A 56,651-nucleotide genomic window follows, 5' to 3' on the forward strand; every position below is an offset into this window, starting at 1 on the left:
AGCGAGGTGGTCCCACCCCTTCCCATCCCGAACAGGACCGTGAAACACCTCAGCGCCGATGATAGTGCGGATTCCCGTGTGAAAGTAGGACATCGTCAGGCTAATATCCCGGCAAACGCCCCGACCAGAATATGGTCGGGGCGTTTTGCTTTGTGCGTTTGATAATGGGTTTCGTGCGTCCGGAATGCCGCTGCAATGGCCCGCGCCCGGGCGCGCCGCGCGCCAGCCGCGACAATGGCCGGGTGAATCAACCTGCAGACATTTCCCAAGCCTTGCGCGCCGCCACGGCGCCCGTGCTCACCACCCTGGACAACGGCGTGCGCGTCGTCACCGTGCCGCTGCCGCACCTGCGCAGTGCCAGCGTGGCGGTGTTCGTGCGCACCGGCTCGCGCAATGAGTCCTCGAAGCTCGGCGGCCTCTCCCACTTCCTGGAGCACATGGCCTTCAAGGGCACGGCCACGCGCGACGTGCAGGCCATCAACCTCGACGCCGAGCGCATCGGCGCCGACATGAACGCCTGGACCTCCAAGGACACCACCGTCTACTACCTCAACGGCCTGGGCCGCGACGCGCCGCGCATGCTCGACATGCTGGCCGACGTGGTGCTGCACAGCACCTTCCCCGAGGCCGAGATCGAGCACGAGCGCGAGGTGGTGCTGCAGGAGCTCACCGAGTACGAGGAGGACCCGCAGTCGGTCGTGTCGCAGCTGCTCGACGTGGCCGCCTACGGCAAGCAGCCGCTGGCGCGGCCGATCATCGGCACGCGCCGCCACGTCGAGCGCATCACGCGCGACGACCTGGTGGCCTACGTCGGCCGCCACTACGCCGGCGCCAACCTCGTCATCGCCGCCGGCGGCGACGTGCGGCCGGCGCAGGTGGAAGCCCTCGCGGAGAAGCTCTTCGGCGCCGTGCCGCGCGGCGAGGCCAACGGCGCCGAGGCGGTGGCGCACCTGGGCGGGCTGCAGTCGCGCCGGCGCCCGGGCATCTCGCAGGTCTATTCCTCCATCGGGCTGCCGCTGCCCAGCCAAACGCAGGGCGCGCGCGCGCACCAGGCCGGGCTGGTGGCGGCCACGCTCTTCGGCGGCGGCATGAGCGCGCCGCTGGTGGACGAGGTGCGCGAGCGCCGCGGCCTGGCCTACCACGTGGCGGCCGAGGCCGAGACCAGCGACGTGCATGGGCTGATGGTCATCGACGCCATCACCCAGCCCGACAAGCTCATGGAGTACCTGCGCGCCGTGGGCGCCCTGCTGCGGGCGCAGGCCGAGGGCATCGACGCGCAGCAGCTGGAGCGGGCGAGGAACCAGCTGCTGGTGCAGGCGGTGCACAAGCAGGAGCGGCCCTTCAGCGCCATCGAGGCCGCCGCCGAGCAGCTGTTCGTGCACGGGCGGCTGATCGGAGCCGATGAAGCCGTGGCGCAGATCGAGGCCGTCACGGCCGAGGACGTGCGCGCGGTGTTCGAGGCCATGCTGCAGGCCACCCCGGCCGTCGGCCTGACCAGCCGCGGGGCGGTGGGCGAGGTGATGGCGGCGCTGGAGGCGGGGCGGGGCTGAGCCGGCCGCGCCGACTCAGCGCCTCAGTGCTTTACAGCCAGCGCGGCAACCCGTCGTCGGTGGACAGCGCGTCGGTGCAATGCACCGGCCGGACCAGGCCGGCCTGCGCATCGGCCAGGGCCTCGATGTGCAGCAGCGGCGCGGGCGCGGGCGACTGCACCGCGCCGAAGATGGTGGCGAAGGCCACGTCGGCCGCGTCGCGGCCCGTGCCCAGGCGCACGAAGCCCATCGGGATGGCGGTGCCGGAGGGGTCGAACAGGTACCAGCGGTCGCCCAGGAACACTTCGACGTAGGCGTGGAAGTCGGTCGGGCCCAGGGCCGGGTCGGCGCCGTAGTCGATGCCGGTGGCGAAGCGCGCCGGCAGGTTCAGCGCGCGGCACAGCGCGATCATCAGGTGCGCGAAGTCGCGGCACACGCCCACGCGCTCGATGAGCGTGTCCACCGCGGAGGTGGTGGAGTCGGAGCTGCTGGAGCGGAAGGTGACGTGCCGGTGCACCCAGTCGCGCACCGCCTGCACCCGCGCGTAGCCCGGCGCCAGCGTGCCGAACTCCGTGTAGGCCAGGCGCAGCAGCCGGTCGGACTGGCAGTAGCGGCTCGGGTACAGGTAGGGCAGCACGTGCGCGGGCAGCCGCGCCACCGGCACCTCGGCCACGTCCTGCGGCCGCGCGGCATGGTGGGCGATGTCCACGGTCGCCTCGTAGCGCAGGCGCAGCGGCCCGGGGCCGGCATGCAGGCGCAGGTAGCGGCTGCCGTTGAACGGGTCGGTCCGCACCTCGTGCGAGAGTTCCGGCAGCAGCCACAGCGCTTCCGCGCGCACTTGCTGGCAGCGGGTCTGGGCGGCGTGGACGTTGAAGACGAAGTCGCACGCGCTCGACAGCACGTGGTAGTTCAGTTCAAGGGCGAACTGCAGCCGGACGGTAGGATTCAAGGCGGGCAGACAGGTGGCCGGAAGGCCGCCGGGCGGCGGGACCGGAGCCGGCCCCCTGGCGGGGGCCTTGGAAGCGGGGCGCCACTGTAGCAGGCGCCCCGGTACAAGCCCTGATTGGCAGGGGCTCTCAGCTCGTCGTGCTCGCCTCCCGCGCCCGCGCCCGCGCCGGCTGCACCGCGGCGCGCGGCGGCACCTTGGCCTCGGCCGGGTCGCCCAGGTAGTGCGGCGACATGATCTGCACGCCGCGCTCGGCGAACACGTCCTGGATGTGCGCGTGCAGCGCATCGAGCACCTCCGCGCGCGGGCGCGGCGCGGCCGGGATGGCCTGGCACACCAGCCGGTACTCGGGATAGAAGTCGCTGAGCGCGGTCTGGAACACGCGCGGCGCGGGCTCGCGCAGCACGCCTTCCGTGCGCCGCGCCGCCTCCAGCAGCATCGCCTCGACCTCGCGCCAGGGCGTGTCGTAGCCGATGGTCACGGTGGTGTCGAGGATGAAGCCGGGGCCGCGCACGGTGCGCGAGTAGTTGCGCGTGACGTTGCCCAGGATCAGCGCGTTGGGCACCGTCAGCTCCTCGCCCAGCCCGGTGCGGATGCGCGTGGTGAACAGCCCCGTGTCGGTGACGGTGCCCTCGTGCTCGGCCACGCGCACGTACTCGCCGCGGCGCAGCACGCGGCTGTAGGCCAGGATCAGGCCGCTGGCGCCCTGGCCGACCAGGCTCGACGCGCCCAGCGACAGCATCAGCCCCAGCAGCACCGACAGGCCCTTGAAGGCCTCGGTCTGCGAGCCGGGCAGGTACGGGTAGGCCATGGCCAGCGCGAACAGCCAGATCAGCGTGTTGGACAGCCGCGCCGTGGCGTCGGCCAGCTCCGGGTCGAGCCAGCCCAGGCGGATCTGGCCGCTGCGCACGCGCGCGAAGAAGGCGCGGCACAGCTGCGTGGCCCAGCGCGCCAGCACGAACATCAGCAGCGCCGTGAGCAGCCCCGGCAGCGCGGCGGCGATGCCGCCCAGCAGCTCAGCCAGCACCGCCAGCAGCCGCTCGTTGAGTTGCTCGCCCCAGCGCCGCGTGTAGGGGAACTGCGCCAGCACCACGCTCAGCCAGGCGTAGCCGATGAGCCCGCCCAGCGCCAGCGTGAGCCCGCGCAGCAGCGCCGGCACGGCCTGCGCCAGCCGCTCGCGCAGCAGCAGCGCCGCGCCGTGCAGCGGCAGCCGCGACGCCTGCCGGGCGGTCCAGCGCAGCGCGCGGGCCTGCGCCCGCCGGCCCAGGCGCGCCAGGCCGAAGCCCAGCACCAGCGCCACGCCGCTGGCCGCCGCCGACCGGCCGGCCGACTCCGCCATCGCGCGCACGTCGCGGCTCTCGCGCCGCTCGGCCAGCGCCCGCTCCAGCGCGGCGGCGGCCTGGCGCACCAGCGGCGCCTCGCCGGGCGGCTGCAGCGGGTCGGTGTCGGCATCGAGCACGGCGAAGCAGAAGGCGCCGTCGATGTACACGCCCTGTCCGCCCGCCACCGGCCACACCGTCACCGCCAGCGGGCCGCCGGCCGCCAGCTGGCGCGCGATGCGCGCGCGCGCGCGCTCCACGCGCTCCTGCGGCGCGACGCCGCCGAGCATGGCGCGCAGCAGCACGACGTCGCGGTTCATCACCCGCAGCAGCGCCGGCTCGGCGCCGGGCAGGGCGTCGCGCGCCGGCGCGGAGATCGCCGCCGGTGCGACGCCCTGGGCCGCAGCGCCCGGCACCGGGCCGAGCACGAGCAGCGCGAGCCACAGCAGCGGCAGCAGCAGGCGCACCAGCGCCGGGCCGTCAGCCCGGCGCGGGAAGGACAGGCGGTTCATGGCACCTCCGGTATTTCTTCTGGGGGAGCCGGCGCGCCGCCGTCGGGTGCGCGCGCATCGGCCCCGCCCGCAACGGTAACCGAGCCCCGTGCCTGCGACAGCTGTCGCGCTGCGACGGCGCACGGCTGCAACACCTGTCGCGCCGCGCGCGCCCGCCGTCCCCGCCGCTCGGGCGCGGCGCCGTGGCACGGAAGCTGCGGACGGGCCTCCCCAGGCGGCCGTGACGATGCCGCCCGCGATCGCCGAGATCCACACCTTCCAGGAGACGAGCCATGAACGAGACGACGGCGCGCCCGCAGCGGCGCTGGCATCACGCGGGGGCGGCGCTGTGCGCCGCGGGACTGTTGGGCCTGGCCCTGGGCGCCGGCGCCCAGGGCACGGCGCCCCTCGTCGCCCCGGGCAGCGGCCCCGGCTTCGACGATCCGCACAACTGGCCGCAGTACCACCGCAGCCACAACGCCTGGCGCTTCAGCCCGCTGCAACAGATCAACAAGGCCAACGTCAAGCGGCTGAAGGTGGCCTGGGTGCACCAGCCGGGCGTGATCACGCACGGGCTGCAGGCCACGCCGATCGTGCAGGACGGGGTGCTCTACTACATCGCCGCCGACAACAACGTCTTCGCCGTGGACGCCGCCAGCGGCAAGACCCTCTGGCGCCACGCCCCGAAGCTCGACCCGATCGTGAAGGAGGTGTTCTACGGCTCGGCCAGCCGTGGCGTGACCGTCGGGCGCGGGAAGGTCTTCATCGGCACGCTGGACGGGCGCTTCATGGCGCTGGACCAGAAGACGGGCAAGGAGCTGTGGTCCACGCAGCTCAGCGACCTGAAGAACGAGTACGGCGCGCTGTTCTCCTCGCCGCCGCAGCTCGCGGGCAACATCCTCTTCGGCGGCACCACCGGCGGCGACCAGCCCACCATCGGCAAGATATACGCGGTCAACGCCGACACCGGCGAGCGCGCCTGGACCTTCGAGGTGCCGCGCGACGACCCGCAAAGCTGGCCCGGCGACAGCCGCAGCAAGGGCGGCGGCTCGGCCTGGCTGCCCGGCACCTGGGACCCCACGACCGACACCATCTACATCGGCACCAGCAACGCCGCGCCGGACTTCAACCGCGACGACCGCATGGGCGACAACCTCTATACCGCCACGCTGCTGGCGCTGGACCCGAAGACGGGCAAGGTGAAATGGCACCGCCAGGAGGTGCCCAACGACACCTGGGACTTCGATGCCGCCTACGAGGCGCTGCTGGTGCCCGACGGCCGGGGCAAGCAGGCGCTGGTGCACCTCAACAAGAACGGCTTCGTGTACGTGATGGACAAGGACGACGGTTCCATCCGCAACGTCTGGCAGTACACCGAGAACATGAACTGGGCCAAGGGCGTGGACCCGAAGACCGGCCTGCCCATCGACCCGGTGCACCCGGAGACCGGCAAGCAGAAGCTGCACTGCCCGAACCTGCTGGGCGCGCGCAGCTGGAACCATGGCGCCTACAGCCCGAAGACGAAGCTCTGGTACTCGCACGGCATGGAGGTGTGCAACACCGTGACGAGCGCGAAGCAGGGCGAGGTGCCGGGCATCGGCATGCTGTCGCTGGGCCTGTCGGAGATCACGCTGGTCGATCCTCCGGGCAAGAAGGCTGACGGCTGGCTGGGCGCCTTCGACCCGCTCACGGGCCGGCAGGCCTGGAAGGTGCGCTTCGAGCTGCCGCCGCTGAGTTCGGCGCTGGCCACCGCCGGCGGGCTGGTCTTCACCGGCGACATGCAGGGCAGGCTCTACGCCTTCGACGCCGACACCGGCAAGGAGCTGTGGAGCTTCAACGCCGGCTCCGGCGTGCGCGGCGGGCCGGTCAGCTATGCCGTGGGCGGCAAGCAGTACGTCGTGATCCCGACCGGGCTGGGCTCGCACGCGCCGGGCTTCCTCACCGGCGCCTTCCCGCAGATCCGCAACCTGCCCGGCGGGGCGGCGCTGATGGCGTTTGCGGTGGAGTGAGGGCGATTCGCCGTGACAACGAGCGGCTGGCCGAAGCCGGTAGGAGGCCCGCTTGCGGGCCGAATTCCTGGCTGCCGTCGTGTGGTTCGGCCCGCAAGCGGGCCTCCTACCGGCCGTCCTGGACCAGGCATCGGTACGCCGCCACCTTTGCATTGCACCGTTCCAGCCAAGACAAGCCGATGAGCAAATCCACCTCCCCGACCCGCGCAATCCTGCCCGCCGTTGCCCTCGCAACCGCCGTTGCGCTACCCGCCACCGCCGCCGACGCGCCCCCCTTCGAGCTGACCGACCCGCAGCGCATCGCCGCCGGCAAGGCGCGCTTCGGTGCCACCTGCGCCGCCTACTGCCACGGCAGCGAGGGCGCGGGCGGGCGCGCACCCAGCTTCAAGGGCCGCGGCAGCGAGTTCGTGCCAGCCGCGGCGTTCCAGGTCATCACCGAGGGCCGGCGCGGCGCGGACATCATGCCGCCCTGGGGCAAGGCCTTCACGCCCGAGCAGATCTGGGAGCTGGTGGCCTACCTGAACTGGCTGGCGGCGCAGCCGGCGCCGCAGTGAGGCGCTGAAACGGCGGGCGTCGCGCACCGGGCACCCCTTCGGCCCAGGCGGACGCCGCGTCCGGCCTAGACTTCCCATCCCGCCGCGATGTAGCCGGCGGGCGCGAAGCCGGGACGACTCTGCTTCCGGTACTTCATCGGGGACGGCCCCGGCATCCTTGGGGAATCCGATGAGCTGGTTGCTCTTGATCGTGGCGGGCCTGTTCGAGGTCGTCTGGGCCGTGGGCCTGAAGTACAGCGCGGGCTTCACGCGCCTGTGGCCCTCCGTGGGCACCGGCGTGGCCTTCGTGCTCAGCATCGGGCTCCTGGGCTGGGCCCTGCGCGAGCTGCCCGTCGGCACGGCCTATGCCGTCTGGGTGGGCATCGGCGCCGTGGGCACGGCCCTTGTGGGCATGACGCTGCTGGGCGAGCCGGTGTCCCTGGCCCGGCTGGGCAGCCTGGCGCTGGTGGTCGCCGGCATCGTCGGGCTGAAGCTGTCGTCGGGCGCGTGAATGGCCGGGGACGGCCTGCGCCTCGACCCCGGTCCTGGCTACGGCGTCGGCGCAGCCCTCAGCAGGGGACCCGGCGCCCGGCCACGGCGCGGCCCAGCGCCTGCGCCAGCGACGCCGCCGACAGCGGCTGCCCGCCCTGGCCCATCGGCCGGGGCGCCACGGCCGGCACCAGGTTGGCCACGGCCTCCACGCTGTATTGCCGGTCGCTGCCCAGCCGGGCCTCGAAGGCGTTGGCGCGCTCGACCAGCCGCCGCAAGTCCGCCTCGACCAGCACGCAGGCATGCGCCAGCACCACGTGCTCCTGCGCGTTCACGCGCCGCCAGTACTGCGCCGTGCCCACGGCCTTGCGCCCGTCCAGCGCGAGGTTGAAGCGGCCGTCGCAGAACGAGCCTTCCACGGCCTGCGCCGAAGTCTCCAGCCCGAAGGTTTCGAACGCTGCCTGCAGCACGCCGCACAGGTGCAGGTAGACCGCCTCCATCGCGTCGCCCAGGCGCGAGCGCGTGCGCCACGCCAGGCTGAGGTTGACCATGCCCGGCCCCTGCGGCACCAGCCCGCCGCCGGAGCGGCGCACCGACACCGGCCAGCCCTGCGCCGCGAAGCGCTCGCACAGGGCATCGAAGCGCTCGAAGCGCCGGTAGGTGGGCGGCACCACCAGCGCGGGGCGGCATTCCCACACCGCGGCGCAGGCGCCGCCCTCGGCCGCGTGCTCCAGCAGCCGCTGCTCCAGGGCCAGGTCCGACTGCGGGACGCCGGCATCGGGCAGCAGGGTGAAGCACGGGCGCGGCGGCCCGCAGGCCGCCGCGCCGGGCAGGGTGGCGTCAGCCCCCGACATGCCGCCGCAGCAGCCGGTTGACGTCGCTGGCGCGCTCCATCTGCACCATGTGGCCGGCGCCCGGGAAACGCTCGACCGTGGCGCCCGGCGGCGCGTGGGCGGCATGCGCGGCCGGCACGATGCGGTCCTCCTCGCCCCAGACCACCAGCACCGGCGTGCCGCCGGCGCCCAGCTCCAGGCCCGGCCGCTCGGCCTGGCGCCCGTCCGGGAACAGCGCGCGGCTGAGCGACAGCAGCAGCGGCTCCACGCCGTCGAGGCGCTTGTACTTCAGCACGTCGTCCACCATCTGCCGGCTCACCAGCGAGGCGTCGGCAAACAGTTGCTCCAGCACCGGTTTCAGCTCGCGCCGCGACGCCGCCGTGGCGAAGCCCTCGGTGTAGCCGTGGTTGATGTCCTCGCCCAGGCCGGCCGGCGCGATCAGCGCCACCGAGGCCACGCGTGCCGGGTGCGAGCGCGCCAGCTGCGCCGCGATGGCGCCGCCCATCGAGTGGCCCACCGCATGCACCCGCTCCACGCCCAAGGCGTCGAGGAAGCGCGCCACGAAGCCGGCCAGCGCCGCCAGGCTCTCGCCCGGCAGCTTCACGTCGGACTGGCCGTGCCCGGGCAGGTCCAGCGCGATCACGGGCGCGGCTTCGGCCACCGCGTCGATGTTGAACAGCCAGTTGTCGAGGTCGCCGCCGAAGCCGTGGATGAACAGCACCGGCGTGGCGCTGCCGTCGGCATCACCCCGGCGCGCGTAGCGCACGCGCAGGCCGTCCACCTCCGTGAAGAGGTAGGCGGGCGCGGCGTCGGCGTCCTCGTCTTCCCCGGCCGAGGGCGTGACGTAGGCCGCCACGTAGGCGTCGATGTCGGCGTCGGCCACCTCGGCGGGCGCCATCACGCCCAGCAGCGCCTTGACCGGCAGCAGCTCGCCCTCCTGCGCCACCTTGCGCCGCAGCAGCCCGGGGTCGGGCGCCTCGACGGCGTTGGCGATCTTGTCGGTCTCGACCTCCAGGATCGGCATGCCGACCGTGATCTCGGTGCCTTCTTCCACCAGCCAGGACATGACGGTGCCTTCCTTCATCGACAGGCCCCACTTGGGCATGACGATGGGGGTGATGCCTGCTGCCATTACTGCTTGCCTCCCTTGAGCGTGCGACGCGCGGCGTCGGCGATGGCGGAAGCGCTGGGGATGTAGAGGTCCTCCAGCGTCGGCGAGAAGGGCACCGGCACGTGCGGCGGCGCCACCATCTCGATCTGCGCCTTCAGGGCCCTGAAGGCGTGCATGGCCACCTGCGCGGAGATGTCGGTGGCGATGTTGCAGCGCGGGCTGGCTTCGTCCACGCACACCAGGCGCCCGGTGCGCTCCACGCTCTCCAGCACCGTGTCCATGTCCAGCGGCGAGAGCGTGCGCAGGTCGATCACCTCGGCCTCGATGCCTTCCTTCGCCAGCGCGGCCGCGGCCTCCAGCGAGCGGTGCACCATCAGCCCGTAGGTGACGATGGAGACATGCTCGCCCTCGCGCACCACGTTGGCCTCGCCGAAGGGGATGGCGTAGGACGCTTCGGGCACCTCGCCTTCGAGCGCGTACAGGTTCTTGTGCTCGCAGAAAATGACCGGGTCGTTGTCGCGGATCGCCTGGATCAGCAGCCCCTTGGTGTCATAAGGGCTGCTCGGGCACACCACCTTCAGCCCGGGTATGTGCGTGAAGACGGGCGTGAGCATCTGCGAGTGCTGCGCCGCGGCGCGGAAGCCCGCGCCGACCATGGCGCGGATGACCACCGGCGTCTCGGCCTTGCCGCCGAACATGTACTTGAACTTGGCGGCCTGGTTGAAGATCTGGTCGAAGCACACGCCCATGAAGTCGATGAACATGAGCTCGGCGATCGGGCGCATGCCGCAGGAGGCGGCGCCGATCGCGGCGCCGACGTAGGCGCTCTCGGACAGCGGCGTGTCGAGCAGCCGGTCGCCGTACTTGGCGTACAGGCCCTTGGTCACGCCCAGGACGCCGCCCCAGGCGTCCTTCTCTCCTTCCGCGCCGGCGCCGCCGACGATGTCCTCGCCCATCATGATCACCGACGGGTCGCGCGCCATTTCCTGGTCGATGGCCTCGTTGACGGCCTGCTTGAGGGAAATCTTCCTCGCCATGTGGATGTCTCCTGGCTGTGTTTGAAGGGAGTTGTCGTTGCTGCTGCTTGAGCGGGTGCCGGCTCAGTACCTGACGTACACGTCGGTGAGCAGGTCGGCGGCGGTGGGTAGCGGCGCGGCCTTGGCCTGCGCCACGGCGTCCTCGATCAGGCCCAGCACCTCGTGGTCGATGGCGGTGAGCTCCTCGGCCGTGATGAGCCCCGCGCCGGTGACCTCGGCCGCGAACTTCTTGAGGCAGTCGCGGTTGTTGCGGATGTCATCGAGCTCGCCGGGGGCGCGGTAGGTCTGCGCGTCGCCCTCGAAGTGGCCGTAGAAGCGCACCATCTTGCATTCCAGCAGGGCCGGGCCGCCGCCGTCGCGGGCGCGCTTGATGATCTCGCCGGCGGCCTCGTGCACGGCGAAGAAGTCGGTGCCGTCCACCGTCACGCCGGGCATGCCGAAGCCCGCGGCGCGGTCCACGTAGCTGTCCACCGCGGTGCCGTAGTCGCGCGCGGTGGACTCGGCGTAGCCGTTGTTCTCGATGACGAAGATGGCCGGCAGGTTCCACACCGCCGCCAGGTTCAGGCTCTCCAGGAAGGTGCCCTGGTTGGAGGCGCCGTCGCCCACGAAGCTGATCGCCACCTCGCCGCTCTTGCGGTACTTGGCCGCCAGCGCCGCGCCGCACACCAGCGGCGCGCCCGCGCCCAGGATGCCGTTGGCGCCCATCATTCCCCGGGACAGGTCCGCGATGTGCATCGAGCCGCCCTTGCCGTTGCAGGAGCCGCCCTTGCGCCCGTAGATCTCCTTCATCATCGCCACCACGTCCACGCCCTTGGCGATGCAGTGGCCGTGGCCGCGGTGCGTGCTGGCGATGCGGTCGCCGTCGCCCAGGTGGCTCATGATCCCGACGGCGGTGGCCTCCTCGCCGGCGTACAGGTGCACGAAGCCGGGGATGTCGCCGCGGCCGAAGTCCACGTGCAGCCGCTCCTCGAACTCGCGGATGGTGCGCATGGTGCGGTAGCACTGCAGCAGCGCCTGCCGCTCCAGCGGGAAAGGATTCACGTCAGCCATGGTCTTGCCTCCTTGTCAAAGGTTGCTTGCGGAACGGTGGAACAGGCCGTGGACCGCCGCGAACTGCAGGCAGCGCTCCACGTCCACCGTGGGAAAGGCGTTCGCGCGCAGCGTCAGCCGCACGCGCTCGCCGGGATCGAAGGGCAGCTCGCGCTCGCCGTCCAGCGCCACGACGCCGCCGGCATGCTCCACGTCGAAGGGCTCGCCGGGCGCCATCGGCTCCCAGCCGGCGACGCGCACCTCGCGCAGCATCCCGGGCGCGATCGGCGCCTGCAGCGCCAGCCGCGCCGGGGCGCCCTCGGGTGCCAGCCGCACCGCCAGCCCGTGCGGCTCGCGCCGGCCCACGGGCTGCAGCAGCGCGCCGATGGCCGACAGCCCGATGGCGCAGGGGTCGGCGAAGGTCAGGTAGGCGGCGGCCAGCTGCCCGGTGCGCCACAGCGCGCGCGCGCCGATGCAGCGCTCGGTGGAGATCACCGCGTCCACCAGCGCGATGTCGCGCCGGCGCCCGTCGCCGATCTCCACCTCCAGCAGCTTGTTGCCCGCCAGCGCCTCTTCCGCCGGGACGCGGCCGGTGGCCAGCAGCGCCACGGCCATGGCCACCAGCGTGGGCTCGCGCAGCTCGGGAAAGGCGTTGTTGGTGCCGGTGGACAGGCCCGCGATGGGCACGTCCGCGCACTCGCGCACGACGGCGCGGTGCGTGCCGTCGCCGCCCAGCACGACGAGCGCGCGCACGCCGGCGGCGCGCATGCGCCGCGCGGCCTCGAAGGTGTCCTCCACCGTCGAGGTCACGGGCATGTCCAGGAACTCGACCGCCGGAAAGGCGTCGCCCTCGGGCCCGCCGCGCTGCAGGTGCCGCTGCAGCAGCGCGCGCAGGCCGGCCTTGTCGGGCATCAGCAGCACGCGGCCCACGCCCAGCGACTTCAGGGTGCTCAGCAGGCGCAGCACGATGCTCACGCGCTCGGCGATCTGCAGGTTGCTGGCGTTGGCCACGACGCGGCGGATGTCGCGCGCCGACACCGGGTTGGCGATGATCCCCACGCACACCTCGCTCGCTGCCGCCGCTTGCCTCGTCATTCGCTGGCCCTCTCGCATTCCGTTGACGCGGCACCAGACCGCAAGGGCCATGCCATCGCCGACAGGCCGGCGCCAGCGCCCGGCATCGGCCCTTCGCTCCCGGGGCGGGCCGGGGCGCCGCGCGCGGCGGCTGTCGCAGCGGGCCGGCGCGGCCTGCGACAGGTGTCGCACCCGGGCTGCGACAGGCGCCGCATGCCCTGGGCGATGTGTCGCTTCGGGATTGGGGTTATTGCGGTTTCCCCCCTTCGGGGGTGGGTTCGATGATGCGTGCCCGGCACACGCCGGACACCGGGCCCTCCACAGCCCCGTGCCCAAGCAGCACGGCCGCGGCGCGGCAGCAGCCACAGCAGTCACGGCGGCGGCAGCGCGGCGGCCGGCACGAGGAGACCGCCATGCCCGATGCCCTGACCCGCCACATCGACAACGTCATCGCCGTGGGCACCGGTGCGCTCACGGCGCCCGCGGCCGCGCGCGAATCGCTGTTCCACAAGTCCTGGGCGCGCTGCATGAGCCAGCACGGCCTGGACCCGACGCGGCCCACGCCGGCGCGCATCCTGCCCTCGGCGGCGGTGCGCGAGCACCGCCAGCGCATGGAAGGCTTCCTGCGCGTGGCGCGCTCCGGCATGGAGGACATGTACCGCCGCGTCGCCGACCTGGGCTACATGCTGCTGCTCACCGACAGCGACGGCATCGCCGTGGACTACATCGGCAACCCCGCCACCGAGCCGCAGCTCAAGCGCGCCGGGCTGTACGTGGGCGCCGACTGGAACGAGGCCCATGCCGGCACCTGCGGCGTGGGCACCTGCCTGATCGAGCGCACCACCATCACCTGCCACCGCGAGGAGCATTTCGATGCCACGCACATCGGCCTGACCTGCACCTCCGCGCCGCTGTACGCGCCCGGCGGCGAGCTGCTGGGCGTGCTCGACGTGTCGGCGCTGACCTCGCCCGACGCGCGCGACAGCCAGCACCTGGTCTGGCACCTGACCACGCTCTACGCGCAGATGATCGAGGACGCCAACTTCCTGCGCGCCTTCGCCGAGCGCTGGATCCTGCGCCTGGGCCGCGCCCATGGCCTGGTGGAGGTGGCCGGCGAGCTGATGCTGGCCTTCGACGAGGACGGCGTGATCGTGGGCGCCAACACCGGCGCGCGGCGCCAGTTCTGGCAGACGCTGGGCGGCGACCGCGCCGCGCCGGGGCTCATCGGCACGCCGCTGACGGACCTGCTCGACGTCAGCCCGCAGGCGCTGTGGAGCCTGGCGCGCGGCCACGGCGCGCCGGAGGTCGCCACGCGCTTCCCGCACCACGGCCAGCGCTTCTTCCCCAGCGTGGTCGCGCCGCGCACGCGCGCCGGCAGCGTGCTGCGCATGCCGCCGCCGCGGCTGCCGGCCGAGCCCGTCGCCGAGGCGCGGCCGCGCGGCGGCGCGCTGCAGCAGCTCGCCGGCGACGACCCGGCCATGCAGCGCCTCATCGACCACGGCACGCGGCTGGTGGACAGCGGCGTGGCGCTGCTGGTCCAGGGCGAGACCGGCGCCGGCAAGGAAGTGCTGGCCAAGGCGCTGCACGCGCAGAGCCGGCGCCGCGGCAAGCCGTTCGTGGCGGTGAACTGCGCTTCGATCCCCGAGTCGCTGATCGAGAGCGAGCTCTTCGGCTACACGCCGGGCACCTTCACCGGCGGGCGCAGCAAGGGCATGAAGGGGCTGATCGCGCAGTCCGACGGCGGCACGCTGTTCCTCGACGAGATCGGCGACATGCCGCTGCAGCTGCAGACGCGCTTCCTGCGCGTGCTCTCGGAGTCGGAGGTGCTGCCGCTGGGCGCGGACAAGCCGGTGCCGGTGCAGCTCAACGTCATCGCCGCGACGCACCGCGACCTGCGCGGCGCCATCGAGCGCGGCACCTTCCGCGAGGACCTGTACTACCGGCTGTGCGGCGCGGTGCTGCGGCTGCCGCCGCTGCGCGAGCGCCGCGACGTGGGCTACCTGATCGACACCGTGCTGGCCGAGGAGGCGCAGCGCCTGGGGCTGGTCGGCGCGCGGCTGACGCAAGAGGCGCTGCAGCGGCTGCTGGCGCACCGCTGGCCGGGCAACGTGCGCGAACTGCGCAACGCGCTGCGCTACGCGCTGGCGCTGGCCGGCAACGCGCCCGTCACGCCGGCGGAGCTGCCGGCGGAGATCGCCGCCGCGACGCCTGCCGCCGCCGCGCTGCCGCGCCCCGTGCCGCCTGCCGCCGCCGACGGCGACACCGGCGCCGCGGCAGCCGATGGCGATGCCGATGCCGGTGGCGATGCCGAGGCCCGGCAGCTGCTGCAGGTGCTGCGCCGGCACAAGTGGAACGTCAGCGCCAGCGCCAAGGCGCTCGACGTGTGCCGGGCCACCGTCTACCGGCAGATGAAACGCCACGGCATCACGCCGCCGAACCAGTTGTGAACGGCGCCGGCTGCGCGGCGGCCGCCACGGCCTGGCCCGAAAGGGGGAGGCCGCTTACCCGCGCCAGCGAGTCACCACCCCATTGCGGGGGCGTCCTTCATGCCGATGGCGTGCCCAAGGTCACGCACCACAATTCATGTGGCTTGTCAACGTTTCCCCGGCTGGCGCATCTCCCCGCGCCATGCATGGAAAACCGCGGCAGGTGCCGAATTTTTCCCGACTTACTCCTGGGGGAAGCTATGCACTGTGTCACCGAGTCGCCCTGGACCCACGCCCGTGCCGGCTATGCCGCCGCGCTCGTCGAAGAGCCCGTCACCCGCCGCGTGCTGCTGGTCGATGACCACGAGCTGATCCGCTGCGGCGTGCGCGCCCTGTACGCGGACATCGATGAAATCCACATCGAGTGGCTGGAAGCCGGCACGCTCGACGAGGCGCTGGAGGTGTATGCGCAGTCGCGGCCCGTCGACGCCGTGCTGCTGGACCTCAACCTCAACGACTGCAAGGGCCTGCAGGGCCTGCGCCGCTTCGCGCAAGTCCACCCGGGTGCGCGCGTGGCGGTGTTCAGCGGCACGCAGGACGAGTTCGTGGTGCGCCAGGCGCGCGCCCTGGGCGCCGCGGCCTGGGTGCACAAGGGCGCGCTGATGGCCGACATGCGTCGCACGCTGCGGGCGCTGCTCATGGCGCCGAGCGGACGCCGCGACGCAAGCCCGGCCGCGGCGGCGCTGTTCCCGCGCTGCGCCAATGCCGCGCTGGTCGATCGCGTCAGCGAGCTCGGCCCGCGCCACCTGGAGATCCTGGAGCTGGTGCTCTCGGGCTGCGCCAACCAGGAGATCAGCCAGTCCATGTCGCTGTCGCTGGGGACGGTCAAGAACTACGTCTCGGCGCTGCTGCTGGCGCTGGACGTGAAGTCGCGCGCGCACCTGATCACGCTGTTCCGCTGAAAGCGGCGGCCACGCACGGCTCGAAATCGGAAGCGGAGCATGGCTGCCGTCCTGCCCGCCGGGTTGCACCGCGGCGCCTATGTCGCGGTCAGCGACTGCTGCGGCGCCGATGCCGCGGCCCCGGCCTGGATCGAGCGCCGTGCGCGCCGGCGCCGGCTGCACGACCGGGCCCGCGCCGAGCTGCGGCAGGGCGCGCCGGTGGTGGTGGTGTCGGCCGGCACCGCGCTGGCCGCGGCGCTGCTGGCAGTGCCCTTCGACCCGCGGCTGTGGGTGTTCGTGCTCGTCGGCGCCGTGCTGTGGGCCGGCTGGACCGCGTGGGCCCTGGGCGACCCGCCGGGCGGCATGGCCGCGGGCTCCGTGTCGGCGGGCGGCCTGGCGCGGCGCATGACGGTGTCGCACGCCGCCTTCGCGGCCTGCACGGCGCTGTGCCTGCTGGCCCTGGGCCTGCTGGCCTGGTGGCCGATGGACGAGGTGCCGAGCCGGCTGCTGGGCCTGCTGCTGGCCGTGGTGGCGCTGAGCGCCGCCCATGCCCTGGCGCCACTGGGTCCGATGGCCTGGCTGGCGCTGCTGCCACCGTGGTCGGCGGCGCTGGCGCAGGCCTGGCACGCGCCGGCGTTGGCCGCACCCGCGCTGGCCGTGGCGGCGCTGCTCAGCGCCCTGCTGCGCGCGCTGACGGCGCGGCGCCGGCGGCGCTGGCGCCTGGCCGCCGAGGCGCAGCTGGCGCTGGAGGAGCAGCTGCGCGCCGTGTCGGCCGAGCGCGACCGGGCGCTGCGCGCCGATGCCGACAAGACCCGCTTCCTGGCCAACGCCAGCCACGACCTGCGCCAGCCCGTGCACGCCATCGGGCTGTTCGCCGCGACGCTGGAAAAGCGCCTGCGCGGCAGCGACGACGAGCCCTACGTGCGCAACGTGATCTGCTCCATCGACGCGCTGGAGCGCTCCTTCAACGCCATGCTCGACGTGACGCGGCTCGACGCCGGCACCGTCGAGCCCAGTCTGCAGCAGTTCCCGCTGTGCGACGTCTTCCGGCGGCTGTACATGCAGTTCGCCGGCCAGGCCGAGCTGCGCGGGCTGAGCCTGCGTTTCGCACCTGGCGGCAAGTCCGTCTGCAGCGACCCGCAGTTGCTGGAGCGGCTGCTGGCCAATCTGGTGCAGAACGCGCTCAAGTACACCGAGCGCGGCGGCGTGGTGGTGGTGGCGCGCACCACGGCCTCGCACGTCAACATCGAGGTCTGGGACACCGGCGTGGGCATCGGCGCGGCCGAGCTGCCGCGGGTGTTCGACGAGTTCTACCAGGTCGGGCGCAGCGAGCGCACGCGCATGCAGGGCCTGGGCATGGGGCTGGCGATCGTCAAGCGGCTGGCGCAGCTGCTGGAACTGCGCCTGAGCGTGGCCTCGCAGCCCGGGCGTGGCACGGTGTTCCGCGTGGGGGTGCCGCGCGGTCGCCACGGCGTGGTCGAGAACGCAGCCGTGCCCGCCGACACCCTGCCGCTTGCTGACGACGGCTCGCGCACGGTGCTGGTGATCGAGGACGAGGCCCCCATCCGTGAGGCGCTGGGCGCGCTGCTGCGCGAATGGGGCCATGCCGCGGTGGTGGCGGCCTCGGCGCAGGAGGCCGAGCAGGCGCAGCGTGCGCTGCGCGCGCCGCCGGACCTGATCGTGTCGGACCTGCACCTGGGCGAGGGTACCGACGGCATCGCGGCCATCGCCGCGGTGCGCCGCCACTGGGGCTGCGAGGTGCCGGCCGTGCTCGTCACGGGAGACACCTCGCACCAGGAGCTGCGCCGCGCCACCGACAGCGGCTACGAGGTGCTGGTCAAGCCGGTGCCCGCGCGCAAGCTGCTGGGCGTGCTGCGCGGGCTGGAGCGCTGAGTCCCGTAGCGGGTGACTTTCGCCACTGTGGTGCGCAACCACGGGCTCCGAGACTGGCTTCCAGCGCAACCAATGTGCCGGGACCGCCGCATGGCCGAGTTCGATCTGGAGAGCCTCAGCGCGCCGCTGGCCGGCGAGGCGCCGTGCGGCGCCAACCTCGAATACGAGCCGGCCTTCCTGGCGCTGCAGGAGGCCGGCGCGGGGCGGCCCGAGCAGCAGTACGGCGACACGCTCATCGCCGCCCGCGAGCCCGACTGGCCCGCCGTGCGCGATCAGGCGCTGGCGCTGTGCGCGCTCACCCGTGACCTGCGCCTGGCAGTGTGGCTTGTTCGCAGCGGCGCGCGGCTGCAAGGGCTGGCCGCGGCGGTGCAGGGGCTGGAACTGGTGCGGCTGCTGCTGGAGCGGCACTGGGAGCACGTGCACCCTCAGCTCGACGCCAGCGACGACGACGACCCCACTGCACGGCTCAACGCGTTGCTGCCTCTGCTGCACGCCGACGCTGGCTTGGCCGACCTGCGCGCCGCACGGCTGGGCAGCGCGCGCGTGGCGGTGAGCGTGCGCGACATCGAGCTGGCACTGGGCCGCGCCGAGCCACTGCCCGGCGAGCCAGTGCCCACCGAGGACGGCGTGCTGCAGGGCGTTGCGGCAGCGCTGGCCGCCACACCCGCGCTGCGCGGGCACATGCTCGCCGGCGAGGTTACGGTGCAGGGCCTGTCGCGTGCCATCGATTCTCGCCTGGGCGTGGCGCGCGCGCTGGATTTCAACCCGCTGCTGCGGCTCATGCACGTGGTCGCCCAGGCGGCGTGCCGCGTGCCGGCACCGCAAGCCGGCCCCGTCGCGCCGGCACGGGTTGCGGCGGATGAGGAGGCGCCCACGCCGCTTGCCGCAGCCGCCGCGCCCGGCGCCATCACCTCGCGTGAGGACGCCGTGCGCGCGCTGCAGCGCGTGTGCGACTGGCTGGAACAGCATGAGCCCAGCCATCCCGCGCCGCTGCTGATCCAGCGCGCGCTGCGGCTCATGAGCAAGAACTTCATCGAGATCATTCGCGACCTGGCGCCCGACGGCCTGGGTCAAGTTCAGAAGCTTGCCGGCAGCGGCAAGGAGTAGGAGCGCTCCACCATGGCCACCTCCAGCCAGAAGACCATCGCCCGCAACCGCGCTCCGCGTGTGCAGATCGAGTACGACGTGGAGCTGTACGGGGCGGAAAAGAAGATCCAGCTGCCCTTTGTGATGGGCGTGCTGTCGGACCTCTCGGGCAAGCCGGCCGAGCCGCTGCCGCCGGTGGCCGATCGCAAGTTCACCGACATCGACGTGGACAACTTCGATGCCTGCATGAAGTCCATGAAGCCGCGCGTGGCCTTCGCGGTGCCCAACACCCTCACCGGCGAAGGCAACCTGATGGTGGACCTCACCTTCGAGGGCATGGACGACTTCTCGCCCGCGGCCGTGGCGCGCCGAGTGGAGGGGCTGCGCCAGCTGCTGGAGGCGCGGCAGCAGCTCGCCAGCCTGCTGACCTACATGGACGGCAAGGCCGGGGCCGAGGCGCTGATGTCCCGGGTGGTCCAGGACGAGGCGCTGCTGAAGTCGCTGGCCGCCACGGCCAGGCCCGCCGACGAACAGGCTTGATGAGCTGAACGGGAGCACCGCCATGGCCGAGGAAAGCGTTGCGCAAACCACCGCCCTGCAGGGCGTCGAGTACGGTGGCGGCGAGTTCGCCGCGCTGCTGGACAAGGAGTTTCGCCCGAAGTCGGACGATGCGCGCTCCGCCGTCGAGACCGCGGTGCTGACGCTGGCGCAGCAGGCACTGGCCCATACCGCGCTGATCGGCACGGACGCGATCACGTCCATCGAAGCCATGATTGCCGAGCTCGACCGCAAGCTGTCGCAGCAGGTCAACGCCATCGTGCACCACGCCGACTTCCAGCAGATGGAGAGCGCCTGGCGCGGGCTGCACTACCTGGTCAACAACACCGAAACCGACGAGATGCTGAAGATCCGCGTCTTCAACATCTCCAAGCAGGAGCTGGGCAAGACGCTCAAGCGCTACAAGGGCACGGCCTGGGACCAGAGCCCGCTGTTCAAGCGCGTGTACGAGGAGGAGTACGGGCTGTTCGGTGGCGAGCCTTTCGGCTGCATGGTGGGCGACTACTATTTCGACCACAGCCCGCCGGACGTGGAGCTGCTCGGGGAGATGAGCAAGATCGCCGCGTCGGCCCACATGCCCTTCATCTCCGGCGCACGGCCCTCGGTGATGCAGATGGGCTCGTGGCAGGAGCTGGCCGATCCGCGCGATTTGAGCAAGAAGTTCACCATGCCCGAATACGCGCCGTGGCGCTCGCTGCGCGAGTCGGAAGACTCGCGCTACATCGGGCTGGCGATGCCGCGCTTTCTTGCGCGGCTGCCTTACGGCGCCAAGACCTGCCCGGTGGAGGAATTTGACTTCGAGGAGGAAACCGCCGGTGGCAGCCACGCCGCCTACACCTGGGCCAACTCGGCCTACGCCATGGCGGTCAACATCAACCGCTCGTTCAAGCTCTACGGCTGGTGCTCGCGCATCCGCGGCGTGGAGTCCGGCGGCGCGGTGGAGGGCCTGCCCACGCACACCTTTCCCACAGACGAGGGCGGCGTGGCGATGAAGTGCCCGACCGAGATCGCCATCAGCGACCGGCGCGAGGCCGAGCTGGCCAAGAACGGCTTCATGCCGCTGCTGCACCGCAAGAACTCGGACTTGGCGGCCTTCATCGGCGCGCAGTCGCTGCAAAAGCCCGCCGAGTACGACGACGCGGACGCCACGGCCAACGCCAACCTGGCTGCGCGGCTGCCGTACCTGTTCGCGTGCTGCCGCTTCGCGCACTACCTCAAGTGCATCGTGCGCGACAAGATCGGCTCGTTCAAGGAACGCGACGACATGCAGCGCTGGCTCAATCGCTGGATCATGAACTACGTGGACGGCGACCCGGCCAACTCCTCCGAGGAGGTCAAGGCGCGCAAGCCGTTGGCGGCCGCCCAGGTGGTGGTAGAGGAAGTGCCCGGCAACCCCGGCTACTACACCTCGAAGTTCTTCCTGCGGCCGCACTACCAGCTCGAAGGACTGACGGTGTCACTGCGACTCGTCTCCAAGCTGCCGTCGCAGAAGGAGAAGTGACCCGCGGGGAATCTGAGCGGGCAATCGAGGCACCGACGCGTCGCGTGTGCTTCGTCCGACGGCGTCGGAGCGGTGGACGGCGCGCAACCTGCAACGGGAGAACCCGACCATGGCCAGTGTGGACTACTTCCTCAAGATCGAGGGCGTCGACGGCGAGTCGAGCGACGACAAGCACAAGGGTGAGATCGAGCTTGAATCCTGGAGCTTCGGCAGCACCAATGCCGGTTCGTTCAGCAGCGGCGGCGGCGGCGGCTCGGGCAAGGTAGCGATGCAGGACTTCAACTTCGTCAAGCGCGTGGACAAGGCCTCGCCCAAGCTGTTCGCGTCGTGCTGCACCGGCGAGCATCTGAAGTCGGCCACGTTGGTGTGCCGCAAGGCCGGCGGCGAGCAGCAGGAGTTCCTCACTATCGTGCTCAGCCCGGTGCTGGTGAGCTCGTTCCAGACCAGCGGCGCGTCGGGCTCGGAGGTGATCCCGATGGACCAGGTGTCGCTGGACTTCGGCAAGATCGAGGTCAAGTACAAGGAGCAGAAGCCCGACGGCTCGCTCGGCGGCGAGGTCATCGGCGGCTGGGACGTGACCACCAACAAGAAGGTCTGAGATGTCCGCCGCGCCCGGCTCGCGTTCCGACGTGTTCCTGCACCTGCAGGCGCGGCGCGCCGGCAAGATCAGGGGAGAGAGTGCCACCGAGGGGCACGAGGGTGACATCGAGGTGCTGTCCTGGGACTGGGGCGTGAGCGCCAGCGCCGCACTGGGTGCGCTCGGTCCCGCGGAGCGTCGCGCGTACAAGCCGCTGGTGCTGCGCAAGTACGTCGATGCCGCCTCAACCGGGCTGCTCAACGCGCTGGTCACCAACGACGAGGTGCGCGAGGCGGTGCTGGCCATGCGCAAGGCCGGCGGCGAGGCGCTGGACTACTTCACCATGAGGCTTGGCGCCGCGCGGCTGGTGGCCGTGGACATCGAGGTCGATGCGCAGGGCCTGACGCTGGAGCGCGTCACGCTGACCTTCACCCGCATCGAGATCGAGTACCGGCGCCAGGAGGGCACGGGCCAGGGCGGCGGAGCCTTCACGTTCAGCGACGAGGTGCTCGGAGGCTGGCATGGCGGGCGAACGTGACTGCGCGAGGACCGCCGCAGATTCCGCGGACGACGCGGCATGGGCATGAACCCGCGCGACCGGCTGCAGCCCGCGCTGCTGGACCGCCTGGTCGATGACGATCGCGAGCACTGCACCGAGCCCTTGGAGCGGCGCGTGCTCAGCCGCGCGCAATTGCGCCAAGCCGTGCTGCGCGACCTGGGCTGGCTGCTCAACGCGGTGCAGCCGCTGGACCGCGCGGGACAGGCCCAGGCGGGATTGGCCGACAGCGTGCTGAGCTTCGGGCTGCCGCCGTTGTCGGGGCAACTGGTTTCTCGCATCGACGTGGCACAACTGGAGCGCGCCATCGCCCAGGCCATCCAGCGCTTCGAGCCGCGCATCCTGCGCGACACGCTGCAGGTGCGTGCGCTGGAGGCCACCAGCGTGCTGGACACGCACAACGTCATCGAATTCGAGATCCGCGGCCACCTGTGGTCGCAGCCCGTGCCGCTGGAGATCCTGCTGCGCACGCAGATCGACCTGGAGGCGGGGCAGGTGGAGGTGCGGGACGTCGGTGCAGCGGCGTCGACAAGGGTGTAGCTCGCCAGGCAGGCCACCACAAGGCCGACGAAGGAGATCCGACATGCCGATGAAGCCGGTCGTCCAGCTCCGTCCCGGAGACCAGATCCGCGCCCGCTTTCTGTTGGACAAGGCGCGGGTGGCGCACTGGAAGTACGGTGCGGAAGCGCCCCCTCATTTCTCGATCGTGGCCGCGGGCGCGGTGCTCAGGATCTTTGAGGTACACGCCGTCATGCCCTACTGGGTCAAGGCCTGGTTGCCGCATACGCACGAAACGGCTTGGCTGAAGATCGCAGGCGAGGAACTGGCAATGAACTTCGATTTTGTTGCGGCGTAGCCGGTGCAATCCCCACATCAGGAAGGCCGGCCATGGACCCTCGCCTGCTGCGCCTCTACAGCGACGAACTCGCGCACCTGCGCGAGGTGGGGGCCGAGTTCGCGCACGAGTTCCCCAAGATCGCGGCGCGGCTGGGGATGGACGGCACCGAGGTGGCCGATCCCTACGTTGAGCGGCTGCTGGAGGGCTTCGCCTTCCTGGCCGCACGCGTGCAGCTCAAGCTGGAGAGCGAGCAGCCGCGCGTGATCGCGCAGTTGCTGGAGGCGCTGTATCCCAACTTCCTGGCGCCGCTTCCGTCGATGATGGTGGTGCGCCTGCAGGTCGATGCCACCGACCCGAACCTGCTCAAGGGCTTCACCGTGCCGCGCGGTGCGGCGTTGAGCTCGCAACACCGGCGCGGGCAGGACACGCACTGCGAGTTCCGTACCGCGCATGCCGTGACGCTGTGGCCCATCGAGCTGCGCGAGGCCCGCTACGCGCAGCTGGCGCCGGAGCTGCTGGGTGCCAACCTGCCGGCGGCTCAGGCCTGCCAGGGCGGGCTGCGGCTGCGGTTGCGCACCGGCGGCGGCGTGCCCTGGCGCCACTTGGGGCTGGACCGGCTGGTGCTTTACCTCAGCGCCCCCGGCGACGTGGGCTTCAGGCTGCACGAGCTGCTGCACGGGGCGGCGCTGGGGAGCTGGGTGCGCACGGGAGCGGGCGACGACGCGGCGCCGGCTCTTCAGTGGCGTGACGCCGCCTCGCTGCGGCCGGTGGGTTTTGCCGCCGAAGAGGCACTGCTGCCCGAGACGCTGCGCCATTTTTCCGGCCATCGCCTGCTGCAGGAAGTGGCGGCGCTGCCGCAGCGGCTGCTGTTCGTGGAGATCGGCGACCTGGCGCCGCGGCTGGCCCGCGTGGCGGGGGATGAGATCGAGATCCTGATCCCCTTCGCCCGCGCCGACGACGCGCTGGAGGCGCGGGTGGACATGCACAGCCTGGCGCTGTTCTGCACGCCGGCGGTGAATCTGTTCCGCAAGCGGCTGGACCGCATCCGGCTCGGTCCCGGGGCCTGGGAGTATCACGTGGTGCCCGACCGCACGCGGCCGATGGACTTTGAGGTGCATGCGCTGGAGTCGGTGCGTGGCTTTGGCAGCGGGGCCGTGGCGCAGCAGGATTTCCTGCCGCTGTACGCGAGCCACCATGGCGAGGCGGGCGCGGCGCACGGCTACTACACCGTGCGTCGCGAGCCGCGGCTGCTGTCGCCGCCGCAGCAGCGCCAAGGCACGCGCAGCGCCTATGTCGGTGAGGAAGTGTTCCTGTCGCTGGTGGACCCGCGTCATGCGCCGTACCGGGAGGACATCCGCCAGCTTTCGGTGTCGGCCTGGGTCACCAACCGTGACCTGCCGCTGCTGCTGCCCAATGAGCCCACGGCCTGGACGCTGGACGCGCCCGGCCCGGTCAAGGCCGTGGCGGCGCTGCAGCGGCCGACGCGGCCGGTGTCGCGCCGCCCTGTGGGCGAGCTGGGCTGGAGCCTGGTGAGCCTGCTGTCGCTGCCGCACCTGCCGCTGGTGGACGAGCCGCCCGCGCGTGCCGCCGCCACGCTGCGCCGGCTGCTGACGCTGTTCGGCCCGCCTGAGGATGGCGCCTGGGCGCGGCAGCTGCAGGGCCTGCAGTCGCTGCAGGCGCGCAACGCGGTGCGGCGGCTGCCCTTCAAGGGGCCACTGACCTTCGGCAGCGGCGTGGAGTTGACGCTGGAGCTCGACGAACTCGCGTTCCAGGGCGGCAGCGCCTTTGTGCTGGGCAGCGTGCTGGAGCGCTTTCTCGCCCGCCATGCCGAGATCAACACCTTCACCCAACTCACGCTGCGCAGCGCCCAGCGCGGGGAATTGATGCGCTGGCCGCCGCGGGTGGCGACGCAGGCCACGGCATGAGCCGCCGGACCGTCATGGACCGGGCCGCGCGCGGCGCGAGGGCGCGCCCATGAGCGCGGGCGCGGAGCCGGGCGTGGGCACCGAGGAGGCCGAAACGCGCCGGGCCACGCTGACGGGGCTGTTCGAGGCGGTGCGGCGCCAGCCCGAGGCCTACGACTTCTTCGCCCTGCTGCGCCAAGTGGAAGCGCTGGCCGGCGGGCCGCGACTGGGCCAGGCCGCGCGCCCGGCGCAGGAGCCGCTGCGCCTGGGCCAGGAGCCGGAACTGGACTTCGCGCCCGCGGCGCTGACGCGACTGGACATGACCGGGCGCGCCGTGCCGCGCCTGGGAGTGCGCTTCTTCGGGCTGCTCGGCCCGCAGGGCCCCATGCCGCTGCACTTCACCGATTTCGTGCGCGAGCGCCGCGTACAGCGCGACGATCCGACGCTGTTGCACTTTCTCGACATCTTCCATCACCGGCTGCTGCTGCTGTTCTACCGCGCCTGGGCGCAGGCGCAGCCCGCCGTGCAGCATGACCGCCCCGACGACGACCGCTTCGCCGCCTGGCTGGGCGCGCTGGCCGGCGTGGATGGCGCGGCGCGCGCGCAGGACGCCGTGCCGCGCGGCGCGCGGCTGTACCAGGCCGGCTGGCTGGCCGCGCGCGCCCGCAACGCCGAAGGGTTGGAGAAGCTGCTGGCGCAATACCTGGGCGTGCCGGCGCGCATCGAGCAGTTCGTGCCGCACTGGCTGTCGCTGCCGCGCGGCGAGCGCACGCGGCTGGGATACGCGCGCAACCGTCCCGAGCGCCTGGGCAGCGTGGCCGTGCGCCTGGGCCAGGACGCGAGCACGGGCAGCAAGGTGTGGGACCGCCAGTTCCGGTTCCGCATCGTGCTGGGCCCGCTGACGCTGGCGCAGTACCGTGGCTTCCTGCCCGGCGGCGCGGCCCGCGCGCCGCTGCGCGACTGGGTGCGCGAAGCCATCGGGCAGCACCTGCAATGGGAGCTGCAGCTGGTGCTGGCCCGCGACGAGATTCCCGAAGCCCGGCCGGCGCGGCGGGTGCAGCTGGGCTTCACCGCCTGGCTGGGCCGCAAGCCGCGGCGCGACCGCGGCGACCTGTGCCTGCACGACCACGCCCTCACCCCTTCATTCCGTTGTGGAGCCCCGCCATGACCGAGATCTCGCGCGCCGCGCTGTTCGGCAAGCTCGACCCGGTGGCCTACAAGGCCATCGAGGGCGCCACCGTGTTCTGCAAGCTGCGCGGCAATCCCTGCGTGGAGCTGCAGCACTGGCTGCAGCAGATCCTCAATGCCCCGGACTCGGACCTCCACCGCATCGCGCGCCACTACGGGCTCGACGCCTCGGCCCTGGCCGCCGACCTGACCGCGGCACTGGAGCGGCTGCCGTGCGGCGCCGCGGCGGTGGCGGACCTCTCCAGTTGGGTGGACAAGGCGATGGAGCGGGCATGGATGCACGCCTCGCTCGGCTTCAGCGCCGCGCAGGTGCGCAGCGGCCACCTGCTGGTGGCACTGTTGAAGTCACCCACGCTGCGTCCAGCGCTGCTGGCGATTTCGCGCCAGTTCGAGCGCGTGCGTGTCGATGAGCTGGTCCGCAACTTCGACGCCGTGCTCGCCGGCTCGCCCGAAGGCGGGGTGCGTGCCGCTGACGCCGGCGGGGGTGACGCCGCGCCGGGCGAGGCCAGCGGCGCGCTGGCCCCGGCTGCACTGGGCCGCCAGGAGGCTCTGCAGCGCTACGCGGTGAACCTCACCGAAAAGGCGCGCAGGGGCGAGCTGGACCCGGTGACGGGGCGCGACGCGGAAATCCGCCAGGTCATCGACATCCTGCTGCGGCGGCGCCAGAACAACCCGCTGCTCACCGGCGAGGCGGGCGTGGGCAAGACGGCGGTGGTGGAGGGCTTCGCCTTGCGCGTGGCCGCGGGCGACGTCCCGCCGGCACTGCAGGACGTGTCGGTGCGGGTGCTCGACGTGGGCCTGCTGCAGGCTGGCGCCAGCATGAAGGGCGAGTTCGAGCACCGGCTGCGCGGTGTCATCGACGAAGTGCAGGCCTCGCCGCAGCCTGTGATCCTGTTCATCGACGAGGCCCACACGCTGGTCGGCGCCGGCGGCGCCGCGGGGACGGGCGACGCGGCCAACCTGCTCAAGCCCGCGCTGGCGCGCGGAACGCTGCGCACCATCGCCGCCACCACCTGGGCCGAGTACAAGAAGTACATCGAGAAGGACCCGGCGCTGACGCGTCGCTTCCAGGTGGTGCAGGTGGGCGAGCCCGACGAGGCGCAGGCGGTGTGCATGCTGCGCGGCATCGCGGGCCTGCTGGAGAAGCACCATGGCGTGGCTCTGCTGGACGAGGCGGTGGAGGCCGCGGTGCGGCTGTCGCACCGCTACATCCCGGCGCGGCAGTTGCCCGACAAGGCCGTGAGCCTGCTCGACACCGCCTGCGCCCGCGTGGCCGTGAGCCAGCACGCCACGCCGCCGGCGATGCAGGCCGCGCAGCGCCGCCTGGAGGCCCTGCAGATGGAGCGCGACGCCCTGGCGCGCGAGCAGGCCATCGGGCTGGACGCGGCCGAGCGGCGGCGCACGGTGGAGGCTGCCATCGACGCCGAGCATGCCGCGCTGGCCACGCTGCAGCAGCGCCATGCCCAGGAGAAGGCGCTGGTGGAGCGGCTGCTGGTGCTGCGCGAGCAATTGCGCGGACAGCTCGACGCCGACGCGCGCGAGCCGCTGCTGGCCGAGCTGGAGCCGCTGCAGTCCTCGCTGCGGGCGCTGCAGGGCGAGGCGCCGCTGATCCTGCCCACCGTGGACGCGCAGGCGGTCGCGGGGGTGGTGCAGGACTGGACCGGCATTCCCGTGGGCCGCATGGTGCGCAACGAGCTGCAGGCGGTGCTGGCGCTGTCGCAGACGCTGCAGCGGCGCGTGCTGGGGCAGGAGCCTGCGCTGGACGCCATCGCGCGGCGCATCCAGACCTCGCGCGCGCGGCTTGACAACCCGGACAAGCCCATCGGCGTGTTCCTGCTGTGCGGTCCCTCGGGCGTGGGCAAGACCGAGACGGCGCTGGCGCTGGCCGAGGCGCTGTACGGCGGCGAGCACAACGTCATCACCATCAACATGAGCGAGTTCCAGGAGGCGCATACCGTCTCCACGCTCAAGGGCGCGCCGCCGGGCTACGTGGGCTACGGTGAAGGGGGCGTGCTCACCGAGGCAGTGCGGCGCCGGCCCTACAGCGTGGTGCTGCTCGACGAGGTGGAGAAGGCTCACCCGGACGTGCATGAACTGTTCTTCCAGGTCTTCGACAAGGGCTGGATGGAGGACGGCGAAGGTCGCCACATCAACTTCCGCAACGCCGTGATCCTGCTCACCAGCAACGTGGGCAGCGAGCTGATCCTGGAGCGCTGTGCCGACCCGGCGCGGTTGCCCGAGTCTGAAGCCCTTGCCCGCGCGCTGCGCGAGCCGTTGCTGCGGGTGTTTCCGGCGGCGCTGCTGGGGCGGCTGGTGGTGGTGCCCTACGTGCCGCTGGACGACGCGCGGCTCTCGGCCATCGTGCGGCTGCAGCTGGAGCGCATTGCGCAGCGCGTGCGCGAGGCGCACGGTGTGCCTTTCGAGTACGGCGAAGCGGTGGTGGAACTGATCGTCAGCCGCTGCCACGAGGTGGAAAGCGGTGGGCGGGTGGTCGATGCGCTGTTGACCCAGACCGTGCTGCCGGCGGTCAGCCGCGAGCTGCTGTCCCGGCTGTCCGAGGGGCGCTTGCTGCGGCGGGTCAAGCTCACAGCGAGCGAAGACGAGTTTGCCTACGACTTCGACTGACTTTCGACGGAATGACTGCCGCCGCCGTTTCAACTATCAGACATCAGGAGCCATTCCATGTCGCCATCTCGACGGGTTGCATGTGCGGTGTTCTGTGGCGTGCTGATGTCGGCGCACGACGCGATCGGCCAATTGCCGCCTGGGGTAAGCACGTCGGACGTTGCCGCGGCGCAGTTGCCGCGCCCAAGCGTCGTGCCGGGCGAACTGCCGCGTCCGTGTCCTCCGGACGCGGCTCGGCGCTATGGCGCACCAGTCGCAGACCTACGTTTCGCGTCCGAGGATGTGCGTGCCGCTCTGGAGCCTTTCGCACGTCTGACGTTGCTGGCCTGGGCACGCAAGAATTTCGGCTACAGGAACGACGCCTGCATGGAAATGGACTACATCGTCCGAAAGTTCCAGGCCGCCACCGGCAGCGACGTGACCGGCGCGTTGAGCGCTGCGGACGTGCAGCGGTTGGCCCATTCCCTCCAGGCCGGCCGGCAGGGCATCCGCCGCGAGGCGGCCGACATGCCTCGCGGTGCCGTGGACTTCATGCCCCGCGGAACCAGCGATTTGCGCCTGGGCTGCACGTCGCGCATGCACACGGCGGCGGCCCAGTTGCGCCAGACCGTCCTGGAACGCGTGATGGCGCTGCCGCCGTCAATGCGCCGTTCGGGCGTCACGGAGGCCGTGGAGCGGGACGTGAAGGCACAGCTGCTGGCCGTCGCTCCCCAGTGGGCCGACCTGTGGCAACGCCAGCCGCTGATGCAGGAGTGGGCTCGCCGCAACGATTGCAACAGCGACCTGCGCTTCATGGTCGAGCACTGGCAGATTGCACTCGGCTTGGCGCCCAATGCACTGGATACGCAGGCGATTCCACGCACCCTGGAGGTCGTCGAGCAGGCCGAGACGCAGGCGCGGCAGTACACCGGCGAACAGAACCGCCGCTTCGCCGCCGAGGCGGTCAGCAGCGGCGAGGCTGCGAAGGCACGGGTCTGGTCGCTGGACGAACTCTCCGGCCGCACGCAGCTGCGCAGCGTGTTGGCGCAAATGCCCGCAGCCTTTTGTGGTGCCCAGGGATCGGTCGTGACCTGCCGCAAGGTCGGCGCTTGCGATGCGGAGTCCGCCGAACTGCATACGGCTGAGGCCGCCGCACGCTGGACGCGGCTTGCGGCCAATCCGCTCGATCTTCGGGTGACGCCGGGTCGCGGGGAGGCCGGCATGCGGGTGCAGGCAGCCCAGGCGGCGCTGGCACGCTGCGAGGCGAAGAGCCCGTACAGCGCCGCTGCGCAATCGCGCATCCGATTTGCAGGGCTGGATGTGTCCTCCGTTCGGCTGCACTTCAATACCGCAGGGCTTACGACGGCGACTTTCGAGATCAATGGCGATGCCGAGCCCGCGCGTGCGCACTTGACGCGCATCTATGGCCGCCATGAGACTCAGCAAGAGGTCCGCACGCGTCCCCGCGTCGTGCTCCTGCCAGGCCCGGCGCCAGCTGACGGCAGCGGTCCGGCGCAGATGCAGCCAGACGTCATTCCTGAGAATTACTCGGTGACGCGCTACATCTGGAACGGGCCCAAGGTGCGAATTGAGGAATCCTCAGGCACCTTCGAGATGCGATTTTCCGAATAGCGGCTCCATGTCCAGGAGCAACAAGGACTTCGCCCTGCGCATCGTTGCGCATGCAACTTAACCACATCCTGGCCGCATGGTCATGGGCTCGTGTGCTGAGGTGGACCGGTGGCCCACCTTGGCACGGCTTGTGCGCCCGCCGGAACGCTGGCCGGCCATCGAAGCACAGGACTGCCCGCGTGCCCGGTGACTTTGGTCCCTTCTCCCGGCGCTGGGGCTTCCATAGCGTGGGCGCATGAACCAGGCCGTGTCCGCCAAAGTGCTCAGCCCCTGTCGGCTCCACACGCCGCTGGAGTCGGACCTGCTGCTGGCGGGATGCGTGGCACGCGAGGGCCTGAGCCGTCTGGGCGAGACCGAGCTCACGCTGCGCAGCGAGACGAAAGACATCGATCCGGACACGCTGCTGGGCAAGCCCGTGGGCCTGGCGATCGACTTCGGTGCCGAGGCTGCGCCGCGCCACGTGCACGGCATCGTCACTCGCTTTGCGCACGGCGGCTTCGAGGGCCGACACTTCGTCTACCGCATGACGCTGCGGCCGTGGCTGTGGCTGCTCACGCGTACCCGCGACTGCCGCGTGTTCCAGGATCTGAGCGTGCCCGACATCGTCAAGACGGTGTTCCAGGACCACCCGATGGCGAACTTCGAATTCAGGTTGTTCCGCAGCTACCGGGTGTGGGGCTACTGCGTGCAGTACCGCGAGAGCGACTTCAACTTCGTGGCGCGGCTGCTGGAGCACGAAGGCATCTACTGGTGGTTCGAGCATGCCGAGGCAGCACACAAGCTTGTGCTGTGCGACGCCGCCAGCGCGCATGACGCGGCCCCGGGCTGCGAGGTGCTGCCCTTCATCGCCAGCGCGGCGCAGGCGCCGCCGGGACGGGAGTACGTGGGCGAGTGGCGGTCCTCGCGTGGCATCAAGCCGGGCAAGGTCGTCATCACCGACTACGACTTCAAGCGCCCCTCGGCCTCGCTGCTTACCGACCAGGCGCGCGCGCGCAGCTATGACCTGTGCGACGCCGAGGTGTTCGACTATCCCGGCGGTTACCGCCAGAGCGGCGACGGGGCCCAGTACGTGGAAGACCGGCTCGACGAGATCCAGAGTGGCTTCGAGGTCTTCAGCGCTGCCACCAACGCCCAGGGCGTGCGCGCGGGCTGCCTGCTGGCACTGGAGCGCCATGCGCGCGAGGACCAGAACGCGCAATACCTGGTGACGGCCACCACGCTGGAAGTGGAGTTGCCTGCGCATGAGGCCGCGGGCGGCCAGGCGCGGCTGGACTGTCGCTTCGAAGCCATTCCCGCCGCGCAGCAGTTCCGCCCGCCGCGGCGCAGCGTGAAACCCTGCGTGCCCGGGCCGCAAACGGCCGTGGTCACCGGGCCGGCCGGCGAGGAGATCTTCACCGACGAGTACGGCCGGGTGAAGGTGCAGTTCCACTGGGACCGGCGCGGGCAGCGCGACGAGAAGAGCTCGTGCTGGGTCAGCGTCGCGCAGCCCTGGGCCGGCGCCAACTTCGGCGGCGTGGCCATCCCGCGCATCGGCCAGGAGGTCATCGTCGGCTTCCTCGACGGCGATCCCGACCGCCCCATCGTCATCGGCCGCGCCTACAACGGCCAGAACATGCCGCCCTGGGAATTGCCGGCCAGCGCCACGCAAAGCGGCATCCTTACCCGCTCCAGCAAGGGTGGGGCGTACGCCAACGCCAACGCCCTGCGCTTCGAGGACAAGAAGGGCGCGGAGCAGCTGTGGCTGCACGCGGAGAAGAACCAGGACGTCGAGGTCGAGAACGACGAGACGCACTGGGTCGGCCACGACCGCGCCAAGACCGTCGACCACGACGAGACCACCCACGTCAAGCACGACCGTACCGAGACGGTGGACCACAACGAGACCATCACCATCGGCGTGGACCGCACCGAGAAGGTCGGCAGCAACGAAGCCATCAGCATTGGCAACAATCGAAGCGAGAATGTGGTTGCCAATGAAACCATTTCCATCGGCGGCAACCGCAGCATCACCGTCAGCGGCAGCGAGACGGCCGCGGTGGCGATGCAGCGCACGCACGCGGTGGGCATCAACGAGACCATCACCGTGGGCGCGGCGCAGGAGATCGCCGTCGGCGCCGCGCAGGTGGTCGCGGTGGGCGCGGTGCAGACGATCACGGTGGGGGCCAACCAGTCCACCAGCGTGGGCGCGAACCAGAGCACGCAGGTGTCGGCCAACCAGAGCACCAGCGTGGGCGCCAATCGCAGCGTGAACGTCACGGGAGCGCAGAGCACCAGCGTGGGCAAGGGCCGCAACACCTCGGTGGCCGAGGGCGACACGCTCAAGGTGGGCAAGAGCCTGGTGATCGACGCGGGCGATGCCGTGACCATCACCACCGGCAGCGCCAGCCTGAGCATGAAGAAGGACGGCACCATCGTGCTCAAGGGCAAGGACATCACGATCGAGGGCTCGGGAAAGATCAACGTCAAGGCCTCGGGCGACGTGATCGTCAAGGGCTCCAAGATCCTGCAGAACTGAAGCGGACATGGGGGGTGAACCATGGGCAGCCGGGAAAGCTTCGAAACCTGGGCATTGCCGGCGGTGCACCTCGGCGAGTTGATCGCGCTGGTCGACGAGGGCGCGACGGCGCTGGTGATCGACCCGCTGCACCCCGAGGCGCCGGCGCGGCGGGCGCGCACGGTGGTGGACCTGCAGGCCGTGCACATCGGTCGCAGCGTGGTGCTGGCGTTCGAGGGCGGTGACCCCGCTCGTCCCATCGTGATGGGCGTACTGCGCGGCGGTCCGGAACTGCCCGCGCCGCTGAAGGTCGAGGGCGACGGGCAACGCATGCTCGTCAGTGCCCAAGGGCAGCTCGTGCTGCGCTGCGGCAAGGCCAGCATCACGCTCACGCGCGCCGGCAAGGTGCTGATTGAAGGCACCTACCTGCTGACTCGCTCCACCGGCGTCAACCGCATCCAGGGCGGTTCGGTGCAGCTCAACTGAGGAGGAGGACGCCCATGGCCACCGCGCAGCAAGCCAGCGAGTTCCGGAACAGCGTGATTAAGCCTACGTTGCTGAAGATCGGGCTGTGGACTCCAGCGGCCGAGGAACTGCTGTTGGGTACCGCCCTCAAGGAAAGCGGCCTGCAGTTCCGCCGGCAAATCGGTGGCGGTCCGGCGCGCGGCCTGTTCCAGATGGAGCCAGCCACGCACGACGACATCTGGAAGAACTTCCTGAAATACCGTGCCAAGCTGGCGGACCAGATCCTGGGGCTGCGCGCTTCGCCCGGCGCTGACGCCATCCAGGAGCTGACCGACAACGACGTTTATGCCGCGGGCATGGCCCGGGTGCACTACCTGCGTGCACCCGCGGCGCTGCCGGCGGCTGGCAACGTGCAGGCCATGGCGGCGTACTGGAAGCAGCACTACAACACCGTCCTCGGGGCCGGCACGGTGCAGGGCTACGTGGACGCGTGGAACGCGGTTTTTGGGGCATGAGCAAGCGCGGGACGTGGAGCGGCCTGCTTGGCCTGGCCGCCCTGGCCCTGCCGCCGGTGGTGGCTGCCCATGGCGACAGCGGCGAAGGGGCTGCCGTGGCGACGCTGGCGCGCGCGGCCATCGTGGCCGTGGAGCCGGCGGCCGGCCTCACGCGCGAGGCCTTCGGCGAGCGCTGGGGCCAGTTCGAGATCCAGGTGCGCCGGCAGGATTTCCCGGTGCCGGCGCCGCACTGCCGGCGCCACGTGATCCTGCGCGTGCCCGCCGTCGCGCCCGATGCGCCCGGACGCGAACAGCAGCTGGAGCAGCGCTGGACGCTGTACCGGCAGGCGCTGGCCGTGCAGGCCGGGCGCGAGGCGGCGCTGCAGGTGCCGCTGGACCTGTCGCTCTACACCGAGCGCTCGGACGGGAAGGTGGCGCTGCGCTACTGCAACGCCTACGCCCGGCTGCGCTGAAGCCGCCGCGACGATGGAACTGGTCAACGCCACCCGCATGGTCGCCGGCTACACCATGGGCCTGGAGCCCAGCGGGCGCGAACTGCTCGTCGTCGTGATCAAGGGCACCTTCGTGCTGCCCAGGCCGGGCGAGGCGGTGCACTTGCACGAGGAACAGCAGCCGCTGGTGATGGCCGACACCTTCAGCGGGGAGCCAGGCTTCAGCGCGCCGGTGCACGAGGTGGACTTTGCGCCGCGCAAGCCCGCCTGCGACGTGCTGCTGCTGGGCAGCGCCCACGCGCCCGCGGGCCGCGCCGTCACGCGCTTGTCCGTGGGCCTGCGCGTGGGGACGATGCACAAGCAGTTCGAGGTGGTGGGCGACCGCGTGTGGGAAGCTGGCGTGTCGGGCATCCGCCCTTCGGCGCCGCGGCCCTTCGTGCGCATGCCCATTTCCTACGACGTCGCCTTCGGCGGTGCCGACCGCGAGCCCGAGGATCCGGCCGAGCACGATGCCTACGGGCCCAACCCGGTGGGCCGCGGCTGGCGCAAGCACCTCAAGAGCGCCTGGGTGGACGGCCGGCCCCTGCCCAACACCGAGGCGGCGGGCGAGCCGGTGAGCTGGCCGGCGGGGCGCTATCGGCCCATGGCCTTCGGGCCGCTGGGGCGGGGCTGGCCGGCGCGCCTGCAATACGCCGGAACCTATGGTGAACAATGGCTGGCCGAGGATTTTCCGTTCCTCCCGAAGAATTTTGACGCTCGCTATTTCCAGGCAGCTCCGCTGGATCAGCAGATACCGCATCCGAACCGACTGCTGGAAGTGGTTCTGGCTCATTTGACAGCGGATGGAATGCGCCATTTCCTGCTGCCGTATTACGAGGCGCCTGTATACGTCTACCCCAAGAGGGGTGAACGGGAAAATCACGCCGTGGTGCTGGACACCATTGTTTTCGAACCGGATGCTGAACGTTTTTCCATGACGTGGAGGATGGTCAGACCGATTCGCAAGAGCATTTTCGAATTGGCGGAGGTCCATGTGGGCAGAATGATGCGCCCCTCCGTTCTGGCGCGGCAAAAAGGATCGGCGCCAATGCCCATCAAGATCCTGCCGTCGGACGCCGAAGAAGCAGCTGACGAAGCGAAATGAGCTCGCTTTCCTTGCGTGTTTGCCTGTATGGGAAAGGTTTGGTGACTGCCGTGGGCCTCAGTGCAGTATCCAGCTGCGCTGCGCTAAGGGCCAAGATCAGCAATCCAAATCGTACTGTTTGTGTTGATTCACAAGGCGAGTGGATCATGGGCCACGAAGTTCCCATGCCGAGTGCGCCAACAGGTATGGGGAAATTGGCCGACATGGCCACCTTGGCCCTGTCGGAAGCCTTGCAGGACGTGCTGCCAATGCGCGCCTGCCCGTGGCCACTGCTGTTGTGCCTGCCAAGACCGCGGACCGGATTTGATGCGGATGCGGAAAAAACCTTGGTGGCTCACGTCGAGAGCGGGATCGGCATGAAATTTACGACTGGCATGGTTGCCGTATGCCACGGACGCACCGGCGTCGCAGTTGCTTTGCGCCATGCCCGGCAGATGCTTGAGCATATGTCGGTCGATCGCGTCGTCATTTTGGCGGTGGACAGTCTGTTGGATGCAAGAATTCTTGAGCACTATCTGGAGTCGGATCGACTGCTCACTTCCGTAAATTCGAATGGTTTCATGCCGGGAGAGGCTGCGGCGGCCCTCGTGGTTGGTCGTCCGGAGGATCGGAAACGGCTTGAAGTGTTGGGTGTTGGGTTTGGAATGGAAGAGGCGCATATCGACTCCGAACGACCGCTGCGCGCTGACGGCATGTTGCAGGCCATTCAAAATGCCGTCAGAGATGCAGCCTGCGAAGTGCATGACGTTGATTTTAGGGTTACCGACCTCGCCGGCGAACACTATTATTTCAAGGAGGCTGCGTTGGCATTGCAGCGTGGCCTGCGCCGCCGCAAGGAAGAATTTGAAACCTGGCATGCAGCCGAATGCATCGGAGAAACTGGCGCCGTTGCCGGCATGGCGGGATTGTGCTGGATCGATGAAGCCTGCCGCAAAGGATATGCGCCGGGCACGCGGGTCTTGCTGCATTTGTCTGATGATGCCGGACAGCGTGCGGCACTGATCCTGAATTACGGGCGGTAGCAATGGCCAACCAAGTCTATGCCAACTCCATGGAGATCTCGTGCAAGGCTGGTGCCGGCAAATCCATATGTGCATTTCCGGATGTGTGCTTCACCCCGCCGCAAACACCGGCAACACCGCCAGGCGTTCCCGTTCCCTATCCGAACACCGGGTTCTCGTCCGACTGCAGCGACGGCTCCACGACGGTCAAGATTGCCGGCCAAGAGGTGATGCTCAAGGACAAGTCCTATTTCAAGCGCAGTACGGGTGACGAGGCCGGTTGTGCGCCCAAGAAGAATGTCATCACCAGCAAGATCACGGGGAAAGTGTATTTCAACGCCTGGTCCATGGACGTCAAGTTCGAAGGCGAGAACGTGGTGCGCCATCTGGACCTGACCACGCACAACCATGCGTCCAAGCCGGGTGCCACACCGCCCGTTCCAGAGCAGGAGGAAATGGCCGCCGGGCTTCCAAAAATGCCCCTGGACTGCGAGAACAAGACCCGCAGCAATGATGAGCCTTGGTCGAAATGTGATTATCAACAATATTGCAGCAAGATTGCAAAGATAAACCGCCAAGCACGGAACAAGAACAACAAGCTTAATAAAGCTTATAAAAATAAGAGGAGTGCAAAGAAGTTGAAGCGACAGAAGAGAAATGCCCAGCGGCGGCATCGTGTCAGATGCGAGCGTGAATTCAATAATGGGACCAAATCCCAGCAGCAGATCAAGCGCCAGTTTGCGCACCCCTGTGCTTACCGGGAGTGGAAGAAGAAAGGAAGCCTTGATGATTTTCAGCCTGATCATACCCGCGAGGTCCAGCTGGGTGGGCATCCGAGCAGTCCGAGCAATTTCAAGTGGATGACGAGTCATGTCAACGCATCCCTCGGCGCAACGCTCCAGAGTTACGACCCCGAGAAGTACTGCGGCGTCAAGGCCACTTGCTGCCCCGCTTGAGAATGCGTTTTGCGACAAATTGGCATTGCTGTTTTGAGCGTGAGGTATCCATGTGCGCTGCTGTCGTCAATATGGAAGTTTTGGTGAAGGAACTGTACGCGTGTAATGCGGTTTATGCTGAAATTACGGGTGAGCCCATCCACCAGCAATTGGGAAGACCTGCGGACCCTTCCGGGATTGAAGCGGTGGAGCAACATGTTGGAGTCGCCATGCCTGAAGACTTCAAAACCTTTTTGCTGCTGCACGATGGCTGGAAGTTTTTTGATGAAGAGCTTTCTATCCTCTCGCTGGACGAAATGATCCGCGGGACGGTGTATGAATGGATTGGCGCGTTGAAGAGCGAATGGGGTCCTGGGGACAGGGCATTGGAAATGGGATGGGTGTTCGTGGCGGCTCACGGACAAAACACGGTCACGTTTTTCGATCTGAGCAAGAAACGTCGCGATGGTGGCCTGGATGTCGTCGAGTGGGATGAGGGCGAGGTCGTGCAGCGCTACAAGAGCTTTACGGCATACTTGAAAGAAACATTGATCGTGGTGAAGGAACTCATCGAGGAAAACCGATAAATTGCGGACGGAAGTAGGCCATGCAATACCGCATTGGGGATGAGTGGGTCTGTGGCATCGCTCTGGATCTGACACTGTATCTCGATGGGCGTCCCACGCAGGACGTTGCTCGTCGAGCGCTGGATGCTTATCTTGCCGTTTGCCCCAGGGACCGGGCTTGTCAGGTCATGCTGGGAGATGTGGGTTTGTGGGACGAATACGAAGGCAAGCCCGCGCCTGAAGTTTTTGAGAATTATGTTTCACGCTTCGGCACGCCGGGTCACTGGGTATTGAAGGTATGGGATGGCCGGGAGGATGAATGCTCCTGGAGTTTCACCCTGCACGGCCTGCGCCGCGTGGACGACCGGTCGGCGGCTTCGTTCTGTGAAATACTGCTGCCGCCGGATGCGGCGCCTGAAATTTTGCATGGGCTTGCGCGGTCATTGATAGAGGTGTTTCCAAATCTATTGTCCGGACACGGTGGTTTTGCTGCGACATTCAATCCCTGGCACAAGGAAGAGGCTTTTGACCAGATCTTTGCCTGGTCCAAGCGTTATTGGGGCCTCGATGTCCAGGATCTCAATCGCACCTTGCCGGAGGTGCTTGGTGGACTCAAGGGCACGAATTGGCTCACGCTGATCGGGCCCAAGTGGTGGAACCGGTTGGAGCCGACGCCCCTGCCTGAATGTCCAGCACCGGGACCCTGCATCGCGGGCCGGTCGCCGTCAGGCGCACGACTTGTCATGACCGCTCCCGAACCCTCGCTGCTGGACCGGCATGGCAGCGAGTCGGCTGCACCGTACGCGGCCGTGGAAGCCTGGATTTCCAAGGTCCGCGTGCCCTTGCATGACGAGTTCGCTGGTTTGTTCGAAGCGCGTGCCGCCACTTGGCAGTGGTTGCACCGCTTCGACGCCGACTCGGCTTGGTAGCCTGACCGCAGGCGTCGCCGCCTCAGCACGCCAGCATCCTGAACTCCACCCGCCGATCCAGCGCGTCGCTGGCATCGTCGGTGCCCGTGCCGATCAGGTTCTGCCTGAACCCCGCGCCGCTGGACTGCAGCCGCGGCCCCAGCTCCGCAGACTCGGCGACGAGCTTCTGCCGGATCGCCAGCGCCCGCCGCTCGGACAGCCGGTCGTTGTAGCTCTCGCTGCCGCTGCGGCTGGTGTGGCCCACCACGTTCATGCAGGCCTTGGACGCGGCCACGTGCCGGGCGATCTGGCGCAGCCACAGCGGGTAGGGGCCGCTGATCTTGGGCTCGGGCCAGAAGTCGGTGCTGTTCGGGCTGAAAAGAAACTTCACGCCCAGGCTGTTGTTGGCCACCGCCGTCTCCACCACCTTGCCGAACGCCGCCTCGGCGTCGGCATCGCGGCCGAGCTTCCAACTGGAGAGGTAGATGCCGTTGCGCGTGCGCATCTGCTCGCCGGCGGGGTTGTCCAGCGCCGTGCGGTACAGGCCCAGCGCCTGCTCGTACTGCTCGGCGTTGTAGGCCTGCGTGGCGGCGTTGATGATGGTGGCCACGTTCACGCGCTGGAAGTAGTCGGCATCGGCCGGCGTGCCGGGCCGCGCCTGCGTGGTGCGCACGTAACCGTCCACCACCTTGTCCTTCACCAGCACGGGGCTGTCGCGGTAATAGGGCGTGGGCGTGGCATCGAGCCGGTCGTTCACGGCGCGGCTCGAGGCCTGGGCCACGACGTGGCCGCCCTTGAGCTCCACCAGCGACAGGTTGAGCTGCAGCGGCGGGCGCCCGCCCGGGCGCTCCCGGGCGTCCTGCAGGTGCTGCAGGGTGCCCACGAGCAGGTAGCGCGCCTTGCCCAGGTTCGTGCCCTGGAAAGGCAGCACCTCGAACTCGCCGGCACGCAGCCGGGCGCTGACCTTGTCCTCCAGCGCGCGCGTCAGCGCCGACTGCTCGCCGGAGCCGCCCTCGATCATCGGGTCCACCACGACGCTGCGGGAGGCGAACTGCGCCTTCAGCCCCAGCGCCTGCCGGGCCTGCGTGATGAGGCTGTCCGTGGCGGTGGCCACCGCCTGGTCGAAGCTCACGGCCTCGGTGCTGGCGGTGGGGCCGGTGGGCGTGGCGCAACCGGCCAGCGCGGCCAGGGCGATGGCCGGCCAGGCCGGGAGCCGGGCTCGATGGGTCATGGGGATGTTGGGCGTCGTCTTCATTGCTTGCACTCCTGTTTGAGAACGTCGCGCTCTTCGGGCGCCAGGGGCTCGCCCAGCATCACGCGCTGGATGACGTCGGCGCAGCGGGCGGAAAGCGGGCGCCGGGCCGCCGGTTGAGGCGCCGCGGCTGGCGCGGTACGCGCCGCGGTTGTTTCCGGTGCCGGTCGCGCAGGCGGCGCGTGGGAGCGCGGTCCGGCGGCTGGTGCCTGCAAAGGCGCGGGCCGCTCGACCCGTGGCAGCGGGGGTTGGGGTGGCGCTGGCGCCACGGCATCCGCCGGCGCGTTGCGCGATTGCGCCGGCTGGGAATATGTATTGGGTGCGGGTGCGGGTGCGGGTGCGGGTGCGGGTGCGGGTGCGGGTGCGGGTGCAACCGGCTCGGTGGCAGGGGGACTTGGCGAAGGTGCGGAACTCGGCGCCATGGGCAACGCGGGCGGTGTTGGCCTGCCGGTGCCGCCGCGCGCGAACAGTCCGTAGGCCACCGCGGCTGCCAGCGCCAGCGCGGCAGCCGTTGCAAGCGCACCCGTGAGCGGTCGGCGCTGCGGCCGTGGTGCCGGCGAAGGCAAGGGCGCTTCCAGCAGCGCCCGCAGCTCTGTGGCGCTTTGCGGACGGTGCCGGGGCAGCACGGCCAGCGCGCGGTCCAGCGCCTGCAGCAAACCCGGGCCGTAGCGCCCGGCAGCCACGCGTGCCAGCGGCTCGTACTTGTCCGACAGCAGCCGCTGCAGCGCCGGCGGCGGCGTGCGGCCTGTGATGGCGAAATGGGCCACCGAGGCCAGGGCATAGAGGTCGGTCCACGGGCCCTGGTGCATGTCGGGCGCGTCGCCGTATTGCTCCACTGGGGCGTAGCCGGACTTGAAGATCACGGTCAGCGCGCGCTTCATGTCGCTGATGACGTGCCGCGCGGCGCCGAAGTCCAGCAGCAGCGCGCGGCCATCGGGCAGGATGAGGATGTTGTCCGGCGCGATGTCGCGGTGGCAGCATTGCGCCGCGTGCAGCACCTCCAGCGCCTGCAGCAGCTGCAGCAGCAGCGCGCGCAGCCAGGCCTCGTCGGGTGGGCGGGCCAGCGCCTTGAGGTGTTGCGCCAGCGTGATGCCGGCGTAGTAAGGCATGGCCATGTAGGCCGTGCCGTGGGCTTGCCAGAAGCGGTGCACCTTGAGCAGCGAGGGGTGGTCAAAGCGCGCCAGCAGCCGCGCCTCGTTGATGAAGCTGCGCAGCCCGGCGTCGAAGGTGTCGGCGTCGCGCTTTGAGCGGATCGACACCGTGAGCGCCTGCGTGCGCTCGGCCAGTGCTGCAGGCATGTACTCCTTGATCGCCACCTGGCGCTGCAGCGCGTGGTCCTGCGCGAGGTACACGATGCCGAAGCCGCCGGCCCCGAGCACCGACAGCAGCTCGAACTCGCCCATGCGCAGCCCCGCCGGCAAGGCGCTGGCGTGCGCCGCCGAGGGGCCGTCGCCCGCCAGCGGCCCGGTGTGCAGCTGCGTGCGGTCGTCGTCGGGTGTGGCCATGGCTGCGGGGTTGCGCACCCCAAGTTAGCCCGGCCGAGGCGTGCCGTGGCGTGACCTTGGTCCATCGCCCGACCATCGCGCCGTGCCCAACATCCCGGGACGCGCATGGACATGCTCATGAAGCTCTACACCCTCGGCGACGTGCCGCCGCCGGTGCCGGCTGCCATGCGGCTGCGCAAGCCGCTGGGGCCGGAGCACGATGGCGCGCTGGGCTGGGTCGAGGCGCACTTCGGCGCACGCTGGCGCAGCGAGGCTGGCGTGGCGCTGGCGAACCGCCCGGTGTCGATGTTCATCGTGCAGCACCGCGCCGAGCTCCTGGGCTTCGCCTGCTTCGATGCCACCGCGCGCGGCTTTGTCGGCCCCATTGGCGTGCTCGATGGTGTGCGTGGCAAGGGGCTGGGGGCGGCGCTGCTGTACGCCTGCCTGCACGACATGCGCGCTGCGGGCTACGGCTATGCCGTGGCCGGGCACGTGGGTGCGCCGGGCTTCTTCCGGCGGGTGGCCGGTGCCATCGAAATTCCGGACTCGACGCCAGGGCTGTACGGCACGCTGCTCCGATGACTTTGGTCCGTTGCCCGAAATCGCGGCGCAGCGGGAGCATGCCCGCAACACGCGCAAGGCGCGACAGGCGAGGTTGCAGCCATGGCATCACCGGACGGCTCTCCCGTGCCGACCCCTTCACCCGCGGCCGGCAGTGCCGGCTCGCTGGCCGCGACGCGGCCGCCGCAGCGCCCGGCCAGTGCCGACGACGATGACGACGAAGCCACGCGCCTGATACCGGCCCCGCGGCCGCCCGGCGTCGGTGCGTCTGCAACGGCATCGCCCGGGCTGCCGCCGCAGCCGCTGCGCGACGCGGGTGCAACCTTGCCCGGCGGACCGCCTGCAGGCGAGGCGCAGGTGCGCCAGGTCGGCCGCTACGAAATTCGGGAGCGCCTGGGCCGTGGCGGTATGGCCACGGTGTTCCGTGCCCACGACCCGAGCATCGGGCGCGATGTGGCGGTGAAGTTCCTGCACGCCTCGCTGTCGGAGAACGAGGAGGTGCGCGCGCGCTTCCTGCGCGAGGCGCGCGCCGCGGGGCGGCTGTCGCACCCGAACATCGTCATCGTCTACGACGTCGGCGAGATCGAGGGCCGGCCCTACATGGCCATGGAGCTGCTGCAGGGCCAGCCGCTCAATGCGCTGATGGACCAGGGCGAGCCCCTGGAGGTGCGCGAGGCGCTGGTGCTGGGCATCCAGCTGGCGCTGGCGCTGGACTACGCGCACGCGCACGGCATCGTGCACCGCGACATCAAGCCCAGCAACATCGTGCGGCTGCAAGGCGCACAGACCATCAAGGTCACCGACTTCGGCATCGCGCACATGGACACCGTCGGCGACGAGCAGCGCACGCGCGTGGGCGACATCCTGGGCACGCCGCAGTACATGTCGCCCGAGCAGACTCAAGGGGAGAAGCTCGACGGCCGCTCGGACCTGTTCTCCGCCGGCATCGTGCTGTACCAGATGCTGGCTGGGCAGCGTCCCTTCACCGGCGACAGCCTGGTGTCGCTGGCGCTGCAGATCGCCAAGGAGGACCCGCCGCCGCTGGAGCGGTTGCGCCCGGAGCTGCCGCCGGGCCTGGCGCGCGTGGTGCAGCGCTGCCTGGCCAAGGCGCCGCAGCAGCGCTACCAGAGCGGGCGCGAGCTGGCCGAGGCGCTGGGCAAGGTGCTGGCCGCGATGGACGAAGCCGCGCAGCAGCGCGACAAGCCGCGCATCGTGCCGTTGCGCGTGAAGTGGGCCGCCTCCATGGCGCTGGTGGTGGCGGTGGTGATGGGCCTGGCCGCCACCGTGGTCACACAGCGCCAGGCGGCGGCCATGCGAGGCCAGGCCATGGACGTGGGCGCCGCGCTGGCGCGGCTGATCGCCGTGCAGAACGCCGCGCCGGCGCTGGCCGAGGAATGGGTGACGGTGGAGGTGGCGCTGCAGGAGGCGATGCGCACGCGCGACCTGCACGACGTGGCCGTGCTGGACCGCGCCGGTGTCGTGCGCGCCTCCAGCCAGGGTGCGCTGCTCAACCAGCCCTATCGCGCACCGGCAGGGCAGGCGTTGGGTCGGCGTGGCGACGCGGTGCAGGTCACGCGCTACCAGGACGGCACCGCGTCGGTGCTGGGCTTCGAGGCGCCCATCACTTTCCAGGGCAAGGCCGTGGGCCGCGTGGTGCTGGGTCTGCCCGAGGCGCCGCTGCTGGCCGTGGTGCGGCTGTCGCTGGCGTGGATGGCGCTGCTGGTGCTGGTGACCGTGGTGGCCGTGGCGGCTGCCATGTATTTCCTGGCCGAGCGGCTGGCGCGCCCGATCCGGCGGCTGGGCAGTGCGCTCGACGAGATTGCCGCCGGCCACGTCGAGCACCGTATCGGCGAGCAGCGCAAGGACGAGTTCGGGCTGCTCTTTGCTGCCTTCGACCGCATGGCGCAGGCGCTGCAGTCGCGCCTGGGTCCTCCGGAGCGCACGCCGTGAGGTGCGGCGCCGCGCTGGCCGGCGCTACGCTGGCATGGGGGCTGGGCGGCTGTGTCACGGCGCCGCCCACGGCGTTGGCGCCGCCTCCGGTGCGTGCGCTGCAGGCCCCGGCTCCGCCGCCGCCGCCCGTGCGCGCGGTCAAGCCGCCGGCGCCGCGCGCCACGGCGGGCCAGGTGCTGGCGCGCAGCGAGCGCTTCGTGATCTACGCGCCCGCGGCCGGCGAGACGCTGCGCGCCGTGGCCGCGCGCTTCCTGGGCAGCGAGGATGCGGCCTGGTCCATCGCCGAGCTCAACGGCGTGGAGCAGGCCGAAGCCGGCCGCGCGCTGGCGCTGCCGCTGCAGGCGCCGAACCCGCTGGGCGTGCGCGCCGACGGCTACCAGACCGTGCCCATCCTCTGCTACCACCGCTTCGGCCCGGGCAGCGGCAAGATGGTCGTCTCCAGCGCCAGCTTTGCCGCGCAGCTTGACTGGCTGCAGCGCAACGACTACCACGTCATCCGGCTGGGCCAGCTCGTCGACTACCTCGAAGGCCGCGCGGCGCTGCCGCGGCGCTCCGTGGTCATCACCATCGACGACGGCTATGCCTCGGTGTACCGGCACGCTTTCCCGCTGCTGCGCCAGCGCGGCCTGCCGGTCACGCTGTTCGTCTACACGGACTTCATCGGCAGCGGCGGCGAGGCGCTGTCCTGGTCGCAACTGGCGGAGATGGCCGGCTCAGGGCTGGTGGACGTGCAGGCCCATTCCAAGTCGCACCGCAACCTGATCGATCGCCCCACCGGCCAGAGCGAGGAGGCTTACCGCCGCGTACTGGAGCAGGAAGCGCGCGTACCGCGCGAGCTGCTGGAGCGGCGGCTGCCGGTGCAGGTGCGCCACTACGCGCTGCCCTACGGTGACGCCAATGAAGCGGTGCTGGAGGTGCTCTCGCGCCAGCAGTACCGGCTGGCGGTGACGGTGAACCCGGGCGGCAACGCCTTCTTTGCCCAACCGCTGATGCTGCGCCGCACCATGATCTTCGGCGACCACGACCTGGACGACTTCAGGGCCAAGTTGCAGGTCAGCCGGCCTTTGCCCGCTGCGGGGGCGCCATGAGCATGACGGCCTGGCGGCGACTCAAGGCGACAGCACGGCACCCCATGGCCGTGGCCAGCTGTGCTGTGCTGCTGGCCGGCTGCGCGGGCGTGTCCGCACCGCCGAGCGACGCACCGCCCGTCGCGGTGCCGGCGCTCCGGCCCGCCGTGCTGCCTGCCGAGGCCTTCGAGCGGCGCCAGCGGGAGGCCGCCGCGCTGGCCGAGGAGCAGGGCCGCCTGGCCGACGCGGCACTGGCTTGGGAGCTGCTCGCGCTGCTGCGGCCGGAGGTGGAGGAGTACCGCACGCGGCTGGAGGCGATGCGCCGGCGCATCGAAGCCGAGGCGGAGCAGCGCCTGCAGCGCGCCGCGCAGGCACGCCAGCGCGGCGACCTGGACGCAGCGGCCGCGCAGTACCTGGCAGCGCTGGCGGTGAAGCCTGACGACCTCCGCGCCGCCGAGGCGCTGCGCGGTATCGAGCGCGAGCGCAACCGGCGGTTGTACCTGGGCCGCTACTCGCGCTACACGATCACGCGCCGCGCCAACCTGGAGGCGGAGATGATCAACGCGCGCACGGCTCGTGATCCGCAGGCCGGCACGCGCACCACCATCGCCGACGGCAGCGTGGTGGGGTCCGCACCGGATGCTGTCGGGCGCCCGCTGCGCGCCGCGCGGCCGGAACGCCTCGGCCACCCGAAGCGCAGCCAGCGGGAGGCGCACGCTGCCGTATCCGGGCGCAACGAGCTTGAGCACGCCTCGATGCTCATGGCGCAGGGCCAGATTGCCGATGCGCAGGCGATGCTGGAGGCCAGCGTGGCCGCCGATCCGCACGACGCCGCCAGCCGGCTGATGCTGGCCGAGGTGTACTACCAGCACGGCGAGCGGCTGGCGATGCATGACCGCGCCGCGGCCATCGCGGCGTTGGAGAAGAGCGTCAAGGCGGACGCGACACACCCGAGGGCGCAGGCACGGCTGAAGCAATTGCGGGCGTCACGGGTTGCAGGCGAGGGGGCGCTGGACGATCCGCGTTGAGAGGGCGCGCAAGGACGGCGGGCCCGGGACGTCATGCACATCCCACTGGCTTTCGGCTGCCGTGGCGGCGATCCGAAACGCTTCCGCACACCGGGCCGCTTCCATCTCCTCTCCGGCTGGAGCGCGCGGGGGAAAGGCTGGCACGCCGAGCGTTTCGCGGCGGCACTCCGAAGTTCGAGTCAGGTGGGTATCTCCCGGCCCGCCGGTGCCTCACTTCAGCGCTTCCACTTTCCGCTTCAGGTCCACGGCGCGCTGCCTCTCCAGCCGGGCGGTGTCGTTGCCCGGGTCGAGTTGCAGCACGCGGTCCCAATGGCGGATGGCGCCGTCCAGGTCCTGGCGGGCGAAATCGCCGCGCGCGTTCGCGGCGTAGCGTGCGGCCAGCCGCTTGTTCAGCGCCGCCAGCCGGGCGGCCGGGGCGGAGCCGGCGTCCAGGCCCGTGGCACGCCGCGATTCCGACAGCGCCCGCTCCAGTTCGCCGGCGCGCTCCGCCGCCTCGGCGCTGGTCAGCGCCCGTTCTGCCACGGAGGGCTCCGGCGCCGCCGTGGGCAGCGGCAACGGCGTGGTTGCCGGTGCAACCACGGGCACGGGCAACGGCGCAGGTGCGGGGGCGGGCACGGGTGCAACGGCGGTGGCGGGTGCCTTCCTGGGCGACTCCGTCATCTCGGTCCGGGCCGGCACGCGCGGCTCGCGCGCATCGCGCTCGCGTTCGCGCTCTCGGGCCTCGCGTTCCGCCAATGCCGGACCCTTGCCGGGCACGCGCAGCGACTGGCCGCTGGAGAGCTGGCGCGGCACCTTGAGGTCGTTGAAGCGCGCCAGTGCGTAGAACAGGAACTTGTCGCCCATGAAGCGCTCGGCGATGCTGGACAGCGAGTCGCCGGGCCGCACGGTGTAGCTGAAGCTCTCGCGTGGCGCGATCACGGGCTCGTTGATCTGGCGAAGCAGGCTCAGTGCCAGCCGGCTCTGCGGGTCCAGCACCAGCGCGCGTTGCAGCTCGGCGCGGGCCTGCTCCTCCTGGCCGGCTTCCAGCGTGACGACGGCCGCGAGCGCCATCTTGTGCGCCTGTTGTTGCGCCGCGGGCGAGGCCGGGCCGGGGGCGGGCGGCGTGGCGGAGGCGGAGTCGCGTGGCGGCGGCGCTTCGGAAGGCGCCGAGATGGTTGCGGGCGGAACCGCTGCCGCTTCGGGCTGGGACGGCGGCTTGGTGGCGCAGGCACCCAGTGCCGCGGCCACGGCGCACAGCGCGCCGCAGCGCGCACGCAAAGTGAAGCTGTTCATGGCAGGGCCCTGTCCCGGCTCGGTCCAGTAAGCGGTGCCAGGCAGTGTGCGCCAGCAGCCTCCGCAGGCCGTGTGACTAAGGTTGGTTGTGCCGCGCGGGGCCTCTTCGAAGCATGGGTGCGATGCAAGGCTTGGAGCGCCCGCCCATACCTGCCGTGGTGCAGCAGCACGCGCAGGACTGCGCCCACCTGCGCCACGTGCGGTCGGTGCTGGTGCGCGCACCGCACGTGCGGCTGCGTCACCTGCGGCGCCTGGACGAGCGCATCGCCGCGCACCTGGACGGCCTGGTCGTGGCCGGTGCCTACGGCCGCGCCCTGTGCACGGCCGCGCTGGCCAGCCCCGGTGCCGGCGAGGTGTTCGCCGTCGCGGTGCTGGCGCTGAACGGCCAGGACCGGCCGGCGCTGCAGCGGCTGCTGGCGCTGGCCGCGGAGCTGCCGTCAGCACGGCGCGGCCTGCTGTCCGCGCTGGGCTGGCTTCCGGCCACGGCGCTGCAGGGCACGGTGCAGGCACTGCTGAGCGCGGTCAATCCGGCATGGCGTGCGCTCGGCCTGGCCGCCTGCCGTCTGCATCGCACCGACCCGGGCGCTGCGCTGGAATCGGCCCTGGCCGCCGACGTGCCGCTGCGCGCCGAGGCGCTGCGCACGGCGGGGGCGCTGGGCCGCACCGATCTGCGGGACCACGCCCTGGCCGCCCTGGACGGCGAGATCGCTGATCAAGCCGCCTGGACGGCCTGCCTGCTGGGCGACCGCGATGCGTCGCTGCGCCACTTGGCGCTTCGGGCCCAGGACGACGGTCCGGATGCCGAAGCCGCGTTGGCGCTGTTGTTGCGGGCGGCACCTTTCACCGACGCGCAGGGTGCCGTCGCCGCGCTGTCGCAGCGCGTCAGGCAGGCGCCGGCGCTGCGGCGGCAACTGGTGCGCGCCATCGGCGTGCTGGGCGACGCACAGCATGTGCCGTGGCTGATCGCGCTGATGGACGACCTGCGCTTCGCACGCCTGGCCGGCGAGTCCTTCTCGCTGATCACCGGCGCCGATCTGGCCGCGCTGGACCTGGAACGCAAGCCCCCCGCGCGCCTCAACGGGCCGTCCGACGACCCCGAGGACGAGAACGTGGCGCTTGACGAGGACGAGGGCCTGCCCTGGCCCGAGCGGGAGAAGGTGCAACGCTGGTGGCAGGCGCGGGCGATGAACGTGCCGGCCGGGGTGCGCCTGTTCATGGGCGCACCGACCTCGGCGTCCCAGGCTGCGCAGGTGCTGCGTGAGGGCACGCAGCGCCAGCGCCTGCTTGCAGCGCGTGAGCAGGCGCTGCTGCAACCGGGGCGACCGCTGTTCGACGTGCACGCGCCCGCGTGGCGCCAGCAGCGGCTGCTGGCCTGAGGCCTGACGCGCATGGCGCCGCGGGTGTTGTTCCCCCTGCTGGCCCTGGGCTTCGTCGTGGCGGCGGCCTGGCGCTGGGGCCATGTGCGACGCATGGATCCCGCGGCGTGGACGTGGGCGCTGTTGGCGCTGCTGTTCGCCGTGGCTGCCGTGGCTGCGGCGCTGCGCGCGGCGTAGGGGATGCCGCGCGCTCGTGACTTTCGGCCATTGATGACCCCCGCCACGCGGGAAACCATGGTTTCCACAGTCCCGCCACTCCGAACCTGCCAGCTGCCATGAGCCTGACCTTGCGCGCGGTGTCGCTCGACGACCAGCCGCTGTCGCGCCCCCTTGCGGCGCGCTTCGGGCACGAGGGCGGCACCATCGGCCGTGCCGACCACAACACGCTGGCACTGCCCGACCCCGAGCGCCACATCTCGCGCCAGCAGGCGCAGGTCAGCCGCACGCCCGCCGGCTTCGTCATCACCAACATTGGCAGTGCCAACCCGATCACCGTGCGCGGCCAGACGCTGCTGCAGGGCCAGTCCGCGCCGCTGCTGCACCACGCCCAGGTCCGCATTGGCGGCTACCTGCTTGAAGCCGCCGAGGACGAGTCCGATGCCGAGGCCACGGCACTCATCCCCGTGTCCGCGCTGCGCACCGGGGATCCGACGCCGACGCCGGCCGGCGCGCGGGTGGCCGACGCGGCGGCTCCGGTGCCGCTGGACGAGCACGAGCAAAACGCACCCATGCCGCTCCCGATCGAGTGCGCGCTCAACCAGCGCCTGTCGGCTGACAATCCCTTCGCCGAGCTGTTCGGCCCCGCCGATGCCGCACCGGCCTTCTCGCCCGATGCCGCAGCCGCGCGCTCGCCGCGGCTGCCCGACGATTTCGACCCCTTTGCGCCGCGGCCCGCGTGCACGCCGCCGTCCGCGCCGCCGCTGGCGCCGGCTGGTGCCGGCGTGTTCGACGACCTCATCCCTGGAGCAACCCCGCGCTCGATCGACGAAGCCTTCGAATTGCGAGACGGGCGCGAGCGGCTGCGCGACTTCGAAGCCGGCCTGGGCCAGCCGCTGGGCGACCCGCCGGCCGGCGCGGCGGCGCATGCCGATCCTTTGGCGCTGTTCAGCGCCGCCCCGGGTGTCGCGCCGCCCGGGCCCACGCTGCCCGATGCCACGTCAGAGTTGCGTGCAGCATTCCGGCCGCCGCCGCTGGCGGCCGTGCCGGTGGCGCCGACAGCGCCGCAGGCACCCGCGGGGGTGCCCGCCGTGGCGCGGCGGCCTGCGCCGGCGGACGAGGCGGAGCTGTGGAAAGCCTTCTGCGAGGGCGCCGGCGTGACGCTCGATCTGCCCCAGGGGCCGACCCCGGCGCTGTTGCGCACGGCCGGCGCGCTGCTGCGCAACGCCGTGGGCGGGACGCTGGAGTTGATGTGCGTGCGCGCCACCATCAAGCAGGAACTGCATGCCGACGTGACCGTGATTCAGTCCCGCAACAACAACCCCCTGAAGTTCTCCCCGGATGCGCAATCGGCGCTGGAGCAACTGCTGCAGCCGCCCCTGCGTGGCTTCCTGGATGGACCGGCGGCGATGGCCGACGCGATGGAAGACCTGGTCGGCCATGCCATCGGCACCATGGCCGGCACGCGCGCAGCGCTCGAAGGCGTGCTCGGCCGCTTCGCGCCGCAGGCACTGGAAGGCAAGCTCAGCGGGCCCAGCATGTTGCAAAGCCTGCTGCCCATGAGCCGCAAGGCCCGTCTCTGGGAACTGTACCTGCAGCATTTCGAGTCCATCCGCGACGAGGCGCAGGAGGACTTCGACACGCTGTTCGGCAAGGCCTTCCTGGCCGCCTACGAGCAGCAGATGCAGCGGCTGCGCCAGACGCGCAACGGCTGAACGCACCAGCGATGGAAGCCATCGACATCGCCGGCTGCAGTTACGCCGGCGCGCGCAAGCGCAACGAGGACGATTGGCGCGGCGGCGGCGCCGGTGCCCGCGCCTGGGCCGTGCTGGCTGACGGCGCCGGCGGACACCGCGACGGCCGCGAGGCGGCGCGCTGCGTGGTGGAGCAGGTCCAGGCCGCGCTGGCGGCCGAGGGCGCCGTGTTCGTGCCGGACACGCTGTCGTGGGCCGTCTCCGCGGCGCATGCCGCGCTGTGCGAGGCACAGCCCGGCGCCAGGGGCGTGGAGCGCATGCACGCCACGGTGGTGGCGTTGTGGCTGGATCTCGAAGGCGCGCGCGCGCTGTGGTCGCACGTGGGTGACTCGCGCCTGTACCGCGTGCGCCGCGGCGACGCGGCGCTGCTTACGCGCGACGACAGCGTGGTGCAGCAGTTGCTCGATGCCGGGCTGCTTACCGAGCGCCAGGCGCTGTCGCACCCGCACCGCAACCAGTTGCTGGCCGCGCTGGGCATGCCCGAAGCAGTGCAGCCTCACACGCTGGCCGAGCCCGAGGCGGTGGAGACCGGGGATGTCTTCCTGCTGTGCAGCGATGGCTGGTGGGGCGCGCTGGAGCTGCGCGACATCGCGGCGGCGCTGGAGTCCGCCGCCGGCGTGCAGGCTTGGCTGGCGGCAATGTGCGCGCGCATCGAAGCCCGGGCCGTGACGGCGCAGGACAACTTCAGTGCGGTGGGCGTGGCGTTCCGGCGCTGACGTGTGTGCCCGATGCTTGCGCAGCTGGGGCTCGGGCTGCCGCAGGCACGGCCAGGGCGATTCTTCTCGGCAGCGGGTGGTCCCCGAGACCGCCGGCGACGGCTGGCTCCGTGCCGAATTCGCACCGCGGAGCGCTGGTTTCTATCGTGTAAGTGTCGTGGCCGAATCGTTGAGAACCGCGCCGGACGACTTGGTGGTCATACCGGCTGAAGCGTCGTGATCGGTCGGAACCTGGGTTCCCCAAGGAAGCTGTTCAGAAACTCACGATGCCCGGCTGTCCTGGCGACGTGATCCAGTTGTCGTCCAGGAGCAACCCACTCCATTCCTCGCTCCTGGGCAGTCCCCGGCTCACTTTCACCAGCAGGGCACCATCGCCTTGCGCACCGCGCCACCACAGGCTGCAGCCCGACAGCCGCGCTTGCGCTTCCCGCAGCGCCAACGCCAGCGCCCACTCGCCCAGTGAACACGGCGGCGCCGGCGGCATGCGCGGCACCGGCCAGGGCGGCAGCGTCTGCAGCGCGGCCTCGAAGCTTTCCACCGAGGCCCGCGCGCCCAGCGTGTGCAGCGCCGCCTGCGCCACGGCCTCGTACCAAGCCTCCAGGTGTTCCAGCGCCGGTCGGTCCGCGGGCGGCTGCGCCCGCGCCTGGACCACCAGCAGCGGGAAATAGCGCCCCACGGCGTCGCAGCTGGGCATGAGCACACCGAACCACCAGGACGGTCCCTGCACGCCCGGCGCCCAGGCAAAGCGCAGCAGCGGCGCGGTCAGATAGATCTCCAGCCAGCGCGTGCCCAGCCGCTCCTGCCCGGCCCGCATGCCCGCGGACAGCCAGGCGTCACAAGCGTCGCTGACTTCGGGCGCCAGGCGCCGCCGCGCGAAGTCCCCCAGCGCGGCGAGCTTGCCGTACCAGCCGGGGGCCCCGGCGCTGCCGGCGTCGTCGAGGGGCGCGGCCAGCGCCATCACAGCCCCGCCGGGCAGGAGAACTCCGCCAGCTCTGCCAGGCGGAAGGGGTTGCGCACGCTGCTGGCCGTCACTTCGAACACCGCGCGACGCCCGTCGATGTCGAAGGTGGCGCGAAAGCGCTCGGGTGCGCCGCCGGGGTCGATGCGCACGCTGTCGAAGAGCCGGAACAGCGCCCAGGGCCCTTCCTTCACCAGCCCGGAAGCGCCTGCGGCGCTGGGCGGCACGAGATGCACCCGCACCTGCGAGCTGCCGCGCGGCCCGGGCCATTGCACCGCCGTCGGAATGGCCGGGCCGTGGGCATAGCGCACGAGCTGGCCGTCCACGTCCAGCGTGAACTGCGAGATGGTGGGGTCCATCTCCAGAGGCTTGAACTCCAGCCGCAGCGACGGCACCGCGCCGCCGGGGAAGAAGGTCTCGCGGATGGCTGCGGCGCGCTGGAACTGCGGTAGCGAGCCGCTGTCTCCACCCAGCGCCGTGCCTTCCACGGGACGGAAGCGCCAGGGCCGCGCGCTGGTGTCCACGTAGGGCGCGAGCTTCTGCTGGAACAGTTGGTCGATCTTGCCGCCGGGGCCGAACAGTTGGGCAAAGTCGGCCTGCGTCACGTCGCGTGCGGCGTGGCGGTCCACCGGGTAGCGGCCGGCCACGGCCTGGCGGCAGAACTCGCCCACCTGCGAGCGCACTTCCTGCGACAGGCTCTGGCGCAGCACGATCCTGGAGATCTGCGCGCTGCCCTGCGCCAGCGTCTCCACCATGGCGCGCAAGGGCTGCGGCATCCCCGCCGCTTGCGCCTGTGCCTGGGCCGGCAGCGGCGAGGGCGGCGGTGCCGCGCCACCCTTGAGCGCCAGGTCCGCCGCGGTGAGTTGCAGGTGCAGGTCGGCGATCAGCGCCAGGGCTCCGTCCAGCGGCGCCTTGCCGCCCTCGGGGGCGGTGACGAACTGGCGCAGCGCGGCGAAGCGCTCGTCCACGAGCTGCACTTCCAGCCGCGGCGCGTCGGCCGGCGCCGCGCCGGTGCCCAGCGAGTCCGCGATGCCCTGGCGCACGCTCGTGATCAGCTCGTTGGCCTTGCGTCCGCCGCTGCGGTCGGGCGCACCCAGCGTGGTCTCGCGCGCGATGGCCTTCAGCAGCGGCGCCAGCGGGTTGTCCGGCGCGGACAGCAGCCGCGCCATTTGCGTGGCCTGCGCCATGCCGGCCAGGGGCTGGAGCTGGATATCCCCGATGAAGCCTTCCCAGGCGGCGGCGTAGTCGCCGAGGTAGAGGCGCCGCACCTCGTCCACCAGGGGCGCGTCGCTGCGCACCAGCGCCGCGGCATCCCGGGGCGCCTCGCCCACGCCCAGCACCCAGGACTGCTCCCGGGCCAGCTCGCCAGCCACGCGGGCCACCTCGCGCTGGAATCCCTGGTGGTAGCCCGCGTAGGAGAACAACCCCGGCACGCCGCGCGTCAACGGCGCGCCGCTGGGACGGCGGAACACCAGCGCGGCGTTGGCGCCGGCCGCACGCGCGATGCTGAACTCCGGGAACTCCTGGCCCAGCCCCTGCTGGCGCAGCCTCCGGTACACGCGCTGCGGCAGCGGCACCGAGGCCAGGCGCAACCGCGCCTGCTCCACCAGCGCCCGGTCCAGCGGCAGCGGCGACACCACCACCTCCTGCGCCAGCAGTGCGTCGAGGTGGGCCGAGAGAGCCGCGCGGTGCGCGTTGTCGAGGGAGCGGCCGAACTCCGTTTCCCAGCCCGCCTCCACGTGGCGCTTCAGTGCGGCGGCATCGAAGTGCTGCCGGTCGTGCAGCATCAGGTACGCCTTGAGCACCTCGTAGTCCGACTCCAGCGCGCCCATTGCGCGCAGTTGCGCCTCCAGGCGCAGCGCCAACCGCGGCAGCAGCGCGTCCACCAGCATGCGCTCGTAGGCGGCACGGACGGCGCTGTCCATCTTGCGGCCCTGGTACAGGCCGAAGCCCAGCGTCCACGGCGCCCCGTCGTCCCCGATGCCGGCGCGGGCCAGGCCGCGCGTGGCGTCCAGCGCCGGGACGATGGGCAGCAGCTCGGCCGAGGCGCGGTTGGGCGTGGCTTGCACCAGCTGGCGTACCTCGGCCGTGCGCTGCGCCACCTCGGCCAGGTAGTGCCGGTTGCCGGCATAGCTGGTGGCCCAGGCGGCAAGGAGGCCGGTGCCCAGCAGCGCCAGCGCCGCGTAGCCGCCCAGGGCCAGCAGGGTGCGGCGCCGCTCCCAGGCCAGGTTGGTGCCGGCCACGCCGGCCTCGGCGAACACCACCTCGGTGATCAGGCGCGAGAGGAAGAAGCTCTTGCCCACGCCGGCGTGCGGCGCGGAAAAGGCCTGCTCCAGCCGGTGGCGGCGCGCCACGCTGGCGAGCACGCGGTCGATGGGCGTGCCCTCCTGCGTGCCGCTGACGAAGTACACGCCGCGCAGCAGCGGCTCCACCTCGTAGGGGGAAGGCGAGAACGCCGCCTCCAGGAACTCCTGCAACAGGCTGCGCAGCCCTGCGAACTGGCCCGGGAAGCCGTAGACGAGCGCGCGCCTGCCCGGATCGCGCTCTTGCTGCAGCCGCTCGATCAGGCCGTCGTCCAGCCGCTGCTGCAACGCATCGAACTCCGGCCCGAAGCGCTCCAGGCTGTCGCGGGTGGCCGCGCCCAGATCGAAGGTGAAGCCCCAGGGCTCGGCGCGTTGCGCCTTGCCCAGCGTGTCGAAGGTCTCGGTGAAGCCGGCCATCAGGTCGCACTTGGTGACCAGCAGGTAGATTGGCAGCCGCAGTCCCAGTTGCGTGTGCAGCTCCTGCACCCGTGCACGCACCGTGGCGGCGTACTCGGCGCGGTCGATGGCGCCGCGCGTGAGCAGGTCCTGTACCGACACCGTGACCAGCACGCCGTTGAGCGGCTGGCGCGGGCGCGAGCCCTGCAGCAGTTGCAGGAAGCCGCTCCAGGTGGCGCGGTCGGTGGCGCGGTCGCTGTCCTGCGTGGTGAAGCGGCCGGCGGTGTCGATGAGCACGGCGCGGTCGGTGAACCACCAGTCGCAGTGGCGCGTGCCGCCCACGCCGCGCACGGCCTGCTCGCCCATGGCGGACGCCAGCGGGAACTGCAGTCCGCAGTGGCGCAGCGCCGTGGTCTTGCCCGAGCCCGGAGCGCCGATGAACAGGTACCAGGGCAGCTCGTAGAGGTAGCGCCCGCCCAGCCGCGCCGACCAGCCCGAGAGCAGCCCGCCACGGCCCAGGCGCGCGCGGCGCAGCGTCAGCAGCGCGCGCTCGAAGCGTTCGCGCACGGCGGCAAGGTCGGGGCTCTCGGTTTCCGGCGCCGCCGCCGGCGCGGCCAGGAGCTGGTCGACCACGGCCTGGTTGCCGCGGCGCGCGCGCCAGGCCTTCCAGGCCGCCATGAGCAGCGCGGCGGCGGCGAGCGCGGCGATGGCGATCCAGCGCGCGCGCTCGCTCTCCAGCGGGCGCACCTCCGCCACGGCCAGCAGCGGCCCGACGATCCACAGCGCCAGACTGGCGGCGCCCAGCAGCACGGCCCGCAGCAGCCAGCGGTTGAAGAGCAGCGACAGCAGCTTGCGGATCATTGCGCGGCTCCCTTGCCGGCCGGCACGAACAGCGTGATCTCGACACGGCGGTTCTGGGCGCGGCCCGGCTCGCTGTCGTTGGACGCGACCGGCTCGCCGGCGGCGCGGCCCTCGGCACGGATGCGCTCGGCCGGCACGCGGCGCTCGACCAGTCGCTCGCGCACGGCCTGCGCGCGTGCCTCCGAGAGGTGCCAGTTGGAGGGGAAGCGCGCGGTGCGGATGGGCGCGGCGTCGGTGTGGCCGGTGACCAGCACCGCGCCGCCGAGCCGGGCCAGCGCGTCGCCGATGCGCTGCAGCAACTCCTCGCGGGCGGCGCCGGGCGTGGCGCTGCCGGGTGGGAACAGGCCGTCGCCGCGCAGCGTGACCACGCTGCGGTCGGCCTCGTCGCGTACCGTCACCAACCCGGCCTGGATGTCGGACTGCAGCAACTGCGCCAGGCGCGGCGCCGCGGCCGGCCGCGGCGCGGGCACCGGTACCGGCACGGTGACCGCTGCCACGGCCGCCGGCGGCATCAGGCGCAACTGCTGGATCGCGGCGAACGCGGCGTCGGAACGGCGACCCAGCGAGCTCGCCAAGCCTAGATAGGTGCCGGCCAGCAGCAGCGCCACCAGCGCCGCCGTGGCTGCCAGCGGCAGCGCGCTGCGCCAGGCGCGTCGTGGCGCAGCCTGCACCTGCCAGTGCTGTGCCAGGGGCACGGGTACCGCGCCGCGCTCGCGCAGCAGGATCTGCGCGAGCTTGTCGCGCACGGCTTCGAGCTGGGCACGGCCATTGGGGATGAGGCGGTAGCGGCCTTCGAAGCCCAGCGCCAGGGCGCTGTAGATGAGCTCCAGCAGATCGCGATGCTCGCGCGGCTTGTCGGCCAGGCGGGCCATCAGCTGGAACACCTTCTCCCCGCCCTGGACCTCGTTGTGGAACAGCGCCAGCAGGCTCTGGCCGGCCCACGCGCCGCCGCCG

48 protein-coding genes and 1 rRNA gene (1 of these 49 running past the window's edge) are annotated in these 56,651 nt (G+C 71.1%); 36 read left to right on the forward strand and 13 right to left on the reverse strand.

What is annotated here, in order from left to right; all coding sequences use genetic code 11:
- A 5S ribosomal RNA gene (rrf, locus tag FJ694_RS21335) occupies window positions 1–101 on the forward strand; the annotation flags it as partial.
- 141 nt (window positions 102–242) lie between these two features.
- Window positions 243–1,550, forward strand: coding sequence for a M16 family metallopeptidase (locus FJ694_RS21340; RefSeq protein ID WP_232540153.1), 1,308 nt, complete (start codon window positions 243–245; stop codon window positions 1,548–1,550).
- A gap of 31 nt (window positions 1,551–1,581) precedes the next feature.
- Here the strand turns inward: FJ694_RS21340 and FJ694_RS21345 are convergent, their stop codons facing one another.
- Window positions 1,582–2,478 carry a transglutaminase-like domain-containing protein gene (locus tag FJ694_RS21345; protein ID WP_157269341.1) on the reverse strand — a complete coding sequence of 299 codons (897 nt, stop codon included), beginning with the start codon at window positions 2,476–2,478 and terminating at the stop codon, window positions 1,582–1,584.
- 127 nt (window positions 2,479–2,605) lie between these two features.
- On the reverse strand, window positions 2,606–4,306 hold the full coding sequence (locus FJ694_RS37190; protein ID WP_157269342.1) for a mechanosensitive ion channel family protein: 1,701 nt from the start codon (window positions 4,304–4,306) through the stop codon (window positions 2,606–2,608).
- A 272-nt stretch (window positions 4,307–4,578) separates the two neighbouring features.
- On the opposite strand from FJ694_RS37190, the gene FJ694_RS21355 reads away from it, so the two are divergent.
- The 3 genes from FJ694_RS21355 (at window position 4,579) to sugE (ending at window position 7,338) form a co-directional block, all read left to right on the forward strand.
- Window positions 4,579–6,294, forward strand: coding sequence for a pyrroloquinoline quinone-dependent dehydrogenase (locus tag FJ694_RS21355; protein WP_157269343.1), 1,716 nt, complete (start codon window positions 4,579–4,581; stop codon window positions 6,292–6,294).
- 179 nt (window positions 6,295–6,473) lie between these two features.
- Window positions 6,474–6,848, forward strand: coding sequence for a c-type cytochrome (locus tag FJ694_RS21360; RefSeq protein WP_157269344.1), 375 nt, complete (start codon window positions 6,474–6,476; stop codon window positions 6,846–6,848).
- Between the two features lie 169 nt (window positions 6,849–7,017).
- Window positions 7,018–7,338, forward strand: coding sequence for a quaternary ammonium compound efflux SMR transporter SugE (gene sugE / locus FJ694_RS21365; RefSeq protein ID WP_157269345.1), 321 nt, complete (start codon window positions 7,018–7,020; stop codon window positions 7,336–7,338).
- 58 nt (window positions 7,339–7,396) lie between these two features.
- On the opposite strand, the gene FJ694_RS21370 is transcribed toward sugE, so the two are convergent.
- The 5 genes from FJ694_RS21370 to FJ694_RS21390 all read right to left on the reverse strand — a co-directional run bounded on the left by FJ694_RS21370 (window position 7,397) and on the right by FJ694_RS21390 (window position 12,421).
- Window positions 7,397–8,170, reverse strand: a complete 774-nt coding sequence (locus tag FJ694_RS21370; RefSeq protein WP_157269346.1) for a lipoyl protein ligase domain-containing protein — start codon at window positions 8,168–8,170, stop codon at window positions 7,397–7,399.
- Window positions 8,157–9,281: an acetoin dehydrogenase dihydrolipoyllysine-residue acetyltransferase subunit gene (locus tag FJ694_RS21375; RefSeq protein WP_157269347.1), complete on the reverse strand. Its 1,125-nt coding sequence runs from the start codon at window positions 9,279–9,281 to the stop codon at window positions 8,157–8,159. Before FJ694_RS21375 ends, FJ694_RS21370 begins: the two co-directional genes overlap by 14 nt.
- On the reverse strand, window positions 9,281–10,297 hold the full coding sequence (locus FJ694_RS21380; protein ID WP_157269348.1) for an alpha-ketoacid dehydrogenase subunit beta: 1,017 nt from the start codon (window positions 10,295–10,297) through the stop codon (window positions 9,281–9,283). Before FJ694_RS21380 ends, FJ694_RS21375 begins: the two co-directional genes overlap by 1 nt.
- Before the next feature lie 63 nt (window positions 10,298–10,360).
- Window positions 10,361–11,347 (reverse strand): thiamine pyrophosphate-dependent dehydrogenase E1 component subunit alpha, encoded by a 987-nt coding sequence (locus FJ694_RS21385; protein ID WP_157269349.1) that lies wholly within the window; start codon window positions 11,345–11,347, stop codon window positions 10,361–10,363.
- 15 nt (window positions 11,348–11,362) lie between these two features.
- Complete coding sequence (locus FJ694_RS21390) at window positions 11,363–12,421, reverse strand: ATP-NAD kinase family protein (protein ID WP_157269350.1); 1,059 nt, start codon at window positions 12,419–12,421, stop codon at window positions 11,363–11,365.
- A 392-nt stretch (window positions 12,422–12,813) separates the two neighbouring features.
- Between FJ694_RS21390 and FJ694_RS21395 the strand changes: the two genes are divergently transcribed.
- The 23 genes from FJ694_RS21395 (at window position 12,814) to FJ694_RS21505 (ending at window position 38,584) form a co-directional block, all read left to right on the forward strand.
- Window positions 12,814–14,847, forward strand: coding sequence for a sigma-54-dependent Fis family transcriptional regulator (locus FJ694_RS21395; protein ID WP_157269351.1), 2,034 nt, complete (start codon window positions 12,814–12,816; stop codon window positions 14,845–14,847).
- 239 nt (window positions 14,848–15,086) lie between these two features.
- On the forward strand, window positions 15,087–15,788 hold the full coding sequence (locus tag FJ694_RS21400; protein WP_157269352.1) for a response regulator: 702 nt from the start codon (window positions 15,087–15,089) through the stop codon (window positions 15,786–15,788).
- A gap of 39 nt (window positions 15,789–15,827) precedes the next feature.
- The gene (locus FJ694_RS21405; protein WP_157269353.1) at window positions 15,828–17,660 is read left to right on the forward strand and encodes an ATP-binding protein; all 1,833 of its coding nucleotides are present in this window, start codon (window positions 15,828–15,830) and stop codon (window positions 17,658–17,660) included.
- A gap of 90 nt (window positions 17,661–17,750) precedes the next feature.
- Window positions 17,751–18,767 (forward strand): type VI secretion system protein TssA, encoded by a 1,017-nt coding sequence (gene tssA / locus FJ694_RS21410; protein ID WP_157269354.1) that lies wholly within the window; start codon window positions 17,751–17,753, stop codon window positions 18,765–18,767.
- Between the two features lie 12 nt (window positions 18,768–18,779).
- Window positions 18,780–19,286: a type VI secretion system contractile sheath small subunit gene (gene tssB, locus FJ694_RS21415; RefSeq protein ID WP_157269355.1), complete on the forward strand. Its 507-nt coding sequence runs from the start codon at window positions 18,780–18,782 to the stop codon at window positions 19,284–19,286.
- A 22-nt stretch (window positions 19,287–19,308) separates the two neighbouring features.
- Window positions 19,309–20,805, forward strand: a complete 1,497-nt coding sequence (tssC, locus tag FJ694_RS21420; RefSeq protein WP_157269356.1) for a type VI secretion system contractile sheath large subunit — start codon at window positions 19,309–19,311, stop codon at window positions 20,803–20,805.
- Window positions 20,806–20,914: 109 nt separating this feature from the next.
- Window positions 20,915–21,403, forward strand: a complete 489-nt coding sequence (locus FJ694_RS21425; protein ID WP_157269357.1) for an Hcp family type VI secretion system effector — start codon at window positions 20,915–20,917, stop codon at window positions 21,401–21,403.
- Between the two features lies 1 nt (window position 21,404).
- Window positions 21,405–21,920, forward strand: a complete 516-nt coding sequence (locus FJ694_RS21430) for an Hcp family type VI secretion system effector (protein ID WP_157269358.1) — start codon at window positions 21,405–21,407, stop codon at window positions 21,918–21,920.
- A gap of 45 nt (window positions 21,921–21,965) precedes the next feature.
- Window positions 21,966–22,478, forward strand: coding sequence for a type VI secretion system baseplate subunit TssE (gene tssE, locus FJ694_RS21435; protein ID WP_232540154.1), 513 nt, complete (start codon window positions 21,966–21,968; stop codon window positions 22,476–22,478).
- Between the two features lie 43 nt (window positions 22,479–22,521).
- Window positions 22,522–22,794, forward strand: a complete 273-nt coding sequence (locus tag FJ694_RS21440; RefSeq protein ID WP_157269360.1) for a hypothetical protein — start codon at window positions 22,522–22,524, stop codon at window positions 22,792–22,794.
- Between the two features lie 32 nt (window positions 22,795–22,826).
- Window positions 22,827–24,701, forward strand: coding sequence for a type VI secretion system baseplate subunit TssF (gene tssF / locus FJ694_RS21445; RefSeq protein WP_157269361.1), 1,875 nt, complete (start codon window positions 22,827–22,829; stop codon window positions 24,699–24,701).
- A 49-nt stretch (window positions 24,702–24,750) separates the two neighbouring features.
- A complete protein-coding gene (tssG, locus tag FJ694_RS21450; protein WP_157269362.1) occupies window positions 24,751–25,848 on the forward strand; it encodes a type VI secretion system baseplate subunit TssG in 1,098 nt (365 codons plus the stop codon).
- The gene (gene tssH, locus FJ694_RS21455; protein WP_157269363.1) at window positions 25,845–28,493 is read left to right on the forward strand and encodes a type VI secretion system ATPase TssH; all 2,649 of its coding nucleotides are present in this window, start codon (window positions 25,845–25,847) and stop codon (window positions 28,491–28,493) included. Before tssG ends, tssH begins: the two co-directional genes overlap by 4 nt.
- Before the next feature lie 57 nt (window positions 28,494–28,550).
- Window positions 28,551–30,104 carry a hypothetical protein gene (locus tag FJ694_RS21460; RefSeq protein WP_157269364.1) on the forward strand — a complete coding sequence of 518 codons (1,554 nt, stop codon included), beginning with the start codon at window positions 28,551–28,553 and terminating at the stop codon, window positions 30,102–30,104.
- Window positions 30,105–30,351: 247 nt separating this feature from the next.
- On the forward strand, window positions 30,352–32,619 hold the full coding sequence (locus tag FJ694_RS21465; protein ID WP_232540155.1) for a type VI secretion system Vgr family protein: 2,268 nt from the start codon (window positions 30,352–30,354) through the stop codon (window positions 32,617–32,619).
- 21 nt (window positions 32,620–32,640) lie between these two features.
- Complete coding sequence (locus FJ694_RS21470) at window positions 32,641–33,084, forward strand: DUF6484 domain-containing protein (RefSeq protein WP_157269366.1); 444 nt, start codon at window positions 32,641–32,643, stop codon at window positions 33,082–33,084.
- A gap of 14 nt (window positions 33,085–33,098) precedes the next feature.
- Window positions 33,099–33,578, forward strand: a complete 480-nt coding sequence (locus FJ694_RS21475; protein WP_157269367.1) for a hypothetical protein — start codon at window positions 33,099–33,101, stop codon at window positions 33,576–33,578.
- Window positions 33,575–34,030 (forward strand): hypothetical protein, encoded by a 456-nt coding sequence (locus FJ694_RS21480; protein ID WP_157269368.1) that lies wholly within the window; start codon window positions 33,575–33,577, stop codon window positions 34,028–34,030. Before FJ694_RS21475 ends, FJ694_RS21480 begins: the two co-directional genes overlap by 4 nt.
- Before the next feature lie 13 nt (window positions 34,031–34,043).
- Window positions 34,044–35,153: a DUF2169 family type VI secretion system accessory protein gene (locus FJ694_RS21485; RefSeq protein WP_157269369.1), complete on the forward strand. Its 1,110-nt coding sequence runs from the start codon at window positions 34,044–34,046 to the stop codon at window positions 35,151–35,153.
- Window positions 35,150–36,175, forward strand: coding sequence for a hypothetical protein (locus FJ694_RS21490; protein ID WP_157269370.1), 1,026 nt, complete (start codon window positions 35,150–35,152; stop codon window positions 36,173–36,175). Before FJ694_RS21485 ends, FJ694_RS21490 begins: the two co-directional genes overlap by 4 nt.
- A gap of 2 nt (window positions 36,176–36,177) precedes the next feature.
- The gene (locus tag FJ694_RS37800; protein ID WP_310735059.1) at window positions 36,178–37,110 is read left to right on the forward strand and encodes a DUF4150 domain-containing protein; all 933 of its coding nucleotides are present in this window, start codon (window positions 36,178–36,180) and stop codon (window positions 37,108–37,110) included.
- An 83-nt stretch (window positions 37,111–37,193) separates the two neighbouring features.
- On the forward strand, window positions 37,194–37,676 hold the full coding sequence (locus FJ694_RS21500) for an SMI1/KNR4 family protein (RefSeq protein WP_157269371.1): 483 nt from the start codon (window positions 37,194–37,196) through the stop codon (window positions 37,674–37,676).
- Between the two features lie 20 nt (window positions 37,677–37,696).
- Entirely contained in the window at window positions 37,697–38,584 is an 888-nt protein-coding gene (locus FJ694_RS21505) for a type VI immunity family protein (protein WP_157269372.1), read from the forward strand.
- 22 nt (window positions 38,585–38,606) lie between these two features.
- Here the strand turns inward: FJ694_RS21505 and FJ694_RS21510 are convergent, their stop codons facing one another.
- Window positions 38,607–39,818: an OmpA family protein gene (locus FJ694_RS21510; protein ID WP_232540156.1), complete on the reverse strand. Its 1,212-nt coding sequence runs from the start codon at window positions 39,816–39,818 to the stop codon at window positions 38,607–38,609.
- Window positions 39,815–41,320, reverse strand: coding sequence for a serine/threonine-protein kinase (locus FJ694_RS21515; protein WP_232540157.1), 1,506 nt, complete (start codon window positions 41,318–41,320; stop codon window positions 39,815–39,817). Before FJ694_RS21515 ends, FJ694_RS21510 begins: the two co-directional genes overlap by 4 nt.
- Window positions 41,321–41,437: 117 nt before the next feature.
- Between FJ694_RS21515 and FJ694_RS21520 the strand changes: the two genes are divergently transcribed.
- From FJ694_RS21520 to FJ694_RS21535, 4 genes are all read left to right on the forward strand, one after another.
- The gene (locus FJ694_RS21520) at window positions 41,438–41,881 is read left to right on the forward strand and encodes a GNAT family N-acetyltransferase (RefSeq protein WP_157269373.1); all 444 of its coding nucleotides are present in this window, start codon (window positions 41,438–41,440) and stop codon (window positions 41,879–41,881) included.
- Between the two features lie 81 nt (window positions 41,882–41,962).
- The gene (locus tag FJ694_RS21525; protein WP_157269374.1) at window positions 41,963–43,810 is read left to right on the forward strand and encodes a protein kinase domain-containing protein; all 1,848 of its coding nucleotides are present in this window, start codon (window positions 41,963–41,965) and stop codon (window positions 43,808–43,810) included.
- Window positions 43,807–44,898, forward strand: a complete 1,092-nt coding sequence (locus tag FJ694_RS21530) for a polysaccharide deacetylase family protein (protein WP_157269375.1) — start codon at window positions 43,807–43,809, stop codon at window positions 44,896–44,898. Before FJ694_RS21525 ends, FJ694_RS21530 begins: the two co-directional genes overlap by 4 nt.
- Before the next feature lie 44 nt (window positions 44,899–44,942).
- Window positions 44,943–45,905 carry a tetratricopeptide repeat protein gene (locus FJ694_RS21535; protein WP_157269376.1) on the forward strand — a complete coding sequence of 321 codons (963 nt, stop codon included), beginning with the start codon at window positions 44,943–44,945 and terminating at the stop codon, window positions 45,903–45,905.
- A gap of 210 nt (window positions 45,906–46,115) precedes the next feature.
- Here FJ694_RS21535 and FJ694_RS21540 read toward each other — a convergent pair whose 3' ends face one another.
- A complete protein-coding gene (locus tag FJ694_RS21540) occupies window positions 46,116–47,177 on the reverse strand; it encodes a M23 family metallopeptidase (RefSeq protein WP_157269377.1) in 1,062 nt (353 codons plus the stop codon).
- A gap of 122 nt (window positions 47,178–47,299) precedes the next feature.
- On the opposite strand from FJ694_RS21540, the gene FJ694_RS21545 reads away from it, so the two are divergent.
- The 4 genes from FJ694_RS21545 (at window position 47,300) to FJ694_RS21555 (ending at window position 51,179) form a co-directional block, all read left to right on the forward strand.
- Window positions 47,300–48,553, forward strand: coding sequence for a TIGR02270 family protein (locus FJ694_RS21545; protein WP_157269378.1), 1,254 nt, complete (start codon window positions 47,300–47,302; stop codon window positions 48,551–48,553).
- 24 nt (window positions 48,554–48,577) lie between these two features.
- The gene (locus tag FJ694_RS36760; RefSeq protein ID WP_198320926.1) at window positions 48,578–48,730 is read left to right on the forward strand and encodes a hypothetical protein; all 153 of its coding nucleotides are present in this window, start codon (window positions 48,578–48,580) and stop codon (window positions 48,728–48,730) included.
- 98 nt (window positions 48,731–48,828) lie between these two features.
- Window positions 48,829–50,424: a type VI secretion system-associated FHA domain protein TagH gene (gene tagH, locus FJ694_RS21550; protein ID WP_157269379.1), complete on the forward strand. Its 1,596-nt coding sequence runs from the start codon at window positions 48,829–48,831 to the stop codon at window positions 50,422–50,424.
- Between the two features lie 11 nt (window positions 50,425–50,435).
- Window positions 50,436–51,179, forward strand: a complete 744-nt coding sequence (locus tag FJ694_RS21555) for a PP2C family protein-serine/threonine phosphatase (RefSeq protein WP_157269380.1) — start codon at window positions 50,436–50,438, stop codon at window positions 51,177–51,179.
- Between the two features lie 253 nt (window positions 51,180–51,432).
- Here FJ694_RS21555 and tagF read toward each other — a convergent pair whose 3' ends face one another.
- The 3 genes in view from tagF to FJ694_RS21570 are tightly spaced (each overlapping or abutting the next) and all read right to left on the reverse strand, a layout consistent with a single transcriptional unit that may run on beyond the window.
- On the reverse strand, window positions 51,433–52,137 hold the full coding sequence (gene tagF, locus FJ694_RS21560; RefSeq protein WP_157269381.1) for a type VI secretion system-associated protein TagF: 705 nt from the start codon (window positions 52,135–52,137) through the stop codon (window positions 51,433–51,435).
- Window positions 52,137–55,697, reverse strand: a complete 3,561-nt coding sequence (gene tssM / locus FJ694_RS21565) for a type VI secretion system membrane subunit TssM (RefSeq protein WP_232540158.1) — start codon at window positions 55,695–55,697, stop codon at window positions 52,137–52,139. The genes tagF and tssM overlap by 1 nt, the downstream gene beginning before the upstream one ends.
- On the reverse strand, window positions 55,694–56,651 hold the 3' portion of the coding sequence (locus FJ694_RS21570; protein WP_157269382.1) for a DotU family type VI secretion system protein. The gene runs 401 nt beyond the window's last position; the window shows 958 of its 1,359 coding nt (coding positions 402–1,359); its start codon lies beyond the right edge, outside the window — the gene reads right to left on this strand; the stop codon is at window positions 55,694–55,696. Before FJ694_RS21570 ends, tssM begins: the two co-directional genes overlap by 4 nt.

Origin of the sequence: Azohydromonas aeria, assembly GCF_009760915.1 — a bacterium.
In the GTDB taxonomy this organism is placed as follows: domain Bacteria; phylum Pseudomonadota; class Gammaproteobacteria; order Burkholderiales; family Burkholderiaceae_C; genus Azohydromonas; species Azohydromonas aeria.

Excerpts from the sequence above, each read along its gene's own strand:
- FJ694_RS21490 (WP_157269370.1), top strand. The coding sequence starts at position 35,150 with ATGAGCTCGCTTTCCTTGCGTGTTTGCCTGTATGGGAAAGGTTTGGTG.
- FJ694_RS21400 (WP_157269352.1), top strand. The coding sequence starts at position 15,087 with ATGCACTGTGTCACCGAGTCGCCCTGGACCCACGCCCGTGCCGGCTAT.
- FJ694_RS21525 (WP_157269374.1), top strand. The coding sequence starts at position 41,963 with ATGGCATCACCGGACGGCTCTCCCGTGCCGACCCCTTCACCCGCGGCC.
- sugE (WP_157269345.1), top strand. The coding sequence starts at position 7,018 with ATGAGCTGGTTGCTCTTGATCGTGGCGGGCCTGTTCGAGGTCGTCTGG.
- FJ694_RS37190 (WP_157269342.1), bottom strand. The coding sequence starts at position 4,306 with ATGAACCGCCTGTCCTTCCCGCGCCGGGCTGACGGCCCGGCGCTGGTG.
- FJ694_RS21540 (WP_157269377.1), bottom strand. The coding sequence starts at position 47,177 with ATGAACAGCTTCACTTTGCGTGCGCGCTGCGGCGCGCTGTGCGCCGTG.
- FJ694_RS21460 (WP_157269364.1), top strand. The coding sequence starts at position 28,551 with ATGTCGCCATCTCGACGGGTTGCATGTGCGGTGTTCTGTGGCGTGCTG.
- FJ694_RS21470 (WP_157269366.1), top strand. The coding sequence starts at position 32,641 with ATGGGCAGCCGGGAAAGCTTCGAAACCTGGGCATTGCCGGCGGTGCAC.
- FJ694_RS21395 (WP_157269351.1), top strand. The coding sequence starts at position 12,814 with ATGCCCGATGCCCTGACCCGCCACATCGACAACGTCATCGCCGTGGGC.
- FJ694_RS21510 (WP_232540156.1), bottom strand. The coding sequence starts at position 39,818 with ATGAAGACGACGCCCAACATCCCCATGACCCATCGAGCCCGGCTCCCG.
- FJ694_RS21520 (WP_157269373.1), top strand. The coding sequence starts at position 41,438 with ATGAAGCTCTACACCCTCGGCGACGTGCCGCCGCCGGTGCCGGCTGCC.
- tagH (WP_157269379.1), top strand. The coding sequence starts at position 48,829 with ATGAGCCTGACCTTGCGCGCGGTGTCGCTCGACGACCAGCCGCTGTCG.
- tssH (WP_157269363.1), top strand. The coding sequence starts at position 25,845 with ATGACCGAGATCTCGCGCGCCGCGCTGTTCGGCAAGCTCGACCCGGTG.
- FJ694_RS21360 (WP_157269344.1), top strand. The coding sequence starts at position 6,474 with ATGAGCAAATCCACCTCCCCGACCCGCGCAATCCTGCCCGCCGTTGCC.
- tssB (WP_157269355.1), top strand. The coding sequence starts at position 18,780 with ATGGCCACCTCCAGCCAGAAGACCATCGCCCGCAACCGCGCTCCGCGT.
- tssE (WP_232540154.1), top strand. The coding sequence starts at position 21,966 with ATGAACCCGCGCGACCGGCTGCAGCCCGCGCTGCTGGACCGCCTGGTC.
- tagF (WP_157269381.1), bottom strand. The coding sequence starts at position 52,137 with ATGGCGCTGGCCGCGCCCCTCGACGACGCCGGCAGCGCCGGGGCCCCC.
- FJ694_RS21440 (WP_157269360.1), top strand. The coding sequence starts at position 22,522 with ATGCCGATGAAGCCGGTCGTCCAGCTCCGTCCCGGAGACCAGATCCGC.
- FJ694_RS21475 (WP_157269367.1), top strand. The coding sequence starts at position 33,099 with ATGGCCACCGCGCAGCAAGCCAGCGAGTTCCGGAACAGCGTGATTAAG.
- FJ694_RS21485 (WP_157269369.1), top strand. The coding sequence starts at position 34,044 with ATGGAACTGGTCAACGCCACCCGCATGGTCGCCGGCTACACCATGGGC.
- tssA (WP_157269354.1), top strand. The coding sequence starts at position 17,751 with ATGGCCGAGTTCGATCTGGAGAGCCTCAGCGCGCCGCTGGCCGGCGAG.
- FJ694_RS21375 (WP_157269347.1), bottom strand. The coding sequence starts at position 9,281 with ATGGCAGCAGGCATCACCCCCATCGTCATGCCCAAGTGGGGCCTGTCG.
- FJ694_RS21370 (WP_157269346.1), bottom strand. The coding sequence starts at position 8,170 with ATGTCGGGGGCTGACGCCACCCTGCCCGGCGCGGCGGCCTGCGGGCCG.
- FJ694_RS21385 (WP_157269349.1), bottom strand. The coding sequence starts at position 11,347 with ATGGCTGACGTGAATCCTTTCCCGCTGGAGCGGCAGGCGCTGCTGCAG.
- FJ694_RS37800 (WP_310735059.1), top strand. The coding sequence starts at position 36,178 with ATGGCCAACCAAGTCTATGCCAACTCCATGGAGATCTCGTGCAAGGCT.
- FJ694_RS21555 (WP_157269380.1), top strand. The coding sequence starts at position 50,436 with ATGGAAGCCATCGACATCGCCGGCTGCAGTTACGCCGGCGCGCGCAAG.
- FJ694_RS21480 (WP_157269368.1), top strand. The coding sequence starts at position 33,575 with ATGAGCAAGCGCGGGACGTGGAGCGGCCTGCTTGGCCTGGCCGCCCTG.
- FJ694_RS21380 (WP_157269348.1), bottom strand. The coding sequence starts at position 10,297 with ATGGCGAGGAAGATTTCCCTCAAGCAGGCCGTCAACGAGGCCATCGAC.
- tssF (WP_157269361.1), top strand. The coding sequence starts at position 22,827 with ATGGACCCTCGCCTGCTGCGCCTCTACAGCGACGAACTCGCGCACCTG.
- tssM (WP_232540158.1), bottom strand. The coding sequence starts at position 55,697 with ATGATCCGCAAGCTGCTGTCGCTGCTCTTCAACCGCTGGCTGCTGCGG.
- tssC (WP_157269356.1), top strand. The coding sequence starts at position 19,309 with ATGGCCGAGGAAAGCGTTGCGCAAACCACCGCCCTGCAGGGCGTCGAG.
- FJ694_RS21405 (WP_157269353.1), top strand. The coding sequence starts at position 15,828 with ATGGCTGCCGTCCTGCCCGCCGGGTTGCACCGCGGCGCCTATGTCGCG.
- FJ694_RS21545 (WP_157269378.1), top strand. The coding sequence starts at position 47,300 with ATGCAAGGCTTGGAGCGCCCGCCCATACCTGCCGTGGTGCAGCAGCAC.
- FJ694_RS21515 (WP_232540157.1), bottom strand. The coding sequence starts at position 41,320 with ATGGCCACACCCGACGACGACCGCACGCAGCTGCACACCGGGCCGCTG.
- FJ694_RS21390 (WP_157269350.1), bottom strand. The coding sequence starts at position 12,421 with ATGACGAGGCAAGCGGCGGCAGCGAGCGAGGTGTGCGTGGGGATCATC.
- FJ694_RS21430 (WP_157269358.1), top strand. The coding sequence starts at position 21,405 with ATGTCCGCCGCGCCCGGCTCGCGTTCCGACGTGTTCCTGCACCTGCAG.
- tssG (WP_157269362.1), top strand. The coding sequence starts at position 24,751 with ATGAGCGCGGGCGCGGAGCCGGGCGTGGGCACCGAGGAGGCCGAAACG.
- FJ694_RS21505 (WP_157269372.1), top strand. The coding sequence starts at position 37,697 with ATGCAATACCGCATTGGGGATGAGTGGGTCTGTGGCATCGCTCTGGAT.
- FJ694_RS21355 (WP_157269343.1), top strand. The coding sequence starts at position 4,579 with ATGAACGAGACGACGGCGCGCCCGCAGCGGCGCTGGCATCACGCGGGG.
- FJ694_RS21535 (WP_157269376.1), top strand. The coding sequence starts at position 44,943 with ATGGCCGTGGCCAGCTGTGCTGTGCTGCTGGCCGGCTGCGCGGGCGTG.
- FJ694_RS21425 (WP_157269357.1), top strand. The coding sequence starts at position 20,915 with ATGGCCAGTGTGGACTACTTCCTCAAGATCGAGGGCGTCGACGGCGAG.